Origin of the sequence: Providencia sp. 2.29, assembly GCF_015832305.1 — a bacterium.
Classification (GTDB): domain Bacteria; phylum Pseudomonadota; class Gammaproteobacteria; order Enterobacterales; family Enterobacteriaceae; genus Providencia; species Providencia stuartii.
In genome coordinates, this window is sequence record NZ_CP065420.1 from 4,318,770 (window position 1) to 4,374,332 (window position 55,563).

Consider the following 55,563-nt stretch of genomic DNA (forward strand, 5'->3'; position numbering starts at 1 on the left):
TAGCGACACCCCCTGCCGCTTCGATCTGCTCAGCGACAAGTTTGCCAAGGTCACGCAAATGCACATGGCCCGGTACAAATTGTGTAAATGAGTTAACAACTGCGATAATCGGTTTTCCAAAATCAGCATCGGTCATACCGGTGGCACGCCATAATGCACGTGCGCCTGCCATATTACGGCCATGGGTGGTGGTTGCTGAACGGTACTTCGGCATATCTTTACTCCCGTGTTTTAAAACAGGCGGGGAACGACCGCCTGTAAATCTGTCTGTATTTGTTATTAAGGGTTAACTGGATCTAACCAACCCCATTTATCTTCTGTTGTACCATCAAACAAACCAAAGAAGGCTTGCTGGATCTTTTTGGTCATAGGGCCACAGCGACCAATACCCACTTGAATGCCATCCACACTACGTACTGGCGTGATTTCAGCTGCGGTTCCGGTCATAAACACTTCATCAGCAAGGTATAAAGACTCACGTGATAAGGTTTGTTCACGAACTTCAATGCCCATATCCTTCGCTAACGTTAAAATCGCATCACGAGTGATCCCCGGCAGTGCAGAAGATGTGAATGGTGGTGTAAATAAAATGCCATCTTTCACTTCAAAAATATTTTCACCCGCCCCTTCAGATAAATAACCATTAACATCTAATGCAATTCCCTCTTGATAGCCATGACGACGTGCTTCACTGCCAACAAGTAGCGACGATAAATAGTTACCACCCGCTTTTGCTCCAGTAGGAATGGTATTTGCTGCAACGCGGTTCCATGAGGAAACCATAGCATCAATTCCTTGATCTAAAGCTTCTTCGCCTAAATAGGCCCCCCATGGGAAAGCCGCCATGATGACATCTGTTTTATAACCATCTGGAGGATTAACCCCCATACCAACATCACCAATAAAGACTAATGGACGAATATAGGCACTGACTAAGTTATTTTTACGTAACGTTTCACGGCATGCTTCCATCAGCTCATCAACGCTATAGCTGACAGGCATACGGTAGATTTTTGCAGAATCACGCAAACGCTGCATGTGCTCACGATGGCGGAAAACAACAGGCCCCTTGTGAGAATCATAGCAACGGACGCCTTCAAATACCGATGTACCATAATGCAAAGCATGAGACATAACGTGTACTTTTGCATCGGCCCATGGCGTCATTTCACCGTTAAACCAAATATAGTCAGCTTTCTTAGTCATTTTATTTATTCCTTACATTGCACTTTGTGTGCGTAATAGTCGTGATTCTTGTTCTCTTATTTCAACTTCCGAAACATCAGACAGCTTAGTTAACTGAGCATATAACTGAGCTAATGGACGCTGGCTGTTCACGGTCATTTCGATATTTACATTATCACCATCCGGCATATGATCCATAGTCATCGAACTGATTTGGAATCCACGATGGCGAGTCACCCGTAATATACGCTCTAAAACCTCAGGACGGAAACGGGCCAGTATTGCGAGTTGATGTTGCATCATAACGGTTTCTCCATCATTTTTTCATTGCTCGCCCCTGGTGGAACCAACGGCCAGACGTTTTCTAATTCATTTATTGAGACCTGTAACAGATAAGCGCCTTCACTGTTGAGTAACTCATCAAGCGCTGCGTCAACTTCAGATTTTGAGGTAATGCGTCGCCCTGGGATATCAAAAGCCCGAGCCAAAGCCACAAAATCAGGGTTATCGGTTAAAATCGTTTCGCTATAGCGCTGTTCAAAAAACAGCTCTTGCCACTGACGAACCATGCCTAACCGCTGGTTATCTAACAATAAAATTTTAACGGGTAGTTGTTTACGTTTAATGGTGCCAAGCTCTTGTACATTCATCATGAAAGAACCATCTCCAGAGACACAAACCACAGTGTCTTCCGGACGAGCCACTTGTGCGCCAATCGCGGCTGGAATACCAAAGCCCATGGTTCCCAAACCACTAGAAGTAATAAAATCTTCAGGTGCATCAACCGCGATATGTTGGGCCGACCACATTTGATGCTGCCCAACATCTGTCGTGATAACCGTATTTGCCTTCATACGATCAGACAGTTGCTTTAACAGCAAAGGGGCGTAGATAGCATCACCGGGATGATCGTAACGCCAGCTAAACTCATGCTTTAGCTGGCGTACCTCTTCCTGCCAAGATGAAATCGTTTTTTCCATCATCAACTCAGGTAATAACGCTTTAGCATCACCTAATAAAGCGACGTGAGTTTGACGCAATTTATCTAATTCAACATGGTCGATATCGATATGAATGACTTTGGCATTTGGCGCGAATGTATTTAACTTACCTGTCACACGGTCATCAAAGCGAGCGCCCACGGCTATCAATAAATCACAACGCTGCACCGCGAAGTTTGCCGCCTTAGTACCATGCATCCCCAGCATTCCGAGATAATATGGCTCCGAAGGTGCAACTGCGCCTAGCCCTTTTAAAGTTGTCACAGAAGGAATGCCCGTGTAATCAATAAAACGTCTTAGCTCGGCAACCGCACCTGACATCCCAACGCCACCACCGATATATAACATTGGTTTTTGCGACTGTTTGAGTAACTCTCTTGCCTCAGCAACCTCATGTGACTGGATAGGTAAATCCTGTTCAACAGGCATTAAAAACGGCGCGAGATCTGCCTGCTGCAGTTGAATATCTTTCGGAATATCAATCAGTACAGGTCCTGGGCGACCACTATTTGCGATTGCGAAAGCTTCAGCAACAATGCGAGGCAGGTCTTCAAGGGATTCCACTAAAAAACTGTGCTTAGTACAGGCCAGAGATAAACCCAAAACATCGATTTCTTGGAAAGCGTCAGTGCCAATAAATTCCGAACTCACTTGCCCCGTGATAGCCACAACAGGCACAGAATCTAACAAAGCATCCGCTAACCCAGTGATTAAATTCGTCGCTCCCGGCCCTGATGTCGCAATACAAACCCCTGTTTTTGACGTCGAGCGAGCATAACCAATCGCGGCAATAACCGCCCCTTGCTCATGGCGACACAACAGATGCTCAACCCCGCCATCATACAGCGCGTCATACACTGGCATGATAGCGCCTCCCGGATAGCCAAAAACAGTCTCCACTCCCTGCGTCCGCAATGCTTGAACTAACCACTGTGCCCCATTCATGCTTTTCTCCTGTCTTCCAATTAATTTATCTATTTGTATTTATTTTGTTTTTTTAGGTTTGATGATGTTGCTAAACTTTACGTCAAAAAAAACCCCGCGCCTTTCGGTGCGGGGTTCTCGTGAGATCTGGCTACTAATTTAGCCTTCGTCGTCCAAGTGCAGCCCCGCACGGTGGGATAATAATCACCACCACGCTGATAATAATTAGGCTAATCACTCGGAAAAATGCGTTCATCGGTTCTGTCTTTCGCTGTATTATTCGTTATCTATATTAAAGAGGTATCATTTTAAAATTACTTTGACAACTTTTATTTTAAATTTTTATTATCAAAAAATATATTTCAATATAAATCAGATAGATAAAAAACAAACAGAATAAATAACTAGTGTTTTATAGAATTTACAGCAAATACATATAGCGAAGCCATTATACGCAGCCTGATATTCCAACAAGCAAGCGTAGTATTGATGATATTAATTTTAATTTACACCTCATCTTTAAAAAAATTCCTTCTCAATTAATTTCTATTATCTATAAATTAATATCATATAACATATTAATTAATAATAGTTTTACGACCACCTTCGCAAAAATTTAATCCGTGGCAAATATTTTACATTTAAGTTTCCCTTCCCACTCTCATCCTTAAAAAGAGCCATTGAAGCGGCTCTTTATTCAACAGAATATTACTCTGTTTATTCAAGGGAGGAGATATGGCATTAGCAATTGTGTATACAAGAGCATCGATCGGAATGAATGCGCCACTGGTTACTGTTGAAGCACATATTAGTAATGGGCTACCTGGATTGACACTTGTAGGTTTACCTGAAACGGCTGTAAAAGAATCGAGAGATAGAGTACGGAGCGCATTATTAAACAGCGGTTTTGAATTCCCTGCAAAAAAAATGACGATTAACTTAGCCCCTGCCGATCTCCCGAAAGAAGGGGGACGTTACGATCTTGCGATAGCAATCGCTATCTTAGCGTCATCAGGCCAAGTGCCTACAAAAATACTTCATCAGTATGAATTTCTCGGTGAACTCGCTTTGTCTGGTCATATTCGCCATGTGAATGGTGCTATCCCTGCCGCACTCGCGGCATTAACACAAAAAAGGCAACTCGTTCTTTCATCTGAAAATCAATATGAGCTGAATTTATTACCTGATAATAGTGTTAAGTTTGCAGGAACATTATTAGAACTTTGTCATTTTTTATACGAGAAAATGACATTATCAGGTAATTTCCATCCGACCGAAATCCCTGAGCCCCCCATTTGCGACGGGAATATTAGCGATATTATTGGACAAGAGCAGGGAAAAAGAGCGTTAGAGATCTGTGCAAGTGGTGGGCACAACTTATTGTTATTAGGCCCTCCTGGCACAGGAAAAACGATGCTAGCAAGTCGCCTAAAAACATTACTACCGTCCCTAACGCCACAGGAAGCTCTAGAAGTCGCCTCTATACATAGCCTATGCCATTCAAGCGATTTAACTTCTCCTTGGCCTCCTAGACCCTTTAGAGCTCCTCACCATAGCGCGTCAATGGCAGCACTCATTGGTGGAGGGAGCCTTCCTAAACCCGGTGAAATATCATTAGCCCATAATGGCATTTTATTTCTGGATGAATTGCCTGAGTTTAGCCGCTCGGTACTTGACGCATTACGTGAGCCACTTGAATCAAGGCAAGTTATTATTTCCCGCGCTAAAGCAAAAGTGTGTTTCCCAGCCAACTTTCAACTCATCGCCGCACTGAACCCAAGCCCTACAGGCCAATATCAAGGTGATTACTGCCGAAGCTCCTCCACGAAAATCTTACGCTACTTATCACGCGTTTCAGGTCCTTTTCTTGATCGATTTGATCTGTCTATTGAAATACCGCTGCTTCCGTTGGGTACACTCAGTCATCAACAGTACCAAAGCGAAAATAGTGAGCAAATCCGCGCTAGAGTCATACTTGCAAGAGAGATACAAATGAAAAGAATGGGGAAACTCAATAGCCAATTAACCGCCAGAGAAACGACAAACCTATGCCAACTCACATCCAAGGATTCACTTTTTTTGGAGCATGCCTTAAACAAACTTGGGTTATCGATACGTGCTTGGCATCGCATTTTGAGAGTCGCTCGAACTATTGCCGACTTACAAAATACCAATAATATCGAAAAACCCCATCTTCTCGAAGCTCTCGGTTATAGAGCGATGGATAAGTTATTGCTTCATTTGCAAAAACAAGTAAGCTGAGTAGCTGGAGAGGTGGTGAATGAGAGTGGCATAAGCGTACACTCTAAATGAATCTACGATGATGTAGCAGCGCTTATTACACTGGCCTCATAGAGAGATTTAGAAAGTCAGCTTCGTTACTTTACGTGACTATAACGCATATAAGTTAAGGGGCCTGTAAGCCCCTCTAAATATATTGATGATATTAATCGTCTGTATCTGTATAGTCATCCGAAGGGTCTATCTGAGGCTTACCGCCAGAGAGAGTATGGAAGCGTTTCGGACGATTTATGCGGCTAGAATATTTCGCCCACACTTTTTCTTCAGGAGTTACAGGTTCCCTTTCGCCGCGGCAAACCGCAACGAAAAGTTTTTCTTCGTCGGTCTGTGCTGCACGTTTGCCGGAATCAAGCTCAGAAAAAGCTTGGCCATGGCGCTCGAGTAACTGAGCTTCCTTGATGGTAAAATCACCATGACGAGAAAAGCCACGTGGGTAATGTTTATTGTCAAAAAAACGATTAGTCGTGATGAAGCTTTCTGCCATCTGACACACTCCTAACTTATTACTGTCAACTCTTTATGGCGCGGAGTATTAGACAGCATTGACAATCTGTAAAACAAAACATTTAAATCATCACGACAAAAATTATTGGAGATGTATGTGGATACTGAGTTATTAAAAACATTTTTGGAAGTCAGTAGAACCAGACACTTCGGCCGAGCCGCGGAATCACTCTATTTAACGCAATCAGCTGTCAGTTTTCGCATCCGGCAACTCGAAACACAGCTCGGTACAAACCTATTCACGCGACACCGCAATAATATTAGGCTAACGGCTGCTGGGGAGCGCTTAGTTCCTTACGCTGAATCCTTAATGAATACATGGCTACAAGCCAAAAAAGAGATCTCCCATGCTTCACAGCATACTGAATTGTCGATAGGTGCTACCGCATCATTATGGGAAGGCTACCTTACCGATTGGATGCAATCACTGTATGAACAGCATGATGAATTACGTTTAGAGGCGAGAGTTTCGACTCGGCAGTCACTGGTGAAACAACTGCATTCGAGAGAGCTAGATTTATTAATTGCTACTGAACCGCCAAAAATGGATGAGTTCGAAAGCACCATCATAGGCACTATTGAGCTTCAATTAATGGCCTCACAAAAAAATATCGCTTTAACAAATTATAATTATATCAAATTAGAGTGGAGTGCCGATTTTCAACCTCAAAATGACGCAAGCCTTACGCCCGATGATTCGCCAGTTATGATCACGACATCTGCACACATTGCTCGTCAATTACTGCCTGTATCACTTTCTGCCGCGTTTTTACCGTCTCACTGGAGTATTCAGTACCCTGGACTCAAAACGCTCTCAGAGACCGTAATTACAAAACCACTCTACGCCGTCTGGTTACAAAAAAACGATCAACAAGCATTGATTAATCAATTAATAAAAACCCCCATTAAAAACGCACAATTAGCCCCTACGTCATAACTGACTAACTACTTATCAGTTTTAACTACGCTCGATAATACTGTCGGGCGTTTTTTCTTATCAGCCTCTTTAATTTAGCCTCTTACGCATAATAATCTCTCATACGACAGGGCTATTTCAATTCAAGCCAATAACTTAACCTGAACTCGGGATAAGAAAAATAAAAAAGAAGGGAACGAAAAGTAGGTTCGGTGATCAGATCTTTCGACCAAAAAACCACTGTTCACCAAGGAATCCACTATGCATAATTTAGTTGACTTATTTTGTCATATCGATGATTTTGCAAATTTTTCATCCCACAATGGCAAAAATACTTGATTGAAAGTGGTAAAGGTCAGCGGCTACACCAAACAAGAATGACAAGCAGTGGAATTATGACCATCATCATTGCATTCCCTATGTCTCATCATCGTGATTTGAAGCATTTTTATATTGGGTTCATTGTGGTATACCACAAAAAAGACTTTCCAACCTTATTGAGCTACACGCGTTTTTTTGACGTCATATCGAAGGGTTGAGTGCCATTACGTTCCTTCTTTACCCATCTAAAAGGTCAACCAACAGGTATCGAGTTTATTACCAGTATTAAAGTGTGCCACAACCTACGGATCCCAAAACATCGGGTTTTTAAAAACTCGGCGGCCAGAGGAAAAGAGACGATAGAATGGTTCTACGGTTTCAAGCAGCGCATCATCGTTAACCATCTTGATGAGATTGTTGCCGCGGAACTTACATCAGCAAAGCATTAACTGAAGATTTAAAGATGGAAGGAATAACATTGGTTACAGGACAACGCAAAAATATGAAGCCAAAATTATTAGTGGCCTGAGATAGAGCGATGCTCGCTAAGCAATTCATTATTGAAACAACTAATGATCAGCTGAAAAAATATTACGCAGATTGAACATTCTCACCATCGTAGTTTGCATGGATTCATGTTGAATTCACTGGGCGGTTTTGCCTATTGTTTGAAACCGAAAAAGTCATCCTGAATATTTCAAATGTCGAGAAAACAGGGCTTCAAATAATGGCTTAAACCGATCTCAAGTTAACTTAGAAATAACAGGAATAGGTCGCAAATTTAGGTAGGAATTATCGATTTTTGCATAAAGAAAAACCCGATTAAAGTAATCGGGTTATCAATAAGATACTTCTTTTGTTTTTACTTAATTGGTAACTGGCAGGGGCGGAGAGGCTCGAACTCCCAACACCCGGTTTTGGAGACCGGTGCTCTACCAATTGAACTACGCCCCTAAATTAAGTGGCGGAACGGACGGGACTCGAACCCGCGACCCCCTGCGTGACAGGCAGGTATTCTAACCAACTGAACTACCGCTCCACTTATTCTTCGCCTTTCGGCTGCTTACCGCTCTGCGATAAGTCTTCAATTTGATGTCTGGCAGTTCCCTACTCTCACATGGGGAGACCCCACACTACCATCGGCGCTACGGCGTTTCACTGCTGAGTTCGGCATGGGGTCAGGTGGGACCACCGCGCTATTGCCGCCAGACAAATTCAGTTTCGTTCTCGTTCGCGTCGACACCGCAAACCAGAACTGCAATCTTGAACAAGCTGATTTTTTCGCACCACTCTCTCGTGCGCTTCAACAATCGTCTCTCTAAAACACCTTCGGTGTTGTCAGGTTAAGCCTCACGGTTCATTAGTACTGGTTAGCTCAACGTATCGCTACGCTTACACACCCAGCCTATCAACGTCTTCGTCTTAAACGTTCCTTTAGGACCCTTAAAGAGTCAGGGAAGACTCATCTCAAGGCAAGTTTCCCGCTTAGATGCTTTCAGCGGTTATCTCTTCCGCACTTAGCTACCGGGCAGTGCCATTGGCATGACAACCCGAACACCAGCGGTGCGTCCACTCCGGTCCTCTCGTACTAGGAGCAGCCCCTTTCAATCTTCCAACGCCCACGGCAGATAGGGACCGAACTGTCTCACGACGTTCTAAACCCAGCTCGCGTACCACTTTAAATGGCGAACAGCCATACCCTTGGGACCTACTTCAGCCCCAGGATGTGATGAGCCGACATCGAGGTGCCAAACACCGCCGTCGATATGAACTCTTGGGCGGTATCAGCCTGTTATCCCCGGAGTACCTTTTATCCGTTGAGCGATGGCCCTTCCATTCAGAACCACCGGATCACTAAGACCTACTTTCGTACCTGCTCGAGCCGTCACTCTCGCAGTCAAGCTGGCTTATGCCTTTGCACTAACCGCATGATGTCCGACCATGCTTAGCCAACCTTCGTGCTCCTCCGTTACGCTTTGGGAGGAGACCGCCCCAGTCAAACTACCCACCAGACACTGTCCGCACCCCAGATTATGGGGCTACGTTAGAACATCAAACATTAAAGGGTGGTATTTCAAGGTTGGCTCCATGCAGACTGGCGTCCACACTTCAAAGCCTCCCACCTATCCTACACATCAAGGCTCAATGTTCAGTGTCAAGCTATAGTAAAGGTTCACGGGGTCTTTCCGTCTTGCCGCGGGTACACTGCATCTTCACAGCGAGTTCAATTTCACTGAGTCTCGGGTGGAGACAGCCTGGCCATCATTACGCCATTCGTGCAGGTCGGAACTTACCCGACAAGGAATTTCGCTACCTTAGGACCGTTATAGTTACGGCCGCCGTTTACTGGGGCTTCGATCAAGAGCTTCTCCTTACGGATAACCCCATCAATTAACCTTCCAGCACCGGGCAGGCGTCACACCGTATACGTCCACTTTCGTGTTTGCACAGTGCTGTGTTTTTAATAAACAGTTGCAGCCAGCTGGTATCTGCGACTGGCTTCAGCTCCATGGGTAAACCACTTCACCTAATGCCAGCGTGCCTTCTCCCGAAGTTACGGCACCATTTTGCCTAGTTCCTTCACCCGAGTTCTCTCAAGCGCCTGAGTATTCTCTACCTGACCACCTGTGTCGGTTTGGGGTACGATTAATGATAATCTAGAGCTTAGAGGCTTTTCCTGGAAGCGGGGCATGAGCTACTTCGCCACCGTAGTGACTCGTCATCAGACCTCAGTGTATAGCGAACCGGATTTGCCTAATTCACCCACCTACATCCTTAAACCGGGACAACCGTCGCCCGGCCAGCCTAGCCTTCTCCGTCCCCCCATCGCAATTATCACCAGTACAGGAATATTAACCTGTTTCCCATCGACTACGCATTTCTGCCTCGCCTTAGGGGTCGACTCACCCTGCCCCGATTAACGTTGGACAGGAACCCTTGGTCTTCCGGCGTGCGGGTTTTTCACCCGCATTATCGTTACTTATGTCAGCATTCGCACTTCTGATACCTCCAGCATGCCTCGCAGCACACCTTCACAGGCTTACAGAACGCTCCCCTACCCAACAACATTTACATGTCGCTGCCGCAGCTTCGGTGCATGGTTTAGCCCCGTTACATCTTCCGCGCAGGCCGACTCGACCAGTGAGCTATTACGCTTTCTTTAAATGATGGCTGCTTCTAAGCCAACATCCTGGCTGTCTGAGCCTTCCCACTTCGTTTCCCACTTAACCATGACTTTGGGACCTTAGCTGGCGGTCTGGGTTGTTTCCCTCTTCACGACGAACGTTAGCACCCGCCGTGTGTCTCCCGTGATAACATTCTTCGGTATTCGTAGTTTGCATCGGGTTGGTAAGTCGGGATGACCCCCTAGCCGAAACAGTGCTCTACCCCCGAAGATGAGTTCACGAGGCGCTACCTAAATAGCTTTCGGGGAGAACCAGCTATCTCCCGGTTTGATTGGCCTTTCACCCCCAGCCACAAGTCATCCGCTAATTTTTCAACATTAGTCGGTTCGGTCCTCCAGTTAGTGTTACCCAACCTTCAACCTGCCCATGGCTAGATCACCGGGTTTCGGGTCTATACCCTGCAACTCATTCGCCCAGTTAAGACTCGGTTTCCCTACGGCTCCCCTATTCGGTTAACCTTGCTACAGAATATAAGTCGCTGACCCATTATACAAAAGGTACGCAGTCACCCTGATAAATCAAGGCTCCCACTGCTTGTACGTACACGGTTTCAGGTTCTATTTCACTCCCCTCGCCGGGGTTCTTTTCGCCTTTCCCTCACGGTACTGGTTCACTATCGGTCAATCAGGAGTATTTAGCCTTGGAGGATGGTCCCCCCATATTCAGACAGGATAACACGTGTCCCGCCCTACTCGTCGAGTTCACAACACCAACACCTTCGGATACGGGGCTATCACCCTTTATTGCCGGCCTTTCCAGACCGTTCTCCTGATGCTGATGCTGATTAAGACTCTGGGCTGCTCCCCGTTCGCTCGCCGCTACTAGGGGAATCTCGGTTGATTTCTTTTCCTCGGGGTACTGAGATGTTTCAGTTCCCCCGGTTCGCCTCGTTTGACTATGGATTCATCAAACGATAGTGCAACGAATTGCACTGGGTTTCCCCATTCGGACATCGTCGGTTATAACGGTTCATATCACCTTACCGACGCTTTTCGCAGATTAGCACGTCCTTCATCGCCTCTGATTGCCTAGGCATCCACCGTGTACGCTTAGTCGCTTAACCTCACAACCCGAAATTGTTTCAACGATCACCTGACTGTCATGGCTGTGCGTGGTGAACTTCTGCGTTGGGCAGTGCTCGCAATGCTCACGTACTCCTGTACGCTGCGCTTGCTGCGCGCTGTCCGCCTTGAATTTCACCCTGCTCGCTCATGCCACTCGTTTGAATGACCGAAAATTTCAGGTTTGAAATTTTGAGAGACTCTCACATTGTTTAAGCGATAAACAATGTGCGTTGTTTCAATTTTCAGCTTGTTCCAGATTGTTAAAGAGCATAATTGTTAAGCTAACTCACTGAATTAGCTTAATCATTATTGAGGACATCGTCTTTCACTCGATATCGGCGCAATTGGCGTCCCCTAGGGGATTCGAACCCCTGTTACCGCCGTGAAAGGGCGGTGTCCTAGGCCTCTAGACGAAGGGGACATAAAATATTGCACAACACCGTTGTGGCCCATTTCATGTAAGCCCTATTCTTTTGAATAAGTCTCCCACGTATAGCCTATTGCTCTACTTTTCATCAGACAATCTGTGTGAACACTTCACAAAACACTTCAACGGTAAGGAGGTGATCCAACCGCAGGTTCCCCTACGGTTACCTTGTTACGACTTCACCCCAGTCATGGATCACAAAGTGGTAAGCGCCCTCCCGAAGGTTAAGCTACCTACTTCTTTTGCAACCCACTCCCATGGTGTGACGGGCGGTGTGTACAAGGCCCGGGAACGTATTCACCGTAGCATTCTGATCTACGATTACTAGCGATTCCGACTTCATGGAGTCGAGTTGCAGACTCCAATCCGGACTACGACGTACTTTATGAGTTCCGCTTGCTCTCGCGAGGTCGCTTCTCTTTGTATACGCCATTGTAGCACGTGTGTAGCCCTACTCGTAAGGGCCATGATGACTTGACGTCATCCCCACCTTCCTCCGGTTTATCACCGGCAGTCTCCTTTGAGTTCCCGACCGAATCGCTGGCAACAAAGGATAAGGGTTGCGCTCGTTGCGGGACTTAACCCAACATTTCACAACACGAGCTGACGACAGCCATGCAGCACCTGTCTCAGAGTTCCCGAAGGCACTTCAGCATCTCTGCCAAATTCTCTGGATGTCAAGAGTAGGTAAGGTTCTTCGCGTTGCATCGAATTAAACCACATGCTCCACCGCTTGTGCGGGCCCCCGTCAATTCATTTGAGTTTTAACCTTGCGGCCGTACTCCCCAGGCGGTCGATTTAACGCGTTAGCTCCGGAAGCCACTCCTCTAGGGAACAACCTCCAAATCGACATCGTTTACAGCGTGGACTACCAGGGTATCTAATCCTGTTTGCTCCCCACGCTTTCGCACCTGAGCGTCAGTCTTTGTCCAGGGGGCCGCCTTCGCCACCGGTATTCCTCCACATCTCTACGCATTTCACCGCTACACATGGAATTCTACCCCCCTCTACAAGACTCTAGCTAACCAGTCTTAGATGCCATTCCCAGGTTAAGCCCGGGGATTTCACATCTAACTTAATTAACCGCCTGCGTGCGCTTTACGCCCAGTAATTCCGATTAACGCTTGCACCCTCCGTATTACCGCGGCTGCTGGCACGGAGTTAGCCGGTGCTTCTTCTGTCGGTAACGTCAATCGTTGATGGTATTAACATCAACGCCTTCCTCCCGACTGAAAGTACTTTACAACCCTAGGGCCTTCTTCATACACGCGGCATGGCTGCATCAGGCTTGCGCCCATTGTGCAATATTCCCCACTGCTGCCTCCCGTAGGAGTCTGGGCCGTGTCTCAGTCCCAGTGTGGCTGATCATCCTCTCAGACCAGCTAGGGATCGTCGCCTAGGTAAGCCATTACCTTACCTACTAGCTAATCCCATATGGGTTCATCCGACAGCGCAAGGCCCGAAGGTCCCCTGCTTTGCTCCTAAGAGATTATGCGGTATTAGCCACCGTTTCCAGTAGTTATCCCCCTCTATCGGGCAGATCCCCATACATTACTCACCCGTCCGCCGCTCGTCAGCGAGAAGCAAGCTTCCCCTGTTACCGCTCGACTTGCATGTGTTAGGCCTGCCGCCAGCGTTCAATCTGAGCCATGATCAAACTCTTCAATTAAAAGCGTTTGATGCTCAAAGAATTAAACTGACTACATTCTTTCATATATGAATTAACGTGTTAGTCACTCTTCAAGACTTTAAAATCAAATATTTTTTTGATAGTGTCCTGTGAGTGCCCACACAGATTGTCTGATAAATTGTTAAAGAGCGTTGCGACTTTATCTTTCGATATTAACCAGTTAGGTCGTTGTCGCGAGGTGATGTATACTACGTTTTTTCGTGAGAAAGTCAAGCGATTATTTTCAACTTTTTCTTTCTTTTTTCACCTCTCGTTGTCACCGGTTTCTTTTCTAACCTGACCACCGAAGCGGTTTGTCGTGACAACGGATGCGCATTATAGGGAGTCAGAAAATTCTAGCAACCCTTTTTTTGAAAAAAAGTACTGTTTGAAGATAAAATCATCACTATGTTTTTTTTTCTAGCATTGTGACTATAAAACAAACAACAAATACCCTCTTTTTTGAAGGATACTCTTCTTCATAATATGAATAGATATCGACTATTCTATTTAATACCACTAATTATCAACTATGGTCATCTTTATGAACAAACACTTAAGACCTTATCTCGATATTTATCCCACCACTGGCTCTAACGTTTTTATCGATCCTTCAGCTGTTGTGATCGGCGATGTTCGTTTAGCTGATGATGTCAGTATTTGGCCTTTATCCGTATTACGTGGTGATGTGAACTACATTGAAATTGGTGCTCGCACTAATATACAAGATGGTTCCGTCTTACACGTAACACACAAATCAAAACATAACCCAGAAGGCAACCCTTTAATTATTGGCGAAGATGTCACCGTCGGACATAAAGTGATGCTTCATGGTTGCACAATCGGGGATCGCGTATTAGTCGGTATGGGTTCTATTATTCTTGATGGAGCAATAATCGCTAGCGACGTAGTTATAGGCGCAAATAGCCTCGTCACCCAAGGCAAAAAACTGGAAAGTGGCTACCTTTATGTTGGTAGCCCAGCTAAAGCTGCCCGTAAACTAACGGAAGCTGAATTAGAACATCTACGTTATTCAGCGAATAACTACGTTCAATGGAAGAATGATTATTTATCTTCTGGTAAAGAATAAACACTATCATCTTCCTGAGGGCCTTGAGCTATCAAGGCCTCAAACTCTTCTTCTATATCCCAACGGTTATTTTGGAACAGCACTAATGGCTCAGCCCCTTCTCCATACCGCCGATAAAGCAACGAGTCTGATATTACACATTCAGCTAACATTCCACTAATTAATACCGGAAAATGGACTTTTCTTGTAGCAGCATTCCACTCTTCTCTATCTGGAAATTGAATAGCTTGATTCACTTTTTCAGTTCCTTTTGTAATACAAGAAGAACCGGCTCTATATCTGGAAGTACTCCATGCCATAATTTAAAAGCGAAAGCGGCTTGCCCAACTAACATACCTAAACCATCGGCAAGGCGATTTACCTGATGAGAACTCGCGAACGATAGAAATGGTGTTAAACCATGTTGATAAAACATGTCATAACATGCCACCCGCATAGAAAATACAGCGGGATCAATTGCGGGGATCTCGCCACTCACTCCAGATGAAGTCGCATTAATGATGAGATCGAAACAGGCTGTTTTGATCTGTTCGATCGGCTGTGCTTTTATTTTTCCAAAGCTAATAAATTGATTTACTAATGTTTCTGCTTTAGAAAAAGTCCTATTCGTTAGCGTAATTTCGCACCCAAATTCTAAGAGAGGTAATAAAGCCCCCCTCGTTGCACCACCAGCACCAATAATTAATACTTTGCTATTGCTATGAATAAAATTAAGCCGTTGAAGATCTAGCAAAAGGCCAGCACCATCCGTGTTATCACCTAATAACCGGTGACTATCCAGTTTCATCACGGTATTTACTGCACCGCACGATTGAGCTCTATCTGTTAGCTCAGATACCATTTGATATGCGTTTTCCTTAAAAGGTAGCGTAACATTCGCCCCCATCCCTCCCTGAGCAAAAAATGCAGACAATGACTGCTCAAAGCCATCTAGTGGTGCCAAAATACGTTCATATTCCAGCGCAATACCCGTCTGTTCAGCAAACATCTGGTGTATAATTGGCGATTTACTATGCGCTATCGGATGACCAAAAACGGCATATTTACCCATATAATAGTTATCCTTTACGATAAAGTTGCCCTGTTTTAGCATCCCGAATTTCTGATGGGTTTTGACGGCCCCCCACCATTCCATCAAGTACAGGGATACTTCCCTTAAACTGCTCTAGAACTTCATTGGTTGTCCTACATGGCTCCTGACCGCTTAAATTCGCACTTGTAGATACTAATGGCTTACCGTATTCGCGACAGAGCTCTTTTACTAACCCATGATCTGTTACTCTTACCGCCAAAGTATCGAAACGCCCAGTTAACCATTTCGGAGTGGATGATTTGGCTGGGATAACCCAAGTCACAGGCCCTGGCCAGCTTGCAAACATCGTTTGCTTTTGTTCATCAGTCAACTGACTATCGTCCACATAGTCTTTCAGCTGTTCATAATTGTCTGCGATAAGAATTAGCCCTTTCTCCCAAGGACGTTGTTTTAACTCAAGTAACTTATTAACCGCTTGTTCACTATCAGGATCACAACCTAATCCAAATACGGCTTCAGTGGGATAAGCGATAACTTCCCCTTTGTTCAGGGAAACAATAATATTTTCAATTGCAGGTGTAGATTTATTTTGCATCTTTTTAACTCATTATTCTTTTTGTGGTTTACCACATCGTTTACTGGCACAAAATAATCTTACTCCTTGAGCACCCCTTTTTTCCATAAGTAATGGATAATGACAAAACTCACATTCACCCGAAACAGGCTTATGATTGAGAATAAATTGGCAAGACGGATAGCTATCACACGCATAAAATGTTTTTCCAAACCGAGACTTACGTTGTAATAGGTGACCTGTCTGGCACTGGGGGCAAGCAACTTTCGTTTCATCTGGCTTATCAATTAATTCAATATGCTCACACTCTGGGTAGTGACTACATCCAATAAACATACCAAATCGCCCTTGCTTCAAAACCAAATCATGACCGCATTGTGGACATGCTTGCCCTTCTAATACTTTTACTACATGGCTTTCTGCCGAAGGACGCATAGGTTTGAGATAATGACATTGAGGGTACGAAGAACAAGCAAAAAAAGGCCCATGTGCACCATTACGAATGACCAGTAAAGAACCGCATTCAGGACAATGTTCATTTTTCTCTGTTTCAAAAGGCAATTGCTTTGACATGATTTTCTCTTAGCCAACTAACTTAATTTTATATACCCACCAGTAACAGAAGCGATAGCACCGTCTATCTCAAGTTCCGTCAAAACAGCAATGACTTCTGTTATCGGCTGTTGTACACGCTCAGCAATCACATCTGCAGGTGTAGGGTGATACTCAACCATACTCAATATTTTATTCTCTGTCAGATTAAATTCAGCATTCAGCGTTTCTTCTTCTAATGGCTCGACTGGCAACCAATTTAACCCAACCTCTATATGGTGTTTGATATCTTCGAGTTCAACAAGTAGATATGCTCCTTGTTGTAATAGCCAATGGTTACCACTGTAAGCTGAATTACCAAGTGGTGCGGGTATCGTAAAAAGGTCTCTATTTTGCTCAATGGCATAACGAGCCGTTATCAATGAGCCACTTTTCAACCCTGCCTCTACCACGACTGTCGCTTTACTTAAGCCACTAATAATTCGATTTCGTCGAGGAAATTGCCTAGGTAGCGGAGGCGCATTTGGTAAAAACTCAGAGATTAGTACCCCCTCTTGTTTAATCTGCTCCGCCAGCGCAGTATGCTGCCTAGGATAAATATTTGCTAATCCACTCCCTAAAACGGCAACTGTTTTCCCATTTGCTGCGAGTGCCGCGCGATGACTTGCAGCATCGATACCAAATGCTAACCCGCTAGTAATTGTAAAACCATAGTCAGTAAATTTATTGGCAAACCGATCCGCCCATTTACGGCCATACTCACTCGCTTGCCGACTACCGACTATTGCGATTTGTGCTGTCGCCATCAGCTCACTTTGCCCTATTACAAACAAGACGAGTGGCGGATTAGATATATGCTTTAATAAGGAAGGGTACAAGGAATCACAAAAAGTAATCAGTTGATTTTCTTCCTTTTCTAGCCATTTAAGCGTTTGAGCTAATTTTACAGATGGCACGTGTAGAAACTGTAAACACTGCAGTTCACTTAACCCACACTCCTGTAAAACAGAAGAGCATACTTGTTCTAATATCCTTAGCTTATTAATAATTTTTAATGCCTTATGTGGTGATAGCCGGCTCACCTGAGACATTCTTAACCAAATTTCTTGCGCATCCATGGCGTCTTCCTGACTTTATTGTAAAGGTTCATCTGTGAACAAATCGTAACCAATACTGTCAATATGACTGATAAATGTCTAGAATAGGCATTAATTCCTATTCACTTTTTTGGACGCTGCTCGAAAAAATTTATGTCAGTATTAAATGTATTACATTACCCAGACGAACGCTTACGCACAATTGCTAAGCCAGTAGAAAAAGTTGATGCCGAAATTCAACAGATCGTCGATGATATGTTCGAAACGATGTATGAAGAAGAAGGTATCGGTCTTGCTGCAACTCAAGTCGATATTCATCAGCGGATCATTGTTATTGATGTCTCGGAAACGCGGGATCAACGACTTGTTCTTATTAACCCTGAATTATTAGACAAATCAGGTGAAACGGGTATTGAAGAAGGTTGTCTTTCTATTCCTGAACAACATGGTTTTGTCCCCAGAGCAGAGCATGTTAAGGTTCGTGCCCTTGACTATAATGGCGATAGTTTTGAACTTGAAGCCGATGGCTTACTCGCTATCTGTATTCAACATGAAATGGATCACCTTGTTGGTAAATTGTTTGTTGATTACTTATCACCATTAAAGCGCCAGCGTATCCGACAAAAGGTTGAAAAACTAGATAGAATGAGAGCTAAAGCAGCAAAAACAGCTAACTAGACAGATTTATACAGGGAAATATAACCGTGTCGGAATCATTAAAAATTATCTTTGCAGGTACACCTGATTTTGCGGCTGGGCACTTAGCCGCTTTACTTAAAACTAAACATCAGGTTGTCGGTGTTCTTACACCACCAGATAAGCCCGCGGGGAGGGGTAAAAAGCTGACGCCAAGCCCTGTCAAAGTATTAGCACAAGAACACCAAATTCCAGTTTTTCAGCCTACTACGCTGAAAAATGTAGATAATCATCAATGGATCAAAGATCACAACGCAGATTTGATGATTGTTGTTGCTTATGGGTTTATTTTACCAAAAGCCGTTTTAGATATTCCGCGTTTAGGTTGTCTGAATGTACACGGTTCTTTACTACCACGCTGGCGCGGTGCTGCACCTATTCAACGCTCAATTTGGGCTGGTGATGCTGAAACTGGCGTAACCATTATGCAAATGGATGAAGGGTTAGATACTGGGGATATGCTGTATAAAGCAAGTTGCCCAATTATGCCTGAAGATACTAGTGCAACACTTTATGAAAAACTGGCAGTGATTGGCCCAGAAGCATTGATCCATACGTTAGAACTGATATCCAATCAGCAATGTGTGCCTGAAAAACAAGATGACTCTTTGGCAAACTACGCTGAAAAGTTATCTAAAGAGGAAGCTCGTATTGATTGGCAACAATCCGCTGAACAAATAGAGCGCTGTATTAGGGCATTTAATCCTTGGCCAATGAGCTATTTTACAGTTCAAGAGCAGCTTATTAAGGTATGGCAGGCACAAGTCATTGCCGAAAACCATAATGAGCAACCAGGCACTATCCTCAGCGCTGATAAAAATGGCATATGCGTTGCAACAGGTAACGGAAAACTCAATATCACTCAGTTACAACCACCGGGTAAAAAGGCCATGGGAGCGCAAGATCTCCTCAACTCACGCCGAGAATGGTTCACTCCTGGACAGCAACTTAATTAGAAAGCCAATAAATTTGCCTGATAATATATTCAGGCAAATTTATTTCGTGACGAATAGACTCACCTTCACTTATGAAAAATACATATAACTTGCGTAGCATCGCAGCGGTAGCCATCGGTCAAGTCATTGATGGTGGCCAGTCTCTCAGTACGGTACTACCTGAATTACAAAAAAATATAAATGAAAAAGATAAGTCTCTATTACAAGAGATTTGCTTTGGTGTCCTACGCTATTTACCTAAACTGGAATGGTTTGTTGCTCAGCTTATGGAGAAACCACTAACAGGTAAACAGAGAACATTGCACTACTTGATTATGGTGGGGATTTATCAACTCCTCTATACACGTATTCCTCCTCATGCCGCTTTAGCGGAAACGGTCAATGGAGCAGTTGCACTAAAACGCCCTCAATTAAAAGGGCTTATCAATGGTGTGTTACGATCATTCCAACGGCAACAAACTCAACTCGAAGAGCGTAATACTAATAATAGTAGCCAATACCTTCATCCGAGCTGGCTTTTAAAGCGCCTTCAAAATGCTTACCCTGATAAGTGGCAAACGATTATTGATGCAAATAACCAGCGTCCTCCCATGTGGTTAAGGGTTAATTCCCAACATCACACTGCTGAACAGTATCAAAAATACCTAGAAGAAAATGAGATTGCATCTGAATTGCATCCACATCACCCCTGCGCGATAAAACTGTCAGAGCCAACTTCAGTTACAAGGCTTCCTGGCTTTGAAGAAGGTTGGGCAACTGTGCAAGATGTTTCTGCTCAAGGGTGTGCGGAACTGCTTGAACCACAAAATCATGAAACGATCCTTGATCTATGTGCAGCACCCGGTGGTAAAACAACTCATATACTGGAGCTTGCACCAAAAGCACATGTCGTTGCTGTTGATATTGATGAGCACCGCCTTAAACGTGTAAAAGAAAACTTGCAACGTTTGCAACAGCAAGCAGCGGTCATTCAAGGTGATGGTACAAAACCAGAAGAGTGGGCTAATGGGCAACTGTTTGATCGTATTCTTCTTGATGCCCCATGCTCAGCAACAGGCGTTATCCGCCGTCATCCTGATATAAAGTGGTTAAGGCGCGATTCTGACATTAATGAACTCACCGAACTTCAAGCTAAAATATTAGAATCAATTTGGCCTTACCTAAAAGTTGGCGGTACCCTTGTCTATGCGACCTGTTCAATTATGCCTGAAGAGAATAGCTTACAAATAAAAAACTTCTTGGCTAAGCACCCTGAAGCCTCTCTTAATGATGGCACAACAGCAGGCTTACAGATACTACCTAGTATAACTGGTGGTGATGGCTTCTTTTACGCGCGCTTGGTCAAACAAGAGAACTAATCCAATAAAACTTGTCTGAGATAGGAATATTCAATGAAAATCATTATTTTAGGTGCTGGACAAGTTGGCGGAACCCTCGCTGAGAATCTAGTGGATGAAAACAATGATATTACTGTCGTTGACACTAACGCTGATCGCTTGCGCCAATTGCAAGATCAATTTGATCTCCGAGTTGTAAACGGCCATGGGTCACATCCACGCGTACTACGTGATGCGGGGGCAGAAGATGCAGACATGTTGGTTGCCGTCACCAATTCTGATGAAACGAATATGATCGCGTGCCAAATCGCCTATAGCCTTTTTAATACACCAAATAAAATTGCACGTATTAGGGCGACTGAATATATCCGTGAAGCAGACAAGTTATTTTTGCCTGAACAAATCCCTATTGATTACCTGATTTCCCCAGAACAATTGGTTATTGATTATATCTATAAATTAATCCAATACCCTGGTGCACTCCAAGTCGTCAATTTTGCTGAAGGGAAAGTCAGTATTGTTGCGGTTAAAGCCTACTATGGTGGTTCATTAGTGGGTAATGCCCTTTCCAGTTTACGCGAGCACATGCCACATATTGATGCCAGAGTTGTTGCCATTTTTCGTCAAGATCGTCCGATTCGGCCTCAAGGTTCAACAATCATCGAAGCTGGTGATGAAGTCTTTTTCGTGGCTTCAACTCAACACATTCGAGCAGTGATGAGTGAATTGCAGCGCTTAGAAAAGCCATACAAACGCCTCATGATCGTGGGTGGGGGTAATGTCGGTGCTGGTTTAGCGAAAAGGCTAGAAAAAGATTACAGTGTAAAACTTATCGAGCGAAATCAACAAAGAGCAACTGAACTCGCTGAATTGCTGCATGACACAATTGTATTTTATGGCGATGCTTCCGACCAAGAGTTACTTACAGAAGAGCATATTGAACAGATGGACGTCTTTATTGCTCTAACAAATGATGATGAAGCAAACATAATGTCAGCCATGTTAGCGAAAAAAATGGGGGCCAAAAAAGCTATGGTGCTCATTCAAAGAACTGCTTATGTTGAATTAGTTCAAGGTGGTGTTATTGACATTGCAGTGTCACCGCAACAGGCGACGATTTCAGCATTATTAAGTCATGTTAGGAAAGCCGATATTGTCAGTGTTTCTTCATTAAGACGAGGTGTTGCTGAAGCAATTGAAGCAATTGCTCATGGCGATGAAAATACCTCTAAAGTTGTTGGTAAAAAGATTTCAGATATAAAACTCCCGCCAGGAACCATTATTGGTGCTTTAGTTAGAGAAGATGAAGTCATTATTGCCAGTGATTATCATATAATCGAACAAGGAGACCATGTCATTATGTTCATTACCGATAAGAAATATGTTCCTGATGTTGAGAAATTATTCCAACCAAGCCCCTTCTTTCTATAATTATCAAAATAAAACGACAATCTTATTTGCAGCTTAATTAAAGTAGATACTATAATTTGTTAACTAAATATTTATTTTGTCACAAATAGTTTTCAATTAGGGGGTAGAATGAGTTTTTTAAAAGAGTTTCGCGAATTTGCGATGAAGGGCAATGTTGTCGATATGGCTGTCGGTATCATTATTGGTGCTGCATTCGGTAAAATTGTTTCTTCATTAGTCGCCGATGTCATTATGCCGCCATTGGGTCTATTAATTGGTGGAGTTGACTTTAAACAATTTAGCGTCGTACTAAGAGCCGCCGAAGGGGATATTCCTGCTGTAGTGCTTAATTATGGTATGTTTATACAGACTGTATTTGACTTTGTTATCGTCGCATTTGCTATTTTTATGGCAATTAAAGTAATGAACAAAGTTCGTCGTGAAAAAGAAGCAGAGCCTGAAGCACCACCGGCGCCAAGTAAAGAAGAAGTGTTATTATCAGAAATTCGTGATTTATTAAAAGAACAAAATAAAAAGTGATACTAGAAAACCAGTGGTAATAAGTTAAAAAACTGATTACCACTGGCCTCCCAGTTATTACCTTTACCATGTTTTGCTTTACGGTTATAACTTCCTTTCCCTTTCTTGTTTTTCTCTACTCTTTGTCTAAATAGCGGATCATGTAACAATGCTTCGATCGCATTATCTTTAATTTGACCACGTTTATGTTGATATCGACTCATGATATACCTTCTTTTAAAAATGAATTTAAAGTAAATTTTCGATTAATAAACTTTCGATGCGCCTTTCTCAAGTATTTCCATTATCGAGCAATATGTCGACGCATGCTCTTCACCACAACAAGCTGAGCTGAGCATTTTCAGTGAATCACGCATAATAATAAGTTCTTGTATCTTTTTTTCAACTTCAAACAAGCGTAAATCAACAATTTGCTTCGATTCTTGGCATGTATGATGCTCAGGATCAACACGTATTGATAATAACTCAGTGATAGCTTCTAAGGTGAAGCCGAGTTGCTTAGCATAACGGATAAACCGAAGCCGTTGCAAATCCTGCTCAGTATACAACCTATAGCCACCTTCTGTCCTCAGTTTATGCCCCATCAAACCTTGTTTTTCATAAAAACGAATCGTGTCTGGTGTGACATCGGCGAGACGCGCAATTTGCCCAATTTTATACATAGTCATGGGAACTCCACTCTAAATAGGGTCAAAATAGAATAAATCAAGTCAATGAAGCTTAGAGAAAGGATAGAATAGCAGGTACAAAAAAACCGGGCAAATATACCCGGTTTTTTTGATAGCAGACAGATTACTCTGCTGCTGCTTCTTGAGACTCAACAGCACGGTCAACAAGCTCGATGTAAGCCATCGGAGCATTGTCACCAGTACGGAAGCCACACTTAAGAATACGAGTGTAACCGCCCGCACGAGCTGCAAAGCGAGGTCCCAATTCATTAAACAATTTTGCCACGATCTCGTTATCACGAGTACGGGCGAATGCCAGACGACGATTAGCTACGCTGTCGGTCTTGGCAAGAGTAATCAGCGGCTCAACGACGCGACGCAGTTCTTTCGCTTTAGGCAGAGTCGTCTTGATGATTTCATGACGAACTAAAGAACCTGCCATGTTACGGAACATAGCTTGGCGGTGGCTGCTGTTGCGGTTCAATTGACGACCACTCTTACGATGGCGCATGACCTTATCCTTCTCAGTAAAACCTTAACCTGTGATCTTAATCATCAGCAATACTTGCTGGTGGCCAATTTTCTAAGCGCATGCCCAGAGAAAGACCACGAGATGCCAAGACGTCCTTAATTTCAGTAAGAGATTTCTTACCAAGGTTAGGCGTTTTAAGCAACTCAACTTCTGTACGCTGAACCAGATCACCGATGTAGTGGATAGCTTCTGCTTTAAGGCAGTTAGCAGAGCGGACAGTCAATTCCAGATCGTCAACTGGGCGCAATAAGATAGGATCGAACTCTGGTTTCTCTTCTTTAACTTCAGGCTGACGAACATCACGTAAGTCAACAAAAGCTTCAAGTTGTTCAGCCAGAATAGTCGCTGCACGGCGAATCGCCTCTTCAGGATCGATTGTACCGTTTGTTTCCATTTCGATAACTAACTTATCCAAGTCAGTACGTTGTTCAACACGAGCTGCTTCAACATTGTAGGCAATACGCTCTACAGGGCTATAGCAAGCATCGACTAACAGACGACCGATTGGGCGCTCATCTTCTTCCGAATGTACTCGGGCAGAAGCCGGCACATAACCACGACCACGCTGAACTTTAATTCGCATGTTAATAGATGCGCTTTCGTCAGTCAGGTGGCAGATAACGTGCTGCGGCTTGACGATTTCGACATCGCCATCATGGACGATGTCGGCTGCAGTCACAGGGCCAATGCCAGATTTATTCAAGGTTAAAATAACTTCATCTTTACCCTGAACTTTTACCGCCAGCCCTTTCAGGTTGAGGAGAATCTCCAGGATATCTTCCTGTACACCTTCTTTGGTGCTGTACTCATGCAGTACACCATCAATCTCAACCTCTGTCACCGCACAACCCGGCATAGACGAAAGCAGAATACGGCGCAGTGCGTTACCAAGAGTATGACCGAAGCCACGCTCTAAAGGCTCAAGGGTCACCTTGGCGTGCGTCGAACTCACTTGCTCGATATCTACCAGGCGCGGTTTTAGAAACTCTGTCACAGAACCCTGCATTGTGTCCTCTCTTTGGTGCTAAGCTTTACTTAGAGTAAAGCTCGACGATCAGGTGTTCGTTAATGTCCGCAGACAGGTCAGTACGTTCAGGAATACGTTTGAACACACCTTCCATTTTAGCAGCATCAACTTCCAGCCAAGTTGGCTTCTCACGCTGTTCAGCCAGCTCTAAAGCAGCCTTAATACGAGACTGTTTTTTCGCTTTCTCACGAACGCTGATAACGTCATTCGGGGAAACCTGATAAGAAGCGATATTAACTACTCGACCATTTACCATGATAGCTTTGTGGCTAACCATTTGACGTGCTTCTGCGCGAGTTGCGCCAAAGCCCATACGGTAAACGACGTTATCAAGACGGCCTTCCAGCAGAGTCAACAGGTTTTCACCTGTGTTGCCTTTCAGACGTGTTGCTTCTTTATAATAGTTACGGAATTGACGTTCCAGAACACCGTAAATACGACGAACTTTTTGTTTTTCACGTAACTGAACACCGTAGTCAGACAGACGCGGTTTACGCGCTCCGTGCTGGCCAGGTGCCTGTTCTAATTTACACTTGGTGTCAATCGCGCGAACACCAGACTTCAGGAAGAGGTCTGTTCCTTCGCGACGGCTCAGCTTGAGCTTAGGACCCAAATATCTAGCCATTTTCTTTCTCCAACAGTCCTAAAAACGAAACGTATTAAACGCGACGTTTTTTCGGTGGGCGACAACCGTTATGAGGGATAGGAGTCACATCAGTAATATTTGTGATGCGGAAACCTGCGGCGTTCAGAGCACGAATTGTTGATTCGCGACCCGGACCCGGTCCCTTAACCATAACTTCCAGGTTCTTGATACCGTATTCTTTCACGGCTTCTGCGCAACGCTCTGCTGCAACCTGAGCTGCAAACGGAGTGGATTTGCGAGAACCACGGAAACCGGAACCACCGGCAGTTGCCCAACCTAATGCGTTACCCTGACGATCAGTAATAGTAACGATTGTGTTGTTGAAAGAAGCATGGATATGAGCCACACCGTCTGAGACTTGCTTTCTTACACGCTTACGTGCACGAATTGGTGCTTTTGCCATTATTCAATACCCCGACTTATTTCTTGATCGGCTTACGCGGACCCTTACGGGTACGAGCGTTAGTCTTAGTACGCTGACCGCGCACAGGTAGACCACGACGATGACGTAAACCACGGTAACATCCAAGGTCCATCAGACGCTTGATGCTCAGGGTAATTTCACGACGTAAGTCACCTTCTACCACATACTTGGCAACTTCGTCACGCAGCTTGTCGATTTGTTCTTCAGACAGCTCACTGATCTTAACATTTTCAGCAATTCCAGTCGCTTCACAGATAGCCTGTGAACGAGTTTTGCCGATTCCGAAAATCGATGTTAAAGCGATCACGGTATGTTTATGATCAGGAATGTTAATGCCTGCTATACGGGCCACTATGCACTCCTAAGTTAAAATATACATTATTGTGCTGAAAAGCCCGTTTTCAGGATACTCAAACAATAATGTATCTCGATAAAAAAGATTGGCTGGCTAATTTAGCCAGCTCAACCCAACTTTGCAAGAAAAAAATGCTTTTTCTTAACCTTGACGTTGTTTATGTCTTGGCTCAACACTGCAAATTACACGAACGCTACCATTGCGACGGATAATTTTACAGTTACGGCATAATTTCTTGACGGAAGCACGAACTTTCATTTTTACTCTCCGTAACTTCTAAAGCAAACCATAATCACACTAAGCGATTACTTACCTTTTAGATTTGCTTTCTTCAATGCAGACTCATATTGACTTGACATCATTAGAGTTTGCACTTGAGCCATAAAGTCCATGATAACGACAACTACGATTAATAGAGAAGTACCACCAAAGTAAAAAGGTACTTTCATTGCGTCACGCATGAACTCCGGGATTAGGCAGATGAAGGTAATATAAAGTGCACCGACTAAAGTCAGGCGAGTCATTACCTTATCAATGTACTTGGCCGTTTGCTCTCCCGGACGAATTCCTGGTACAAATGCACCGGACTTCTTCAGGTTATCTGCTGTTTCTCTTGGGTTGAAAACCAACGCCGTATAGAAGAAACAGAAGAAGATGATCGCAGAAGCATAAAGCAACACATAGAACGGTTGACCAGGCTGCAAGAACATAGAAAGAGTTGTCAGCCAGTCCCAGCCAGTTCCATCACCGAACCAAGATGCTATTGTACCCGGGAACAGTATGATACTGGAAGCAAAAATTGCAGGAATTACACCCGCCATATTCACTTTTAATGGTAAATGTGTGCTTTGTGCCGCATAAACACGGCGTCCTTGTTGGCGTTTCGCGTAGTTAACAACGATTCTACGTTGACCACGCTCCATGAATACAACAAAGAAAGTTACCGCGAATACGAGCACTGCAACCAACAGCAACAGGAGGAAGTGCAGATCGCCTTGCCGAGCTTGCTCGATAGTATGGCCAATGGCCGGCGGTAGACCCGCAACGATACCAGCGAAGATAATGATTGAGATACCGTTACCAATACCTCTTTCCGTTATCTGCTCACCTAGCCACATAAGGAACATGGTTCCTGTAACTAAGCTAACAACAGCCGTGAAGTAGAACGGGAGACCCGGATCAATAACTAGCCCTTGCATCCCTGGCATATTCGGAAGACCCATTGCAATACCCACAGATTGGAATATTGCTAACACCAAAGTACCCCAACGAGTATATTGGCTTATCTTCCGACGACCTGCTTCACCTTCTTTCTTAATCTCTGCTAGTCGTGGGTTAACCACTGACAATAATTGGATAATAATAGATGCCGAAATATACGGCATAATACCCAAAGCAAAGATAGAAGCTCGGCTAAGAGCACCACCAGAGAACATGTTAAACATATCAATGATGGTGCCTTGTTGCTGTTCGAGCAATTTGGCAAGCACAGTGGCATCAATACCAGGGATTGGAATAAAAGAACCAATACGGAAAACAATCAGTGCACCTATAACAAACAAAAGTCTGCGTTTCAGCTCACCAACACCACCTTTGGCACTTTGAAAATCTAATCCTGGTTGTTTAGCCATCTGTCACTTATTCCTCAATTTTACCGCCGGCAGCTTCAATCGCAGCGCGAGCACCTTTAGTAACACGAAGGCCACGTACAGTTACTGCACGATTCACTTCGCCAGAAAGAATAACTTTCGCATATTCAATCTGGATGCCAACAACATTCGCGGCTTTTAGTGCGTTCAGATCAATAACATCGCCTTCAACAGCAGCAAAATCAGACAGACGAACTTCTGCAGTGATCATTGCTTTACGTGAAGTAAAACCAAATTTTGGTAGACGACGGTATAAAGGCATCTGGCCGCCTTCGAAACCACGACGTACGCCACCGCCAGAACGAGATTTCTGACCTTTGTGACCACGTCCGCCGGTTTTACCCAGACCAGAACCGATACCACGACCTAAGCGCTTAGGCGCGTGCTTGGCACCTTCAGCCGGAGACAGAGTATTTAAACGCATCTCTTACTCCTCAACTTTAACCATGTAGGAAACCAAGTTGACCATACCGCGAACAGCAGGAGTGTCCTCACGTTCTACTGTATGACCAATGCGACGCAGACCTAAACCGATCAAAGTTGCCTTATGCTTAGGCAGGCGACCGATTGAACTGCGAACTTGTGTAATTTTAATAGTCTTAGCCATGGCTGATTACCCCAGAATTTCTTCGACGGATTTTCCACGCTTAGCTGCGACCATTTCTGGAGACTTCATGCTGTCTAAAGCATCCAGTGTTGCACGAACCACGTTGATTGGGTTTGTGGAACCATAGGTTTTAGCCAGTACGTTGCGAACTCCAGCTACTTCTAAAACAGCACGCATTGCACCACCGGCGATGATACCAGTACCTTCGTGAGCAGGTTGCATAAACACGCGAGAACCGGTGTGTGTACCTTTCACAGGGTGGAACAAAGTGCCGTTGTTTAGAGCAACGGTTTTCATGCTGCGACGGGCTTTTTCCATCGCTTTCTGGATTGCTGCCGGAACTTCGCGCGCTTTGCCGTAGCCAAAACCAACGCGACCGTTACCATCACCAACTACTGTCAGTGCTGTAAAGCTGAAAATACGGCCACCTTTAACGGTTTTTGCTACGCGGTTTACCGCGATCAGCTTTTCCTGCAGTTCGCCAGCTTGTTTCTCGATGTGAGCCATCTTACACCTCTACCTTAGAACTGAAGGCCAGCTTCACGGGCAGCTTCTGCCAGTGCCTGGACTCTACCATGATATTGGAAACCAGAACGGTCAAAAGCAACAGTAGTGATGCCTTTTTCCAATGCGCGTTCAGCAATAATTTTACCAACAACTGCTGCTGCGTCTTTGTTTCCAGTGAATTTCACTTGCTCATTGATAGCTTTTTCTGTAGTAGAAGCGGCCACCAAAGTTTCAGAACCGTTTGGAGCGATAACCTGCGCATAAATATGGCGTGGAGTACGGTGTACCACCAGGCGTGTCGCACCCAACTCTTGGATCTTGCGGCGTGCGCGGGTCGCACGACGGATACGAGCTGCTTTCTTATCCATAGTGTTACCTTACTTCTTCTTAGCCTCTTTAGTACGCACGATTTCATCGGCGTAACGAACACCCTTGCCTTTGTAAGGCTCAGGACGACGGTAAGCACGCAGTTCTGCCGCGACTTGACCAATCACTTGCTTATCCGCACCTTTCAGTACGATTTCAGTTTGTGTTGGGCATTCTGCAGTAATGCCTGCTGGCAGTGCGTGTTCAACCGGATGCGAAAAACCTAGAGACAAGCTAACAGCGTTGCCTTTAACTGCCGCACGGTAACCAACACCGACTAGTTGAAGTTTTTTAGTGAAGCCTTCAGTAACACCAATAACCATTGAGTTAAGCAGAGAACGAGAAGTACCCGCCTGTGCCCAAGCATCAGCGAAACCTTCGCGCGGTGCGAAAGTTAAGCGGCCATCTTCATGTTTAACTTCAACTGCATTATGGATAGTACGAGTAAGCTCGCCGTTTTTACCCTTAATCGAAATAACCTGACCGTTGAGTTTTACCTCTACGCCGGCAGGAATGACGACGGGTGCTTTTGCCACACGAGACATTCTTTCCTCCCGAATTAAGCTACGTAGCAGAGAATCTCGCCACCAAGACCAGCTTGGCGAGCTGCACGATCAGTCATGACACCTTTAGAGGTAGAAATAACAGCGATACCTAAGCCAGCCATAACTTGTGGCAGCTCATCTTTTTTCTTATAGATGCGCAGACTTGGGCGGCTTACACGCTGAATGCTTTCTACTACAGCCTTACCTTGGAAATAACGCAGAGTCAGTTCCAATTCTGGCTTAGTGTCGCCTTCAATTTTAAAATCTTCAATATAACCTTCTTCCTTCAGCACTTTGGCAATCGCCACTTTCAGCTTGGAGGAAGGCATGGTGACCGCAACTTTGTTCGCGGCCTGACCGTTACGGATACGGGTCAGCATATCCGCGATGGGATCTTGCATGCTCATCTGTCTTTACTCCCGTGATTCAATATGGTGACAATTACCAACTAGCCTTTTTAAGGCCCGGGATTTCACCGCGCATAGCGGCTTCACGGACTTTAATACGGCTCAGACCAAATTTCCGCAGGAAACCGTGCGGACGCCCAGTTTGACGGCAGCGGTTACGCTGACGAGAAGGACTTGAATCACGTGGCAGTGTTTGCAGCTTGAGAACAGCGTCCCAGCGATCTTCATCAGATGCGTTTACATCAGAGATGATAGCTTTCAGTTCAACGCGTTTTGCGAAAAACTTCTCAGCTAATTTAGCACGCTTAACATCACGCGCTTTCATAGATTTCTTAGCCATGAGTACCCTGCCTTACTTGCGGAACGGGAAGTTGAACGCTGCTAACAGTGCGCGACCTTCGTCATCTGATTTCGCAGTTGTGGTGATAGTAATATCTAAACCACGCACACGATCCACTTTATCGTAATCGATTTCAGGGAAGATGATTTGTTCACGTACGCCCATGCTGTAGTTACCGCGACCATCAAATGACTTAGCGGACAAGCCACGGAAGTCACGAATACGTGGTACAGCAATAGAAATCAGTCGCTCAAGGAACTCCCACATGCGTTCGCCACGCAGGGTTACTTTACAGCCGATTGGATAGCCCTGACGGATTTTGAAGCCTGCAACAGATTTGCGTGCTTTGGTGATCAATGGTTTTTGACCAGAGATTGCTGCCAAGTCAGCTGCTGCATTGTCCAGCAGTTTTTTATCAGCAATCGCTTCACCAACACCCATATTCAGGGTGATCTTCTCGACCCGAGGGACTTGCATGACAGAATTGTAACCAAACTGAGCCATCAGTTTTTTAGTTACTTCGTCTTTATAGTAATCATGCAGTTTCGCCATCGTATACTCCAAAAATTACTTGATAGTTTCACTGTTAGATTTGAAGAAACGGACTTTTTTGCCGTCTTCGAATCTAAAGCCTACACGGTCAGCCTTACCAGTTGCCGCGTTAAAGATTGCAACGTTAGAAACGTGAATTGCCGCTTCTTTTTCAACGATGCCACCTGGTTGATTCAGAGCCGGAACTGGCTTCTGATGTTTTTTAACCAGATTGATACCTTCAACGATAACTTTACCAGAAGAAATAACCTGTTTTACTTTACCGCGCTTACCTTTATCTTTACCAGTCAGCACGATAACTTCGTCATCACGACGGATTTTCGCTGCCATAGTTCCGCTCCTTAGAGTACTTCAGGTGCCAGTGAGATAATTTTCATAAACTTCTCTGTACGAAGTTCACGAGTTACCGGCCCAAAAATACGCGTACCGACTACTTGCTCGCTGTTATTGTTTAGAATAACGCATGCATTACTATCGAAGCGAATGACAGAACCGTCCGGGCGACGTACACCCTTCTTGGTGCGCACCACTACCGCCTTCAGGACATCACCTTTTTTCACTTTACCGCGTGGAATTGCTTCTTTAACAGTAATTTTAATGATGTCGCCGACGCCTGCATAGCGACGGTGCGAGCCACCTAGAACCTTGATACACATTACGCGACGTGCACCGGAGTTGTCGGCCACGTTCAGCATAGTCTGTTCTTGGATCATTTTAGTGCTCCGCTAAATGTCAACTACTACTGAGCCACTTCATTATTGAAGAGACCGTTCAATATAACCCACAATACGAGGGCGCGGCATTATAACACCACATCTTCGTTATGGACAGAAAAAAATAAACGGCTCAGTAAAAAAGAGCCGTTTATTTATTAGAAAAGGCTATTCTATATTATAAAACAGCTTTTTCAACAACGCGAACTAAGGCCCAAGACTTAGTCTTAGACAGTGGACGAGTTTGGCGGATTTCTACCACGTCACCGATTCCACATTCATTGTTCTCGTCATGTACGTGCAATTTAGTCGTACGACGGATGAATTTACCATACAGAGGGTGCTTCACCATACGCTCGATAGCAACAACAATAGATTTCTCCATTTTATCGCTAACTACACGACCTTGCAGAGTACGGATTTTATCGCTCATTACGCACCTGCCTTCTCAGTCAGTAAAGTCTTCACACGTGCGATATCGCGACGCACTTGTTTCAACAGATGAGACTGTTGCAGCTGACCACTTGCAGCCTGCATACGTAAGTTGAATTGTTCACGTAACAGGTTCAAAAGTTCAGCGTTCAGCTCTTCAACGCTTTTTTCGCGCAGCTCTTGTGCTTTCATTACATCACCGTCTTAGTTACAAAGGTGGTTTTGATAGGCAGTTTCGCTGCTGCCAGAGAGAATGCTTCACGAGCCAGCTCTTCAGGCACACCGTCCATTTCATACAGGACTTTACCAGGCTGGATCAAGGCAACCCAATATTCTACGTTACCTTTACCTTTACCCATACGAACTTCGAGTGGCTTCTCAGTAATTGGCTTGTCTGGGAACACACGGATCCAGATTTTACCTTGACGCTTAACTGCACGGGTCATAGCACGACGTGCCGCTTCGATCTGACGAGCAGTCAGACGACCACGGCCCACAGCTTTAAGACCGAAAGTGCCGAAGCTAACATCCGTACCTTGTGCCAGACCACGGTTGCGGCCTTTGTGCACTTTACGGAATTTTGTACGCTTTGGTTGTAACATCAGCGACTCTCCTTACTTGCGGCCTTTACGCTGCTGCTTTTTAGGTTGAGCAGCTGGTTTTTCAGCTTGTTCAACAGCAGCCATACCACCCAGAATCTCACCTTTGAAGATCCATACCTTAACGCCGAGAACACCGTAAGTGGTGTGCGCTTCTGAAGTGTTGTAATCGATATCAGCACGTAGAGTGTGCAGTGGCACACGGCCTTCACGATACCACTCGGTACGAGCGATTTCAGCACCGCCTAAACGGCCGCTGACTTCAACTTTAATACCTTTAGCGCCCAGACGCATTGCGTTTTGTACAGCGCGTTTCATAGCACGACGGAACATAACACGACGTTCCAGCTGTGAAGCGATGCTGTCAGCAACCAATTTAGCGTCCAGTTCTGGTTTACGAACTTCGGCGATATTGATTTGCGCAGGAACACCAGCGATATCCGCTACTGTTTTACGCAGTTTTTCTACGTCTTCACCTTTCTTACCGATAACGATACCTGGGCGAGCAGTGTGAATAGTCACACGAATGCTTTTTGCAGGACGCTCGATAACGATGCGTGAAATTGACGCTTTTGCCAATTCTTTGTTCAAGTACTGGCGTACTTTATAATCGCTGTCTAGGTTGTCAGCGAATTCATTAGTATTCGCGTACCAAGTAGAGTTCCAAGGTTTGACAATACCCAGGCGAATACCATTAGGATGTACTTTCTGACCCATTGCTAGTCTCCAGAGTCTCAGCGATCGGACACAACCACAGTAATGTGGCTGGTGCGCTTAAGAATACGATCTGCACGGCCTTTCGCACGCGGCATGATGCGTTTCATGGTTGGACCTTCGTCAACGAAAATTTTCGCAACTTTCAGGTCATCAATGTCAGCGCCATCGTTTTGCTCTGCGTTAGCAATTGCAGATTCAAGTACTTTCTTCACTAAACCAGCAGCTTTCTTGTTGGTGTAGGTCAGAATTTCCAGAGCTTGCGACACTTTCTTACCGCGAATCAGGTCGGCAACTAAGCGAACCTTCTGGGCAGAAGAACGAGCGTGGCGATGCATAGCTAAAGTTTCCATCTCTTCCTCCTATCCTTAACGTTTCTTAGCTTTCTTATCAGCCGCATGGCCGCGATAAGTGCGAGTCGGTGCGAATTCACCCAGTTTATGACCAACCATTTCGTCGGTAACAAAAACTGGAACATGCTGACGACCATTATGGACAGCGATGGTCAATCCGATCATATTAGGAAAGATCGTTGAACGACGGGACCAAGTCTTAAGAGGCTTCTTGTCTCCGCTTTCCACCGCTTTCTCTACCTTCTTCAGCAAGTGCAGGTCAATAAAAGGACCTTTCTTGAGAGAACGTGGCATGGTTTATCCTCTAATTATTTTTTAGAACGATGACGTACGATGAATTGATCAGTACGCTTGTTGCTACGAGTTTTCTTACCTTTGGTTTGAACGCCCCAAGGTGTTACAGGGTGTTTACCAAAGTTACGACCCTCACCACCACCATGTGGGTGATCGACTGGGTTCATCGCCGTACCACGAACGGTAGGACGAATACCACGCCAGCGGCTAGCACCAGCTTTACCCAGAACACGTAACATGTGCTCAGCGTTACCAACTTCACCTAAAGTTGCACGGCAATCAGCCAGAACTTTACGCATTTCACCAGAACGCAGACGCAGAGTGACATAAGCACCATCACGTGCAACGATCTGAGCATAAGTACCTGCTGAACGCGCTAACTGACCACCTTTACCTGGTTTCAGTTCGATGTTGTGAACTGTAGAACCAACAGGGATGTTGCGCATTGGCAGTGCGTTACCAGTTTTGATTGCTGAATCAACGCCAGATTGGATCTGGTCACCAGCTTTCAAACCTTTAGGCGCAAGAATATAACGACGTTCACCGTCTTTATATAGAACCAGTGCAATGTTCGCAGAACGGTTTGGATCATATTCCAAACGCTCAACAACAGCAGGAACACCGTCTTTGTTGCGTTTAAAGTCAACCAGACGATAGTGTTGCTTATGGCCACCACCAATGTGACGAGTGGTGATACGGCCATTGTTGTTACGACCACCGGATTTGCTGTTTTTTTCTAACAGCGGAGCATAAGGTTTGCCCTTATGCAGCTCAGGGTTAACCACTTTAACTACGTGGCGACGGCCCGGAGACGTAGGTTTACATTTAACAATTGCCATTGTTCTTTACTCCTCCGACTTACTCTGCGCCGCCAATGAAGTCCAGATTCTGGCCTTCTTTCAGCGTAACGTAAGCTTTTTTCCAGTCGCTACGACGACCAAAACGCTGACCGTGGCGTTTAGTTTTGCCTTTAACCAGCAAAGTGTTAACACCTTCAACTTCGACTTCAAACAGTTTCTGCACAGCAGCTTTAATTTCTGCTTTAGTCGCGTCTTTCGCAACTTTGAGAACGATGGTATTGCTTTTTTCCATCGCTGTAGAAGCTTTTTCAGATACGTGCGGCGCGCGCAGTACTTTTAGCAGACGTTCTTCACGGATCATGCCAGCATCTCCTCAACTTGCTTCACAGCATCAGCAGTCATAACCACTTTGTCGAAGGCGATTAAGCTAACTGGGTCGATACCCGCTGCATCACGAACGTCAACCTTGTACAGGTTACGTGCTGCTAAGAACAGATTTTCATCTAATTCAGCAGTGATGATCAGTACATCTTCCAGAGCCATATCTTTCAGTTTCTGTGCCAGCAACTTAGTTTTAGGTGCTTCAACAGAGAACTTCTCGACAACGATCAGACGATCTTGACGTACCAGTTCAGACAGGATGCTTTTCAGAGCACCGCGGTACATCTTCTTATTAACTTTTTGACTGTGGTCCTGTGGTTTAGCAGCGAAGCTAACACCACCAGAGCGCCAAATTGGGCTCTTGATAGAACCAGAACGTGCGCGGCCTGTGCCTTTTTGACGCCATGGTTTTTTACCTGAACCAGAAACTTCAGCACGAGTTTTCTGAGCACGAGTACCTTGACGAGCACCAGCTGCATACGCAACAACTACTTGGTGAACAAGCGCTTCATTGAAATCACGCCCGAAGGTAGTTTCGGAAACAGTCAGCGCGCTTTGCGCGTCTTTCATTACCAATTCCATTCCTATCTCCTCGACGTTAAGCCTTGACAGCCGGTTTTACGATCAGGTCGCTACCAGTTGCACCTGGAACAGCACCTTTGACCAGCAGCAGGTTGCGCTCAGCGTCAACACGTACTACATCTAGGCTTTGAACGGTTACACGCTCATTACCCAGTTGGCCTGCCATTTTCTTGCCTTTGAACACTTTGCCCGGAGTCTGGTTCTGACCGATAGAACCCGGAACACGGTGAGACAAGGAGTTACCATGGGTAGCATCTTGGGTACGGAAATTCCAACGCTTAACTGTACCAGCGAAGCCTTTACCTTTAGATGTACCAGTAACGTCGACTTTTTTAACGTCAGCGAAAATTTCAACGCTAATGCTTTGACCTACGTTAAATTCAGCACCTTCTTCAGTACGGAATTCACGTAGAATACGGCCAGCTTCGACGCCAGCTTTAGCGAAATGACCTGCCTCAGGCTTAGATACACGGTTCGCTTTTTTGCTACCAGTAGTCACCTGAATTGCATTATAACCGTCAGTTTCTGCTGTTTTAACTTGAGTAACGCGGTTATTTTCGATTTCGATAACTGTTACAGGGATAGAAACACCATCTTCAGTGAAGATACGCGTCATACCCACTTTTTTACCGACTAAACCAATCATTGTTTCAACCTCTCAATCGTTCGACGACCTGATTAACCCAGGCTGATCTGCACGTCTACGCCGGCAGCCAGGTCCAGACGCATCAGAGCATCAACGGTCTTCTCGGTTGGCTCAACGATGTCAACCAGACGTTTGTGAGTGCGAATTTCGTACTGATCACGCGCATCTTTGTTAACGTGCGGAGAAATCAGAACGGTAAAACGCTCTTTACGTGTCGGCAGCGGGATAGGACCACGAACTTGCGCACCAGTGCGCTTAGCAGTCTCTACGATTTCCGCAGTTGATTGATCAATTAAACGATGATCAAAGGCTTTCAGGCGGATACGGATTCTTTGGTTCTGCATGAGACCAGAGCTCCAACTATTTTATAAACGTAAATAATTACTCCTCGCACCCATTTCGATTGATGGGGGAGTGTAATCGTTCTTTGATGTAACCCCCAAATCGGGAGTATTGTCTAAATGAGTTACAAATCGTGAACTCAATACTGACCTTTAAGACCTAAAAAACTAGGGATTACTAATCAGTAAGCCCGCGCATTATACGCAACTGAATCTTAAACGCAAGTAATCGGAGAAAATATGTGCGAATTTTTCTGCTTTTTTACTTATAGCACTTTTCAATAAAAAACGCCTCACTATTACTTTTTTGTAGTGAGGCGTGATATTACAGCACATAAATAAATCGAAAAAGCATTACTCCTCTTCAATAATTTGCGCCTGTGTATAATTTTGAATACCCATACGTTTGATTAAATCTAACTGCGTTTCTATCCAATCAATATGGTTTTCTTCATCAGCTAAAATTTCAATCATCAGATCACGACTAACGTAATCATGAATTGAGTCTGCGTAACTAATCGCTTCTTTTAGATTTTTAGCTCCATCAAGCTCCAGCTTAAGATCTGAAGCTAACATCTCCTCAACATCTTCACCAATGTTAAGTTTACCGAGGTCTTGCAGGTTAGGTATCCCCTCAAGGAATAAGATACGTTCGATATACTTATCTGCATGTTTCATTTCATCAATCGATTCATGGTATTCCACCTCATTAAGACGTGTTAAACCCCAATTTTTAAACATACGTGCATGCAAAAAGTATTGATTGATTGCTACTAACTCATTGCCCAATAACTTATTCAAATGGGCTATCATTTTTTTATCGCCTTTCATTTTTTATACTCCATTGCTTCCAGTCTTTAAAGTGTAGTACTGAAATGCTAACAATGAGTAATTTTCTATAGAGAATTTGAGATGAAAGTTACTTATTAATGAATGAGTTAAATGATTATTATTTCGATTAAGCGACTTCAGCAATACAGATATGCTCGGCAAGTGCTAACTCATCATTTAAGATTTCACGAGTTTGCCTGATGCACTTACCGCATTCACGACCGACAGGGAGGATTTGACGTAGCCCTTTTAATGACGTCACATGATATTGGCGCACCGCACTTCTAATTTGTTTATCCGTTACGGCTTCACAGAGACATACATACATAGCAACTACCTGCATAAATTACACACAGGTAGTTTAAATAAAAATGATTACCATTTCAATTATCGTTACGATCAATTTACATAAAACGTTTCATTAAGCAGTAAAACCTCCATCCACTAAATAGGCAGCTCCTGTCACAAATGACGCTGCATCACTAGCTAAAAAGGCAACAACATTAGCAACCTCTTCAGGTGTGCCTATCCTTTTCATCGGATGCATCTCTGCTAACTTTTGTTTATCTAAATCGCGCCCATCCAATAATGGAGTATCGATATAACCAGGGCAAACTGCATTAATTCGAATATTATGCATTGCATAACTTATTGCCAATGTTTGCGTTAACAGTTTGATCCCACCTTTTGAAGCGCAATATGCTGGAAATTGATGTTGCCCCACAAACGAACATATAGAGCCACAGTTAACAATTGCTCCTTCTTTTTGGTTTTTTAACCAATAATCGATAACAGCTCGATTAATCAAAAATAATCCATTGAGATTAACATCAATGACATGCTGCCATTTTTCATAAGCGAGTTTGTGGGCAACGTCATCGGCAAGTATTCCTGCATTAGCAAATAAAAAATCAATCGAACCGTATTCCTTTACTGTATGCGCCACTAACCGATCATTCTCTTTTTCATTGGCTGCATCCATCTGAAAAAATTGTATTGCGCCCTCTTTGTTCTTCAAGCGATTGAGTGCCCTCTGGCCACGGTCAGCATGACTTCCCGTAATGATAACTGACGCACCTAATGATAAAAATTTTTCTGCAGCCGCTAGGCCAATACCGCTACTCCCTCCCGTAATAATGCCAACCTTACCTGCGAACGAAATCATGCCTCATCTCCTCATCTTCATTATGATGATTAAATAATAGACAATTCGTTTGAGTTTATTGGTAATACTGATGTTGAATCTTGATTTTGTGACCGAATTAACGCATTGAAATTTAATAAATAAATAGAAATATCACAAGGATTGATAATGTCTTGAGAGACAATTCTTCGCGGTAAATAGATAGGAGATGAGGGAGATAAGAAATACAAAAGGGCACCCTATGGATGCCCCTTTTCACTACAGTGGGTTGTTATTATGCAATGATTTTTGCAACAACACCCGCACCTACTGTACGGCCACCTTCACGGATTGCGAAACGCAAACCATCGTCCATCGCGATTGGGTGAATCAGAGTTACTTTCATGTTCACGTTGTCGCCTGGCATTACCATCTCTACGCCTTCTGGCAGTTCGATAGTACCTGTTACGTCAGTTGTACGGAAGTAGAACTGTGGACGGTAACCTTTGAAGAATGGCGTGTGACGACCACCTTCATCTTTGCTCAGAATATAAACTTCTGATTCGAAAGTTGTGTGTGGCTTGATTGAACCTGGTTTCGCCAGAACTTGACCACGTTCGATTTCTTCACGCTTAGTACCACGCAGCAGAACACCTACGTTCTCACCTGCACGGCCTTCGTCCAGCAGTTTACGGAACATTTCAACGCCAGTACAAGTGGTTTTCGCAGTCTCTTTGATACCTACGATTTCAACTTCTTCACCAACTTTGATGATACCACGCTCAACACGGCCTGTGACTACTGTACCACGACCTGAGATTGAGAATACGTCTTCGATTGGCAGCAGGAATGGCTTGTCAATTGCACGCTCTGGCTCTGGGATGTAGCTGTCCAGTGCTTCTGCTAGTTCAACGATTTTCGCTTCCCACTCTGGGTTGCCTTCCAACGCTTTCAGCGCTGAACCACGGATAACTGGAGTGTCATCACCTGGGAAATCGTATTGAGACAGAAGTTCACGAACTTCCATTTCAACCAGTTCCAGCAGCTCTTCGTCGTCTACCATGTCACATTTGTTCAGGAACACGATGATGTAAGGAACGCCAACCTGACGACCTAACAGGATGTGCTCACGAGTTTGTGGCATTGGGCCATCTGTTGCCGCAACAACTAGGATTGCACCGTCCATCTGAGCAGCACCCGTGATCATGTTTTTAACATAGTCGGCGTGTCCTGGGCAGTCTACGTGTGCGTAGTGGCGAGTTGGTGTATCGTACTCTACGTGAGAAGTAGAGATGGTGATACCACGCGCTTTTTCTTCTGGTGCGTTATCGATTTGATCGAATGCACGAGCGCTACCGCCGTAAGTTTTTGCCAGAACAGTAGTGATTGCTGCTGTCAGGGTAGTTTTACCGTGGTCAACGTGGCCGATTGTACCAACGTTAACGTGCGGTTTTGAACGTTCAAATTTTTCTTTAGACATTAGATTGTCCCTCTAAGACACGGAATCGGTGGCTACACCACATCAACCAAGCAGTTAAAATTTATTTGCTTGCTTTTTACAGGAGACAAATCAGGGAGATAATTGAGAACATAAGGGAAGTGGTGCTGATAGGCAGATTCGAACTGCCGACCTCACCCTTACCAAGGGTGTGCTCTACCAACTGAGCTATATCAGCACATCTTGGAGCGGGCAGCGGGAATCGAACCCGCATCATCAGCTTGGAAGGCTGAGGTAATAGCCATTATACGATGCCCGCAATGAACTCGGCTACCTGAGTTATCAGCTGCTAAATGTAACCTGAATAAACTTTTTTGAAAAGTTCTTCAGGAGATGGTGGTGGGAGAAGGATTCGAACCTTCGAAGTCTGTGACGGCAGATTTACAGTCTGCTCCCTTTGGCCGCTTGGGTATCCCACCTATCCAAATTGTTAATTGGTGCCGGCACCAAGAGTCGAACTCGGGACCTACTGATTACAAGTCAGTTGCTCTACCAACTGAGCTATGCCGGCATCAAGTGCTGCGCATTCTAGGAAGAGTGAGCGCGACTTGCAACAAAAAATTTTAATTTTTTGTTCGCTTGCTCACATTTTATGCACTTTTTGCGATTTTGCTGCTTTTTTCGCTACATTCAGCTTAAAACATCTACAGCAGAACACCACTATAATCCATTATTATTTAATCAGTAAAGAGCCCTTGCATTATTAAAAAGTGACTTAGGCCATTTTCTAGAGCAAAAAATGATGTTCTGTATCTTCGTTCCCTCTTTCTAACCGCTGCTTTTTTCAGCAACTCGTTCTATTTTTACAGCCTTCGTCAAAAAAAATTCACATAAAACATAAAAAGTTCTACGCCTACTATCTTTCACTCGCTATGATGCAACTTAATTTTACGGATACGGGTGTTTAGGCAACCTGTCCAACCTGCATAGAATAGGCAGATGTTGGTTTATGAAACAGACAGAGAATTTTATTACTACGCCATACTTAGAGTTTGATAGGGAACATTGGGCAACATTACGTGATTCAGTCCCTTTGACATTAACGTCTAGCGAATTGATAGAGTTGAAAGGTATTAATGAAGAACTCTCGATGGAAGATGTTATTGAAATCTACCTACCATTATCTCGTTTACTCAATTTTTATATTAGCTCCAATTTGCGCCGTCAGGCTGTATTAGAGCAGTTCTTAGGAACAAATGGAGCAAAGGTTCCCTATATTATTGGGATTGCAGGCAGTGTTGCTGTAGGCAAGAGCACAACGGCTCGTCTATTACAGGCCTTATTAACACGTTGGCCTGAGCATAGAAAAGTTGATTTAATCACGACAGATGGTTTTTTGTATCCTAATCAGGTACTCAAAGATCGAAATATCATGAAGAAAAAGGGTTTTCCTCAGTCTTACGATATGCGAAGACTCGTGAATTTCGTGTCGCAGATAAAATCAGGGGCGCGTAACGTTGTTGCACCGGTCTACTCACATCTTACTTATGATATTGTGCCTGACCAACAACAGGTTATTGATCAGCCTGATATCCTAATTCTAGAAGGCTTAAACGTGCTACAGAGTGATATGGACTATCCACATGACCCACATCATGTGTTTGTCTCAGACTTTGTTGATTTCTCTATCTACGTGGATGCAGACCCTGAATTATTAAAGCAGTGGTATATTGGTCGGTTCCTAAAGTTCCGCCAAGGGGCATTTTCCGATCCTGATTCCTACTTCCACAATTATTCTAAATTAAGCGAAGAAGAAGCCGTTAAAATTGCAGGCTCTATTTGGGATGAAATTAATGGTTTAAACCTAAAAGAAAATATTTTACCCACGAAAGAACGTGCAAGTTTAATAATGACCAAAGGCGAAAACCATTCTATCCAGAATGTTAGGCTTAGAAAATAAACACTATATGCCGGTATAACTTACCGGCATCATTTTATTATTTTTCGTTAGATCTTAGTGATATTTCCCCACCGATATAAGGAATAATTTCACCATTATCCTGTTGTAATAAAAGAGCACCTTGTTGATTTATTCCTTTTTCCACACCGGTGATAATTTTATCACCAATCAACAACTTAACCTTCCTTCCCAAGAAGTTATCTAATTCAAACCAACGCTCCAAAAAGGGAACTAATCCTTCCTTCTCAAATAAAACTAATGCTTTTTTCAGTGCATTAATAATATCAGCAGACAATTTATTTCTTTCTATATTTTCTACTTCATCAATTAATGAGGCCCACTCCTGATTAATTGTACCCTCTTTATCTACATTCTTTTTTTCCATACCAATATTAATTCCAATGCCAATAATGATATGTGCGGCATCACCTGTTTTTCCTGTTAATTCCACAAGTATACCTGCTAGTTTTTTATCATTAAGATAAAGATCATTAGGCCATTTTACTTTTACTTTACCCCTGCTTAGTTTATTTAAGGTTTCAGCAATTATGATCCCCACAACTAAACTTAGTCCGACTGCAGCTGCCGGCCCTTGATCAAGCTTCCAGTACATCGATAGATATAGATTACAACCAAATGGTGAAATCCATTGCCGCCCGCGTCGACCTCTCCCCGCACTTTGGTACTCCGCCAGACATGTATCGCCTGATTTTAAGCTCGAAATTCTTTCAAGCATATACTGATTTGTTGAATCAATGACAGGCTCCACAATCACATCACTGCCCTGAATATATTGCTTAATTAACTCACCATTGAGCAAATTAAGCGTATGGGGCAATTTATAGCCTTTACCTGCGATAGTTTGCACTTCAATGCCCCATGAACGCAGTGTTTTAATATGTTTATTAATCCCTGCTCGTGTCATCCCTAATGTATCGCCTAGCTGTTGGCCTGAGTGGATTTGAGCATCAGATAAGATCTCTATCAATTGTAGCGGTGTACTGGTTTCTTTCATAAAATGCAGTCCATAGGGTTAATTTCGCCATGTTTACCAATAAACCTCACTTCTGGCTCAAGCATGATACCAAAATGCTTATGCACGGTTTGGCTGACATATTTAGCTAAGTCAACAATATCACGCCCTGTCGCATGGCATTTATTAATGAGGACTAAAGCCTGCCGTGTATGTACAGCAGCGCCACCTAATTCATAGCCTTTCAACCCACATTGGTCTATCAACCAGCCCGCAGCAACCTTTATTGAGCCATCTTCTTGGGCATACTGTGGGCAAGTTGGAAAACGTTGTTTTATTTGATGCGCTTTATCTGCTGTAATAATTGGGTTTTTAAAGAAGCTTCCCACATTGCCCGTCACGGCGGGATCAGGTAATTTTGCTTTCCGTGTCTGGCATACGGCATCAAACACTTGCTGTGGAGTCACTGTTTCGGCATCTAAGAGTGCTAAATCCCCATAGGTGAGTTTAGGTAACCATTGTTTAGCAAACTTCAAACCAACCCCAATAATCACATGAGAATGCTGATAATCATGCTTAAAGATACTATCACGGTAGCCAAAATGGCAGGCCTCAGCCTCTATCCTTTCTGTCTTACCAGTTTGGAGGTTCAGAGTATCAACATACTCACATAAATCCTTCAGCTCAACACCATAAGCGCCTATGTTTTGAATTGGCGCAGAGCCTACACAGCCAGGTATCAAGGCTAAATTTTCAGCACCATAGATACCTTTACCCATTAAATATTCAATAAATTGATGCCAGTTCTCACCTGCCGCAGAATACACATGCCAATATTCTGGGGTCTCTGTGATAGTAATGCCTCTAATACGATTGAGAATTACCGCACCATCAAAGTCTTCAATAAATAACACATTACTTCCCCCTCCAAGGATCAAAACAGGTAACTGCTGTTTTTGCGCATTAAGCCATTGCTGATAAATCTCTTCTGCTGATCCAGCAATACAAACTGACTTTGCTTGTGCTTCAATACCGAGAGTATTAAAGGGTTTTAATTCAAGGGATGGGTTCATTGCAGCCTTCAATAGATAACCAATAAAGATGAGCTAAGTCTATCAGGCTGACCCGCGAGAATCATTAAATAATGAGATGCCTCTCATGACATTAGGAGTATTAGGTTGAAATGGCAATGTGTCTGGAACAAGAAAAAAGAAGATACAGAATAATTTGAATGGGGCTAAATAGCAAAAAGCCACCCTAAGGTGGCTTTTCTATGTTTAAAACCTAGCAGTTCCCTACTCTCACATGGGGAAGCCCCACACTACCATCGGCGCTACGGCGTTTCACTACTGAGTTCGGCATGGGGTCAGGTGGGACCACCGCGCTATTGCCGCTAGGTAAATTCTTTTTTAATACTGATAAATTCATGGTGCTGATACCCAGATTCGAACTGGGGACCTCACCCTTACCAAGGGTGTGCTCTACCAACTGAGCCATATCAGCAATATGGTGCGGTCAGTCAGTACTGACACAACCTTTAAATTTGATGTCTGGCAGTTCCCTACTCTCACATGGGGAGACCCCACACTACCATCGGCGCTACGGCGTTTCACTGCTGAGTTCGGCATGGGGTCAGGTGGGACCACCGCGCTATTGCCGCCAGACAAATTCGGTTCGTTCCCGTTCGCGTCTACACCGCAAACCAGAACTGCAATCTTGAACAAGCTGATTTTTTCGCACCACTTTATCTCGTGCACTTCAACAATCGTCTCTCTAAAACACCTTCGGTGTTGTCAGGTTAAGCCTCACGGTTCATTAGTACTGGTTAGCTCAACGTATCGCTACGCTTACACACCCAGCCTATCAACGTCTTCGTCTTAAACGTTCCTTTAGGACCCTTAAAGGGTCAGGGAAGACTCATCTCAAGGCAAGTTTCCCGCTTAGATGCTTTCAGCGGTTATCTCTTCCGCACTTAGCTACCGGGCAGTGCCATTGGCATGACAACCCGAACACCAGCGGTGCGTCCACTCCGGTCCTCTCGTACTAGGAGCAGCCCCTTTCAATCTTCCAACGCCCACGGCAGATAGGGACCGAACTGTCTCACGACGTTCTAAACCCAGCTCGCGTACCACTTTAAATGGCGAACAGCCATACCCTTGGGACCTACTTCAGCCCCAGGATGTGATGAGCCGACATCGAGGTGCCAAACACCGCCGTCGATATGAACTCTTGGGCGGTATCAGCCTGTTATCCCCGGAGTACCTTTTATCCGTTGAGCGATGGCCCTTCCATTCAGAACCACCGGATCACTAAGACCTACTTTCGTACCTGCTCGAGCCGTCACTCTCGCAGTCAAGCTGGCTTATGCCTTTGCACTAACCGCATGATGTCCGACCATGCTTAGCCAACCTTCGTGCTCCTCCGTTACGCTTTGGGAGGAGACCGCCCCAGTCAAACTACCCACCAGACACTGTCCGCACCCCAGATTATGGGGCTACGTTAGAACATCAAACATTAAAGGGTGGTATTTCAAGGTTGGCTCCATGCAGACTGGCGTCCACACTTCAAAGCCTCCCACCTATCCTACACATCAAGGCTCAATGTTCAGTGTCAAGCTATAGTAAAGGTTCACGGGGTCTTTCCGTCTTGCCGCGGGTACACTGCATCTTCACAGCGAGTTCAATTTCACTGAGTCTCGGGTGGAGACAGCCTGGCCATCATTACGCCATTCGTGCAGGTCGGAACTTACCCGACAAGGAATTTCGCTACCTTAGGACCGTTATAGTTACGGCCGCCGTTTACTGGGGCTTCGATCAAGAGCTTCTCCTTACGGATAACCCCATCAATTAACCTTCCAGCACCGGGCAGGCGTCACACCGTATACGTCCACTTTCGTGTTTGCACAGTGCTGTGTTTTTAATAAACAGTTGCAGCCAGCTGGTATCTGCGACTGGCTTCAGCTCCATGGGTAAACCACTTCACCTAATGCCAGCGTGCCTTCTCCCGAAGTTACGGCACCATTTTGCCTAGTTCCTTCACCCGAGTTCTCTCAAGCGCCTGAGTATTCTCTACCTGACCACCTGTGTCGGTTTGGGGTACGATTAATGATAATCTAGAGCTTAGAGGCTTTTCCTGGAAGCGGGGCATGAGCTACTTCGCCACCGTAGTGACTCGTCATCAGACCTCAGTGTATAGCGAACCGGATTTGCCTAATTCACCCACCTACATCCTTAAACCGGGACAACCGTCGCCCGGCCAGCCTAGCCTTCTCCGTCCCCCCATCGCAATTATCACCAGTACAGGAATATTAACCTGTTTCCCATCGACTACGCATTTCTGCCTCGCCTTAGGGGTCGACTCACCCTGCCCCGATTAACGTTGGACAGGAACCCTTGGTCTTCCGGCGTGCGGGTTTTTCACCCGCATTATCGTTACTTATGTCAGCATTCGCACTTCTGATACCTCCAGCATGCCTCGCAGCACACCTTCACAGGCTTACAGAACGCTCCCCTACCCAACAACATTTACATGTCGCTGCCGCAGCTTCGGTGCATGGTTTAGCCCCGTTACATCTTCCGCGCAGGCCGACTCGACCAGTGAGCTATTACGCTTTCTTTAAATGATGGCTGCTTCTAAGCCAACATCCTGGCTGTCTGAGCCTTCCCACTTCGTTTCCCACTTAACCATGACTTTGGGACCTTAGCTGGCGGTCTGGGTTGTTTCCCTCTTCACGACGAACGTTAGCACCCGCCGTGTGTCTCCCGTGATAACATTCTTCGGTATTCGTAGTTTGCATCGGGTTGGTAAGTCGGGATGACCCCCTAGCCGAAACAGTGCTCTACCCCCGAAGATGAGTTCACGAGGCGCTACCTAAATAGCTTTCGGGGAGAACCAGCTATCTCCCGGTTTGATTGGCCTTTCACCCCCAGCCACAAGTCATCCGCTAATTTTTCAACATTAGTCGGTTCGGTCCTCCAGTTAGTGTTACCCAACCTTCAACCTGCCCATGGCTAGATCACCGGGTTTCGGGTCTATACCCTGCAACTCATTCGCCCAGTTAAGACTCGGTTTCCCTACGGCTCCCCTATTCGGTTAACCTTGCTACAGAATATAAGTCGCTGACCCATTATACAAAAGGTACGCAGTCACCCCACCACTAAGCCCCCTTTGCTTGATTTTTTGGGTTGGGCGTCACAAAGGACGTTCCGCCAACCGCCATCAAGTAAGGATGACGCTGTGATGACTCACCACTGGCTTAGTGGTGGGGCTCCCACTGCTTGTACGTACACGGTTTCAGGTTCTATTTCACTCCCCTCGCCGGGGTTCTTTTCGCCTTTCCCTCACGGTACTGGTTCACTATCGGTCAATCAGGAGTATTTAGCCTTGGAGGATGGTCCCCCCATATTCAGACAGGATAACACGTGTCCCGCCCTACTCGTCGAGTTCACAACACCAACACCTTCGGATACGGGGCTATCACCCTTTATTGCCGGCCTTTCCAGACCGTTCTCCTGATGCTGATGCTGATTAAGACTCTGGGCTGCTCCCCGTTCGCTCGCCGCTACTAGGGGAATCTCGGTTGATTTCTTTTCCTCGGGGTACTGAGATGTTTCAGTTCCCCCGGTTCGCCTCGTTTGACTATGGATTCATCAAACGATAGTGCAACGAATTGCACTGGGTTTCCCCATTCGGACATCGTCGGTTATAACGGTTCATATCACCTTACCGACGCTTTTCGCAGATTAGCACGTCCTTCATCGCCTCTGATTGCCTAGGCATCCACCGTGTACGCTTAGTCGCTTAACCTCACAACCCGAAATTGTTTCAACGATCACCTGACTGTCATGGCTGTGCGTGGTGAACTTCTGCGTTGGGCAGTGCTCGCAATGCTCACGTACTCCTGTACGCTGCGCTTGCTGCGCGCTGTCCGCCTTGAATTTCACCCTGCTCGCTCATGCCACTCGTTTGAATGACCGAAAATTTCAGGTTTGAAATTTTGAGAGACTCTCACATTGTTTAAGCGATAAACAATGTGCGTTGTTTCAATTTTCAGCTTGTTCCAGATTGTTAAAGAGCATAATTGTTAAGCTAACTCACTGAATTAGCTTAATCATTATTGAGGACATCGTCTTTCACTCGATATCGGCGCAATTGGCGTCCCCTAGGGGATTCGAACCCCTGTTACCGCCGTGAAAGGGCGGTGTCCTAGGCCTCTAGACGAAGGGGACATAAAATATTGCACAACACCGTTGTGGCCCATTTCATGTAAGCCCTATTCTTTTGAATAAGTCTCCCACGTATAGCCTATTGCTCTACTTTTCATCAGACAATCTGTGTGAACACTTCACAAAACACTTCAACGGTAAGGAGGTGATCCAACCGCAGGTTCCCCTACGGTTACCTTGTTACGACTTCACCCCAGTCATGGATCACAAAGTGGTAAGCGCCCTCCCGAAGGTTAAGCTACCTACTTCTTTTGCAACCCACTCCCATGGTGTGACGGGCGGTGTGTACAAGGCCCGGGAACGTATTCACCGTAGCATTCTGATCTACGATTACTAGCGATTCCGACTTCATGGAGTCGAGTTGCAGACTCCAATCCGGACTACGACGTACTTTATGAGTTCCGCTTGCTCTCGCGAGGTCGCTTCTCTTTGTATACGCCATTGTAGCACGTGTGTAGCCCTACTCGTAAGGGCCATGATGACTTGACGTCATCCCCACCTTCCTCCGGTTTATCACCGGCAGTCTCCTTTGAGTTCCCGACCGAATCGCTGGCAACAAAGGATAAGGGTTGCGCTCGTTGCGGGACTTAACCCAACATTTCACAACACGAGCTGACGACAGCCATGCAGCACCTGTCTCAGAGTTCCCGAAGGCACTTAAGCATCTCTGCTAAATTCTCTGGATGTCAAGAGTAGGTAAGGTTCTTCGCGTTGCATCGAATTAAACCACATGCTCCACCGCTTGTGCGGGCCCCCGTCAATTCATTTGAGTTTTAACCTTGCGGCCGTACTCCCCAGGCGGTCGATTTAACGCGTTAGCTCCGGAAGCCACTCCTCTAGGGAACAACCTCCAAATCGACATCGTTTACAGCGTGGACTACCAGGGTATCTAATCCTGTTTGCTCCCCACGCTTTCGCACCTGAGCGTCAGTCTTTGTCCAGGGGGCCGCCTTCGCCACCGGTATTCCTCCACATCTCTACGCATTTCACCGCTACACATGGAATTCTACCCCCCTCTACAAGACTCTAGCTAACCAGTCTTAGATGCCATTCCCAGGTTAAGCCCGGGGATTTCACATCTAACTTAATTAACCGCCTGCGTGCGCTTTACGCCCAGTAATTCCGATTAACGCTTGCACCCTCCGTATTACCGCGGCTGCTGGCACGGAGTTAGCCGGTGCTTCTTCTGTCGGTAACGTCAATCGTTGATGGTATTAACATCAACGCCTTCCTCCCGACTGAAAGTACTTTACAACCCTAGGGCCTTCTTCATACACGCGGCATGGCTGCATCAGGCTTGCGCCCATTGTGCAATATTCCCCACTGCTGCCTCCCGTAGGAGTCTGGGCCGTGTCTCAGTCCCAGTGTGGCTGATCATCCTCTCAGACCAGCTAGGGATCGTCGCCTAGGTAAGCCATTACCTTACCTACTAGCTAATCCCATATGGGTTCATCCGACAGCGCAAGGCCCGAAGGTCCCCTGCTTTGCTCCTAAGAGATTATGCGGTATTAGCCACCGTTTCCAGTAGTTATCCCCCTCTATCGGGCAGATCCCCATACATTACTCACCCGTCCGCCGCTCGTCAGCGGGAAGCAAGCTTCCCCTGTTACCGCTCGACTTGCATGTGTTAGGCCTGCCGCCAGCGTTCAATCTGAGCCATGATCAAACTCTTCAATTAAAAGTGTTTGATGCTCAAAGAATTAAACTGACTACATTCTTTCATATATGAATTAACGTGTTAGTCACTCTTCAAGACTTTAAAATCAAATATTTTTTTGATAGTGTCCTGTGAGTGCCCACACAGATTGTCTGATAAATTGTTAAAGAGCGTTGCGACTTTATCTTTCGATATTAACCAGTTAGGTCGTTGTCGCGAGGTGGCGTATATTACGCTTTCCTCATCGAGAGTCAAGCTTTTTTTCGCTTATTCTTTTCAGAATCTCTCGCCTGCCTTCGTTAGCCTGTTGGGCTTGCCATCACATTCAGTGTCGGCTCATCGTCGGTCAGTGGAGGCGCATTATAGGGAGTCAGAAAATTCTGGCAACCCCTTTTTTACGTTTTTTTTTCGTTTGCTCAGATTACCATCAAATTTAGCTTAAATCACCAGTTTTTGTAGCCTATTGAACCCTTCGGCGGCTAATACAGGTTGTAATGCTAAAGCGGCATCATTCATTAAAAGGCAATATGCAAAGTCTTTTTCTTGACTATCAATCACTTCTTCTGCTTGATTATTAATCAGCCAAACCGCACGTCTCGCGATCGCCGCCCCTGAATCAACAAATCTTGTGCCATCTGGTAGCACTTGTTCGAGTTCTTCTATTAATAGAGGGAAATGCGTACAACCCAAGATCACCGTATCAGGAGGTTCAGGCATTCTTAACCATGGCTTCACTGCATTGGCAATTTCATCTAGCGGAATTTGTTCGCCATGTAATTTTCTTTCCGCTAGTTGAACAAGGTCGGCAGAACCCAGCGAGAGCACTTTGCAATCTGTTGCAAACCGTTCAATTAGCTCTTTAGTATATTCGCGATTCACCGTTCCTTTGGTTGCAAGCAATCCAACAACACCATTTCGCGTTAATTTAGTCGCAGGTTTAATTGCTGGCACGACACCAACCACTGGGAAACGAAAATGGGCTCTAAGGTTCGGTAAGCTCACGGTACTGGCTGTATTACAGGCAATAATTGCTATCGTTAAAGGGTGTTTTTTCGCAATAGCATCAACGAGTTGATACACCCTATCGATAATAAATTCTTCACTCTTTTCGCCATAGGGGAAGGCTTCATTATCGAATGCATATATATAATGTGCGTTAGGGAGTAATTTTTTGACTTCCCGATATACAGATAGCCCCCCCACCCCTGAATCAAACACAAGGATGGTCGGGCGAATAGATAGGTTGTGATTAGAAGTTGTAGCTTCCTGTAAGGAAATATTCTCTTCCAGCGGTGCGATAACCATACGCGGTCTCATAGTCTTTATCGAACATATTAGCTATTTTACCACGAATTGTGAGCTGTGAAGTGATTGGATATGCCGCCGTGAGATCCCAAAGGCTAACCCCCCCTTGTTTTAGACGTTTTGATGGTGATTGGGAAAAGTCATTATCATAACGCGAACCTATATAGTGATAAGTTAGCCCCATATCTACCTCAGCAATATTCCAATCTAATTGGTATTTCACTTGTTGCTTAGCTCGGCGCTCCAATACTTTGTTCGTCTTTTTATTTCTGGGATCGACATATTGGTATGTTAATTGATGATGTAAAAAACCAGTGCTAAATTCACCAACCCACTCGATACCTTTAATTTCTGCTTTTCCAATATTTTCATATGTACTGATAAAATCGCCATATTTATATTCAATCAGGTTATCAATATCATTATGATAAGCATTAATTTGCCAGAATAGCGGTCCCGTTATTCCTTCAACACCAATTTCCCACTGCTTACTTTCTTCTGGTTTTAAGTTCGGATTACCTTTTGTTGTTCCCCAATTTGATGAAGAATATGCGTACAGTTGACTTAGATTAGGTGCTTTATATGCTGTTGCGTATGATCCAACCAGTTTATACCCATCATAAAATTCCCAGCTCAGCCCTGATTGCCATGACGTATGCCAATTAAATTCTGAATGATGATCCGTGCGAACGGCGGCTTCAGCTATAACAGAATCAACAAACGAGTATTGCCCCGTCAAATAGAGCCCCGTGTTATTCATGGTTTCTTTTTTAGTTATTAAAGCATAGCCGTTAGGCTCTATGCTTTGGCGCTGATAATCTATACCCGCACTAATATTACCTTTATCTAAACGATAATTGTTACCCCACTGAATATTATACTGCTTTGATTCATCTAGATTAGAAGAGCTAGCATACTGCCCTTGCCTTGGATCAAAATTGTAATCTTTAACGTAACTATAGCTTCCGGATAGTGAGGTTGAGTATTGGTTTTGATGATATTTAACCCCAGTTTCATATGTACGGCTATAAAGTTTACGGGTATCTACCCGCACACCTGAGTATTCAGAGGCATCATAACGAGTTCTATTATCATATCCATATGCTCTCGCATAAGCTGATATTTCAGATGATAACTGATGCTCCACACCTAGCCATAATGATTTATTAAGAAAACCATCTTTATCGTAGTCACGTGGACTAACGTCCTTAGGTGCTAGATCAAATCCTTTTGTATAGGTATAAGCTGCGGCAGCGGTTACTGTTGTATTTTCACCGATTTTCTGTTGAGTTGAGCCGTTATAATTCTGATAACCATAAGAACCAATACCCGCATTTAATGTGGTTCCTACATTATCTCGGCGAGTAATAATATTAACAACACCACCAATTGCATCCGAGCCATAAACAGCCGATCTTGCTCCACGAATATATTCGATTCGCTGAACTAAAGAGATAGGAATTTGGCTCATATCTGATGAGCCAGAAATACCCGCTTGGTTTAAACGAACACCATCAATTAATACCAATACATGGCGAGACTCTGAGCCTCTAATAAAGAGGGAGCTCTGCTGTCCTATACCACCATACTGCGCAATATCCACACCCGGTAGCCGCCTTAATACATCAATCACAGTATTAGACTGCCAATGATCAATGTCTTCACGCGTAACGACCGTCACAGGGGCCAGTATTGATGAAATGGGCTGCTCAAAGCGATTCGCTGACACAACCATTTCATCTGATTTATTGTTTGCGCTTGCTAAAGAAGAAATACCACACAACACTGCCATAGCAGCAACCGATAGCGGTAGTAACTTACTCTTATTCATTATAATAAATCCGGAATATCAATGAGATTAAAATTCCGCGAGGCCGAATATCAGATCCGCGCTAATATCCAACAAAGCGATTAAACTATGGCAGGTCTTCGGACTGAGAAGTCATACCCATCTGGGTAAAAATTAACTATAGAGGCAACTTCCCATTAATTAATAACAGTGTTGTATCTCTTTTTTCCTTCATCACCGCTGCGCGTCAGTCTCGGACTTACACCGAGTTCCCTATTTACTCTTTACGACCATAGTCGCATTATCCTAAATGGATTGAAGGTATGTGTCTATGCGATGTGGAATCAAAAACTGGACATCTGCCCCACTTGCCCTACAATTTCGCCCCTGATGTTATTTTTTTACTGTTTTTTATGAATAGGGCCACACTAATGAATACTGAACACTATGAACTGCAACTTGCAGAAAAAGTAGAACGTCTGAAAACGATGATGGCCCCCTATACGGCAATGGAACCTGAGGTATTTACCTCACCAGAATCTCATTATCGTATGCGCGCAGAGTTTCGAGTATGGCATGATGGTGATGACTTATTTCACATCATGTTTGATAAAGAGACTAAAGAGCGTGTGCGTATCGATCAATTTCCTGTAGCAAGCCAACTGATCAACAATATCATGGCTGAAATTTTGCCACTGATAAAAGAAAATGCGCTTTTACGCCATAAACTTTTCCAAATTGATTATCTCTCGACGCTGAGTAATAAATTAATTGTCTCTTTGCTTTACCATAAAAAACTCACTGAAGAGTGGATTGAAGCAGCCAAACAATTAAAAACAACGTTAATCAATAAAGGTTTTGATTTACAGCTTATCGGCCGCGCTTCAAAAACCAAAATCATGTTAGACAACGATTATGTTGATGAAATTTTGCCGGTGAATGGCAAAAATATGATTTATCGCCAAGTAGAAAATAGCTTTACTCAGCCAAACGCTCAAGTAAACATTAAAATGTTGGAATGGGCGATTGATGCCACTCAAGGGGCAACTGGCGATCTACTGGAGCTTTATTGTGGAAATGGCAACTTTTCACTGGCTTTAGCACAAAACTTTGAACGAGTCTTAGCCACTGAAATAGCCAAGCCATCGGTAGCAGCCGCGCAATATAATATTGCGGCAAACCAAATCGATAATGTACAAATTATTCGCATGTCAGCAGAAGACTTTACACAAGCCATGCGAGGAGTGCGTGAATTTAAAAGACTCGATGGCATTAACCTAGCAGATTACCAATGCAACACCATATTTGTTGACCCACCAAGAAGCGGGTTAGATGATAAAACCGTTCAGCTTGTGCAAGAATATGACAATATTCTCTATATTTCCTGTAATCCGGAAACCCTATGCGATAATTTGTCTGTCCTGAATGCGACCCATAAAATCAAAAAACTCGCTCTATTTGACCAATTCCCATATACCCATCATATGGAAAGTGGTGTGCTGCTGACACGCCGCTAAATCTTACTTGCCACCTGTTGTTTTTATTCATTAAGTCAGGTGGCAACCTTGCTATTTTTAATATACACCGTAGCTAACTGGCGATTATTTTATTGCGAGTGGAAGATGAAAATTTGGTTAAGAAATTATTCGTGTTTTGCTCCCATAAAATACACAAACGCCGCAATGTTGGCATAGCGGCGTTATTGGTTAGAGCGGTTTGGAAACGCGATTAAACTTCAGCTTCGTTTTCTTCTGCAAGCTCTTTTTGTTCTTGTTTACGTGCCTTCCAACTTGTGTACATCCACAACGCGAGCGCGACAATAATGATTGAAGGAATAAAACTCGAACCTACGTCAGGATGTTGTACTCGTAAGATAGCTGCATAAGCAAATAGCCCTAAGAAAAAGTTACCTACAACAAACTTAGGTAGACCGATAGGCATCGCATGATGCAAATAACGTTGATGTAAACAATAAATTGCGACGATTAAACTAATAACAG

General features: G+C 44.6%; 60 protein-coding genes, 9 tRNA genes, 7 rRNA genes, 1 pseudogene and 1 riboswitch (2 of these 78 running past the window's edge). Of the genes and pseudogenes, 11 read left to right on the top strand and 66 right to left on the bottom strand.

Annotation, left to right across the window (positions count from 1 at the left end; all coding sequences use genetic code 11):
- The 5 genes from ilvD to ilvL all read right to left on the bottom strand — a co-directional run.
- Positions 1 to 214 carry the start of a dihydroxy-acid dehydratase gene (gene ilvD / locus I3B46_RS20475; RefSeq protein WP_014657278.1) on the bottom strand. Its footprint begins 1,637 nt before the window's first position, so the window shows 214 of its 1,851 coding nt (coding positions 1–214); it begins with the start codon at positions 212 to 214; its stop codon lies beyond the left edge, outside the window.
- A 65-nt stretch (positions 215 to 279) separates the two neighbouring features.
- Positions 280 to 1,206, bottom strand: a complete 927-nt coding sequence (locus I3B46_RS20480; protein WP_004915437.1) for a branched-chain amino acid transaminase — start codon at positions 1,204 to 1,206, stop codon at positions 280 to 282.
- A 12-nt stretch (positions 1,207 to 1,218) separates the two neighbouring features.
- Entirely contained in the window at positions 1,219 to 1,488 is a 270-nt protein-coding gene (gene ilvM, locus I3B46_RS20485; protein WP_004915433.1) for an acetolactate synthase 2 small subunit, read from the bottom strand.
- Complete coding sequence (gene ilvG, locus I3B46_RS20490; RefSeq protein WP_004915430.1) at positions 1,485 to 3,131, bottom strand: acetolactate synthase 2 catalytic subunit; 1,647 nt, start codon at positions 3,129 to 3,131, stop codon at positions 1,485 to 1,487. The genes ilvM and ilvG overlap by 4 nt, the downstream gene beginning before the upstream one ends.
- A 133-nt stretch (positions 3,132 to 3,264) precedes the next feature.
- Entirely contained in the window at positions 3,265 to 3,366 is a 102-nt protein-coding gene (gene ilvL / locus I3B46_RS20495) for an ilv operon leader peptide (protein WP_071599630.1), read from the bottom strand.
- 479 nt (positions 3,367 to 3,845) lie between these two features.
- On the opposite strand from ilvL, the gene I3B46_RS20500 reads away from it, so the two are divergent.
- Entirely contained in the window at positions 3,846 to 5,372 is a 1,527-nt protein-coding gene (locus I3B46_RS20500; RefSeq protein ID WP_004915428.1) for a YifB family Mg chelatase-like AAA ATPase, read from the top strand.
- 184 nt (positions 5,373 to 5,556) lie between these two features.
- On the opposite strand, the gene I3B46_RS20505 is transcribed toward I3B46_RS20500, so the two are convergent.
- On the bottom strand, positions 5,557 to 5,895 hold the full coding sequence (locus tag I3B46_RS20505) for a DUF413 domain-containing protein (protein WP_004915426.1): 339 nt from the start codon (positions 5,893 to 5,895) through the stop codon (positions 5,557 to 5,559).
- Positions 5,896 to 6,006: 111 nt separating this feature from the next.
- Here I3B46_RS20505 and hdfR point away from each other — a divergent pair, with 111 nt between their 5' ends.
- Positions 6,007 to 6,852: an HTH-type transcriptional regulator HdfR gene (hdfR, locus tag I3B46_RS20510; protein WP_004915423.1), complete on the top strand. Its 846-nt coding sequence runs from the start codon at positions 6,007 to 6,009 to the stop codon at positions 6,850 to 6,852.
- Between the two features lie 240 nt (positions 6,853 to 7,092).
- Positions 7,093 to 7,888, top strand: a pseudogene (locus I3B46_RS20515) (transposase).
- Positions 7,889 to 8,030: 142 nt separating this feature from the next.
- Here the strand turns inward: I3B46_RS20515 and I3B46_RS20520 are convergent.
- The 6 genes from I3B46_RS20520 to I3B46_RS20545 all read right to left on the bottom strand — a co-directional run bounded on the left by I3B46_RS20520 (position 8,031) and on the right by I3B46_RS20545 (position 13,497).
- Positions 8,031 to 8,106: transfer RNA gene (locus tag I3B46_RS20520), tRNA-Trp, on the bottom strand.
- A gap of 8 nt (positions 8,107 to 8,114) precedes the next feature.
- Positions 8,115 to 8,191 (bottom strand) — tRNA-Asp (locus I3B46_RS20525).
- A gap of 55 nt (positions 8,192 to 8,246) precedes the next feature.
- A 5S ribosomal RNA gene (rrf, locus tag I3B46_RS20530) occupies positions 8,247 to 8,362 on the bottom strand.
- Positions 8,363 to 8,491: 129 nt separating this feature from the next.
- Positions 8,492 to 11,400, bottom strand: a 23S ribosomal RNA gene (locus I3B46_RS20535).
- A 346-nt stretch (positions 11,401 to 11,746) separates the two neighbouring features.
- Positions 11,747 to 11,822: transfer RNA gene (locus I3B46_RS20540), tRNA-Glu, on the bottom strand.
- A gap of 135 nt (positions 11,823 to 11,957) precedes the next feature.
- Positions 11,958 to 13,497: ribosomal RNA gene (locus tag I3B46_RS20545) — 16S ribosomal RNA — on the bottom strand.
- The 16S, 23S and 5S rRNA genes sit together here with 3 tRNA genes alongside, the layout of an rRNA operon.
- Before the next feature lie 544 nt (positions 13,498 to 14,041).
- Here I3B46_RS20545 and I3B46_RS20550 point away from each other — a divergent pair.
- Positions 14,042 to 14,587, top strand: coding sequence for a gamma carbonic anhydrase family protein (locus tag I3B46_RS20550; protein WP_014657276.1), 546 nt, complete (start codon positions 14,042 to 14,044; stop codon positions 14,585 to 14,587).
- On the opposite strand, the gene I3B46_RS20555 is transcribed toward I3B46_RS20550, so the two are convergent.
- The 5 genes from I3B46_RS20555 to dprA are packed head-to-tail and all read right to left on the bottom strand — an operon-like array spanning position 14,563 to position 17,864.
- Positions 14,563 to 14,823 (bottom strand): DUF1488 domain-containing protein, encoded by a 261-nt coding sequence (locus tag I3B46_RS20555; protein WP_004926407.1) that lies wholly within the window; start codon positions 14,821 to 14,823, stop codon positions 14,563 to 14,565. The two genes, I3B46_RS20550 and I3B46_RS20555, sit on opposite strands and share 25 nt — an antisense overlap.
- Positions 14,820 to 15,638, bottom strand: coding sequence for a shikimate dehydrogenase (gene aroE / locus I3B46_RS20560; RefSeq protein WP_104873161.1), 819 nt, complete (start codon positions 15,636 to 15,638; stop codon positions 14,820 to 14,822). Before aroE ends, I3B46_RS20555 begins: the two co-directional genes overlap by 4 nt.
- A gap of 7 nt (positions 15,639 to 15,645) precedes the next feature.
- The gene (tsaC, locus tag I3B46_RS20565) at positions 15,646 to 16,215 is read right to left on the bottom strand and encodes an L-threonylcarbamoyladenylate synthase type 1 TsaC (RefSeq protein WP_061064483.1); all 570 of its coding nucleotides are present in this window, start codon (positions 16,213 to 16,215) and stop codon (positions 15,646 to 15,648) included.
- 12 nt (positions 16,216 to 16,227) lie between these two features.
- Complete coding sequence (locus I3B46_RS20570) at positions 16,228 to 16,767, bottom strand: DNA topoisomerase family protein (RefSeq protein ID WP_004926410.1); 540 nt, start codon at positions 16,765 to 16,767, stop codon at positions 16,228 to 16,230.
- A 17-nt stretch (positions 16,768 to 16,784) separates the two neighbouring features.
- Positions 16,785 to 17,864, bottom strand: coding sequence for a DNA-processing protein DprA (gene dprA / locus I3B46_RS20575; protein ID WP_104873160.1), 1,080 nt, complete (start codon positions 17,862 to 17,864; stop codon positions 16,785 to 16,787).
- A 132-nt stretch (positions 17,865 to 17,996) separates the two neighbouring features.
- Here dprA and def point away from each other — a divergent pair, with 132 nt between their 5' ends.
- The 5 genes from def to mscL all read left to right on the top strand — a co-directional run bounded on the left by def (position 17,997) and on the right by mscL (position 22,782).
- On the top strand, positions 17,997 to 18,521 hold the full coding sequence (gene def, locus I3B46_RS20580; RefSeq protein ID WP_004926414.1) for a peptide deformylase: 525 nt from the start codon (positions 17,997 to 17,999) through the stop codon (positions 18,519 to 18,521).
- 26 nt (positions 18,522 to 18,547) lie between these two features.
- The gene (gene fmt / locus I3B46_RS20585) at positions 18,548 to 19,495 is read left to right on the top strand and encodes a methionyl-tRNA formyltransferase (RefSeq protein ID WP_004926415.1); all 948 of its coding nucleotides are present in this window, start codon (positions 18,548 to 18,550) and stop codon (positions 19,493 to 19,495) included.
- 71 nt (positions 19,496 to 19,566) lie between these two features.
- Positions 19,567 to 20,853 carry a 16S rRNA (cytosine(967)-C(5))-methyltransferase RsmB gene (rsmB, locus tag I3B46_RS20590; protein WP_053110888.1) on the top strand — a complete coding sequence of 429 codons (1,287 nt, stop codon included), beginning with the start codon at positions 19,567 to 19,569 and terminating at the stop codon, positions 20,851 to 20,853.
- A gap of 33 nt (positions 20,854 to 20,886) precedes the next feature.
- A complete protein-coding gene (gene trkA / locus I3B46_RS20595; protein ID WP_004926419.1) occupies positions 20,887 to 22,263 on the top strand; it encodes a Trk system potassium transporter TrkA in 1,377 nt (458 codons plus the stop codon).
- Positions 22,264 to 22,371: 108 nt separating this feature from the next.
- The gene (gene mscL, locus I3B46_RS20600) at positions 22,372 to 22,782 is read left to right on the top strand and encodes a large-conductance mechanosensitive channel protein MscL (RefSeq protein WP_004926421.1); all 411 of its coding nucleotides are present in this window, start codon (positions 22,372 to 22,374) and stop codon (positions 22,780 to 22,782) included.
- Between the two features lie 2 nt (positions 22,783 to 22,784).
- Here the strand turns inward: mscL and I3B46_RS20605 are convergent, their stop codons facing one another.
- The 38 genes from I3B46_RS20605 to I3B46_RS20790 all read right to left on the bottom strand — a co-directional run bounded on the left by I3B46_RS20605 (position 22,785) and on the right by I3B46_RS20790 (position 41,225).
- Positions 22,785 to 22,985, bottom strand: coding sequence for an alternative ribosome-rescue factor A (locus tag I3B46_RS20605; RefSeq protein WP_004926423.1), 201 nt, complete (start codon positions 22,983 to 22,985; stop codon positions 22,785 to 22,787).
- A gap of 42 nt (positions 22,986 to 23,027) precedes the next feature.
- The gene (gene zntR, locus I3B46_RS20610) at positions 23,028 to 23,444 is read right to left on the bottom strand and encodes a Zn(2+)-responsive transcriptional regulator (RefSeq protein ID WP_014657272.1); all 417 of its coding nucleotides are present in this window, start codon (positions 23,442 to 23,444) and stop codon (positions 23,028 to 23,030) included.
- A gap of 130 nt (positions 23,445 to 23,574) precedes the next feature.
- On the bottom strand, positions 23,575 to 23,961 hold the full coding sequence (gene rplQ, locus I3B46_RS20615) for a 50S ribosomal protein L17 (RefSeq protein WP_014657271.1): 387 nt from the start codon (positions 23,959 to 23,961) through the stop codon (positions 23,575 to 23,577).
- A gap of 37 nt (positions 23,962 to 23,998) precedes the next feature.
- A complete protein-coding gene (locus tag I3B46_RS20620; RefSeq protein ID WP_004926425.1) occupies positions 23,999 to 24,988 on the bottom strand; it encodes a DNA-directed RNA polymerase subunit alpha in 990 nt (329 codons plus the stop codon).
- A 25-nt stretch (positions 24,989 to 25,013) separates the two neighbouring features.
- Entirely contained in the window at positions 25,014 to 25,634 is a 621-nt protein-coding gene (rpsD, locus tag I3B46_RS20625; protein WP_004265487.1) for a 30S ribosomal protein S4, read from the bottom strand.
- A gap of 34 nt (positions 25,635 to 25,668) precedes the next feature.
- On the bottom strand, positions 25,669 to 26,058 hold the full coding sequence (rpsK, locus tag I3B46_RS20630; RefSeq protein ID WP_002919257.1) for a 30S ribosomal protein S11: 390 nt from the start codon (positions 26,056 to 26,058) through the stop codon (positions 25,669 to 25,671).
- Between the two features lie 16 nt (positions 26,059 to 26,074).
- Positions 26,075 to 26,431, bottom strand: coding sequence for a 30S ribosomal protein S13 (rpsM, locus tag I3B46_RS20635; protein WP_004907144.1), 357 nt, complete (start codon positions 26,429 to 26,431; stop codon positions 26,075 to 26,077).
- Positions 26,432 to 26,575: 144 nt separating this feature from the next.
- Positions 26,576 to 26,692, bottom strand: coding sequence for a 50S ribosomal protein L36 (gene rpmJ / locus I3B46_RS20640; RefSeq protein ID WP_004265484.1), 117 nt, complete (start codon positions 26,690 to 26,692; stop codon positions 26,576 to 26,578).
- Positions 26,693 to 26,739: 47 nt separating this feature from the next.
- Entirely contained in the window at positions 26,740 to 28,065 is a 1,326-nt protein-coding gene (gene secY / locus I3B46_RS20645; protein WP_004926428.1) for a preprotein translocase subunit SecY, read from the bottom strand.
- 7 nt (positions 28,066 to 28,072) lie between these two features.
- Positions 28,073 to 28,507 (bottom strand): 50S ribosomal protein L15, encoded by a 435-nt coding sequence (gene rplO, locus I3B46_RS20650; RefSeq protein ID WP_004926430.1) that lies wholly within the window; start codon positions 28,505 to 28,507, stop codon positions 28,073 to 28,075.
- 3 nt (positions 28,508 to 28,510) lie between these two features.
- On the bottom strand, positions 28,511 to 28,690 hold the full coding sequence (gene rpmD / locus I3B46_RS20655) for a 50S ribosomal protein L30 (protein ID WP_004926432.1): 180 nt from the start codon (positions 28,688 to 28,690) through the stop codon (positions 28,511 to 28,513).
- Positions 28,691 to 28,696: 6 nt separating this feature from the next.
- Complete coding sequence (gene rpsE, locus I3B46_RS20660; RefSeq protein ID WP_004265471.1) at positions 28,697 to 29,197, bottom strand: 30S ribosomal protein S5; 501 nt, start codon at positions 29,195 to 29,197, stop codon at positions 28,697 to 28,699.
- A 14-nt stretch (positions 29,198 to 29,211) separates the two neighbouring features.
- A complete protein-coding gene (rplR, locus tag I3B46_RS20665; RefSeq protein WP_004926434.1) occupies positions 29,212 to 29,565 on the bottom strand; it encodes a 50S ribosomal protein L18 in 354 nt (117 codons plus the stop codon).
- A 9-nt stretch (positions 29,566 to 29,574) separates the two neighbouring features.
- The gene (rplF, locus tag I3B46_RS20670) at positions 29,575 to 30,108 is read right to left on the bottom strand and encodes a 50S ribosomal protein L6 (protein WP_060560798.1); all 534 of its coding nucleotides are present in this window, start codon (positions 30,106 to 30,108) and stop codon (positions 29,575 to 29,577) included.
- Between the two features lie 14 nt (positions 30,109 to 30,122).
- The gene (gene rpsH / locus I3B46_RS20675) at positions 30,123 to 30,515 is read right to left on the bottom strand and encodes a 30S ribosomal protein S8 (protein WP_004926438.1); all 393 of its coding nucleotides are present in this window, start codon (positions 30,513 to 30,515) and stop codon (positions 30,123 to 30,125) included.
- 34 nt (positions 30,516 to 30,549) lie between these two features.
- Entirely contained in the window at positions 30,550 to 30,855 is a 306-nt protein-coding gene (gene rpsN / locus I3B46_RS20680; RefSeq protein WP_004926440.1) for a 30S ribosomal protein S14, read from the bottom strand.
- Between the two features lie 12 nt (positions 30,856 to 30,867).
- Positions 30,868 to 31,407: a 50S ribosomal protein L5 gene (rplE, locus tag I3B46_RS20685; RefSeq protein WP_004926441.1), complete on the bottom strand. Its 540-nt coding sequence runs from the start codon at positions 31,405 to 31,407 to the stop codon at positions 30,868 to 30,870.
- A 15-nt stretch (positions 31,408 to 31,422) separates the two neighbouring features.
- Positions 31,423 to 31,737, bottom strand: a complete 315-nt coding sequence (gene rplX / locus I3B46_RS20690; protein WP_004926444.1) for a 50S ribosomal protein L24 — start codon at positions 31,735 to 31,737, stop codon at positions 31,423 to 31,425.
- Between the two features lie 11 nt (positions 31,738 to 31,748).
- On the bottom strand, positions 31,749 to 32,120 hold the full coding sequence (gene rplN, locus I3B46_RS20695; RefSeq protein ID WP_004926446.1) for a 50S ribosomal protein L14: 372 nt from the start codon (positions 32,118 to 32,120) through the stop codon (positions 31,749 to 31,751).
- A gap of 178 nt (positions 32,121 to 32,298) precedes the next feature.
- Positions 32,299 to 32,553 carry a 30S ribosomal protein S17 gene (rpsQ, locus tag I3B46_RS20700; RefSeq protein ID WP_004265446.1) on the bottom strand — a complete coding sequence of 85 codons (255 nt, stop codon included), beginning with the start codon at positions 32,551 to 32,553 and terminating at the stop codon, positions 32,299 to 32,301.
- Positions 32,553 to 32,744, bottom strand: a complete 192-nt coding sequence (gene rpmC, locus I3B46_RS20705) for a 50S ribosomal protein L29 (RefSeq protein ID WP_004265442.1) — start codon at positions 32,742 to 32,744, stop codon at positions 32,553 to 32,555. The genes rpsQ and rpmC overlap by 1 nt, the downstream gene beginning before the upstream one ends.
- Positions 32,744 to 33,154: a 50S ribosomal protein L16 gene (rplP, locus tag I3B46_RS20710; protein ID WP_004926449.1), complete on the bottom strand. Its 411-nt coding sequence runs from the start codon at positions 33,152 to 33,154 to the stop codon at positions 32,744 to 32,746. Before rplP ends, rpmC begins: the two co-directional genes overlap by 1 nt.
- Positions 33,155 to 33,166: 12 nt before the next feature.
- Positions 33,167 to 33,868: a 30S ribosomal protein S3 gene (rpsC, locus tag I3B46_RS20715; RefSeq protein ID WP_004926451.1), complete on the bottom strand. Its 702-nt coding sequence runs from the start codon at positions 33,866 to 33,868 to the stop codon at positions 33,167 to 33,169.
- A gap of 17 nt (positions 33,869 to 33,885) precedes the next feature.
- A complete protein-coding gene (rplV, locus tag I3B46_RS20720) occupies positions 33,886 to 34,218 on the bottom strand; it encodes a 50S ribosomal protein L22 (protein ID WP_004265430.1) in 333 nt (110 codons plus the stop codon).
- A 15-nt stretch (positions 34,219 to 34,233) separates the two neighbouring features.
- Positions 34,234 to 34,512, bottom strand: a complete 279-nt coding sequence (gene rpsS, locus I3B46_RS20725; protein WP_004265426.1) for a 30S ribosomal protein S19 — start codon at positions 34,510 to 34,512, stop codon at positions 34,234 to 34,236.
- Between the two features lie 14 nt (positions 34,513 to 34,526).
- Positions 34,527 to 35,351, bottom strand: a complete 825-nt coding sequence (gene rplB, locus I3B46_RS20730; RefSeq protein WP_004926454.1) for a 50S ribosomal protein L2 — start codon at positions 35,349 to 35,351, stop codon at positions 34,527 to 34,529.
- Between the two features lie 19 nt (positions 35,352 to 35,370).
- Positions 35,371 to 35,673 (bottom strand): 50S ribosomal protein L23, encoded by a 303-nt coding sequence (gene rplW, locus I3B46_RS20735; RefSeq protein ID WP_004926456.1) that lies wholly within the window; start codon positions 35,671 to 35,673, stop codon positions 35,371 to 35,373.
- Complete coding sequence (gene rplD / locus I3B46_RS20740) at positions 35,670 to 36,275, bottom strand: 50S ribosomal protein L4 (protein WP_004926458.1); 606 nt, start codon at positions 36,273 to 36,275, stop codon at positions 35,670 to 35,672. The genes rplW and rplD overlap by 4 nt, the downstream gene beginning before the upstream one ends.
- A 16-nt stretch (positions 36,276 to 36,291) precedes the next feature.
- Entirely contained in the window at positions 36,292 to 36,921 is a 630-nt protein-coding gene (gene rplC / locus I3B46_RS20745; protein ID WP_004926461.1) for a 50S ribosomal protein L3, read from the bottom strand.
- 32 nt (positions 36,922 to 36,953) lie between these two features.
- The gene (gene rpsJ, locus I3B46_RS20750; protein WP_001181005.1) at positions 36,954 to 37,265 is read right to left on the bottom strand and encodes a 30S ribosomal protein S10; all 312 of its coding nucleotides are present in this window, start codon (positions 37,263 to 37,265) and stop codon (positions 36,954 to 36,956) included.
- Between the two features lie 351 nt (positions 37,266 to 37,616).
- Positions 37,617 to 38,093: a bacterioferritin gene (gene bfr / locus I3B46_RS20755; RefSeq protein ID WP_036942589.1), complete on the bottom strand. Its 477-nt coding sequence runs from the start codon at positions 38,091 to 38,093 to the stop codon at positions 37,617 to 37,619.
- 127 nt (positions 38,094 to 38,220) lie between these two features.
- Complete coding sequence (gene bfd / locus I3B46_RS20760) at positions 38,221 to 38,421, bottom strand: bacterioferritin-associated ferredoxin (protein WP_014657269.1); 201 nt, start codon at positions 38,419 to 38,421, stop codon at positions 38,221 to 38,223.
- 93 nt (positions 38,422 to 38,514) lie between these two features.
- The gene (locus I3B46_RS20765) at positions 38,515 to 39,258 is read right to left on the bottom strand and encodes an SDR family NAD(P)-dependent oxidoreductase (RefSeq protein WP_060560799.1); all 744 of its coding nucleotides are present in this window, start codon (positions 39,256 to 39,258) and stop codon (positions 38,515 to 38,517) included.
- Positions 39,259 to 39,511: 253 nt separating this feature from the next.
- Positions 39,512 to 40,696 carry an elongation factor Tu gene (gene tuf / locus I3B46_RS20770; protein ID WP_036942149.1) on the bottom strand — a complete coding sequence of 395 codons (1,185 nt, stop codon included), beginning with the start codon at positions 40,694 to 40,696 and terminating at the stop codon, positions 39,512 to 39,514.
- 120 nt (positions 40,697 to 40,816) lie between these two features.
- A tRNA-Thr gene (locus tag I3B46_RS20775) sits at positions 40,817 to 40,892 on the bottom strand.
- A gap of 6 nt (positions 40,893 to 40,898) precedes the next feature.
- A tRNA-Gly gene (locus tag I3B46_RS20780) sits at positions 40,899 to 40,973 on the bottom strand.
- Between the two features lie 75 nt (positions 40,974 to 41,048).
- Positions 41,049 to 41,133, bottom strand: a tRNA-Tyr gene (locus tag I3B46_RS20785).
- A gap of 16 nt (positions 41,134 to 41,149) precedes the next feature.
- Positions 41,150 to 41,225, bottom strand: a tRNA-Thr gene (locus I3B46_RS20790).
- A gap of 438 nt (positions 41,226 to 41,663) precedes the next feature.
- Between I3B46_RS20790 and coaA the strand changes: the two genes are divergently transcribed.
- The gene (gene coaA / locus I3B46_RS20795) at positions 41,664 to 42,614 is read left to right on the top strand and encodes a type I pantothenate kinase (protein ID WP_004924900.1); all 951 of its coding nucleotides are present in this window, start codon (positions 41,664 to 41,666) and stop codon (positions 42,612 to 42,614) included.
- 37 nt (positions 42,615 to 42,651) lie between these two features.
- Here coaA and birA read toward each other — a convergent pair whose 3' ends face one another.
- The 10 genes from birA to btuB form a co-directional block, all read right to left on the bottom strand.
- Complete coding sequence (gene birA, locus I3B46_RS20800; protein WP_004923065.1) at positions 42,652 to 43,629, bottom strand: bifunctional biotin--[acetyl-CoA-carboxylase] ligase/biotin operon repressor BirA; 978 nt, start codon at positions 43,627 to 43,629, stop codon at positions 42,652 to 42,654.
- A complete protein-coding gene (gene murB / locus I3B46_RS20805) occupies positions 43,626 to 44,660 on the bottom strand; it encodes a UDP-N-acetylmuramate dehydrogenase (RefSeq protein ID WP_014657268.1) in 1,035 nt (344 codons plus the stop codon). The genes birA and murB overlap by 4 nt, the downstream gene beginning before the upstream one ends.
- 209 nt (positions 44,661 to 44,869) lie before the next feature.
- Positions 44,870 to 44,985 (bottom strand): 5S ribosomal RNA (gene rrf / locus I3B46_RS20810).
- 29 nt (positions 44,986 to 45,014) lie between these two features.
- Positions 45,015 to 45,090, bottom strand: a tRNA-Thr gene (locus tag I3B46_RS20815).
- Positions 45,091 to 45,135: 45 nt separating this feature from the next.
- Positions 45,136 to 45,251: ribosomal RNA gene (gene rrf, locus I3B46_RS20820) — 5S ribosomal RNA — on the bottom strand.
- Positions 45,252 to 45,381: 130 nt separating this feature from the next.
- Positions 45,382 to 48,393: ribosomal RNA gene (locus tag I3B46_RS20825) — 23S ribosomal RNA — on the bottom strand.
- A 346-nt stretch (positions 48,394 to 48,739) separates the two neighbouring features.
- Positions 48,740 to 48,815 (bottom strand) — tRNA-Glu (locus tag I3B46_RS20830).
- A 135-nt stretch (positions 48,816 to 48,950) separates the two neighbouring features.
- Positions 48,951 to 50,490, bottom strand: a 16S ribosomal RNA gene (locus I3B46_RS20835).
- A 417-nt stretch (positions 50,491 to 50,907) separates the two neighbouring features.
- Positions 50,908 to 51,774 carry a glutamate racemase gene (gene murI / locus I3B46_RS20840; protein ID WP_014657267.1) on the bottom strand — a complete coding sequence of 289 codons (867 nt, stop codon included), beginning with the start codon at positions 51,772 to 51,774 and terminating at the stop codon, positions 50,908 to 50,910.
- On the bottom strand, positions 51,719 to 53,608 hold the full coding sequence (gene btuB / locus I3B46_RS20845) for a TonB-dependent vitamin B12 receptor BtuB (protein ID WP_179078418.1): 1,890 nt from the start codon (positions 53,606 to 53,608) through the stop codon (positions 51,719 to 51,721). The genes murI and btuB overlap by 56 nt, the downstream gene beginning before the upstream one ends.
- Positions 53,609 to 53,677: 69 nt before the next feature.
- Positions 53,678 to 53,873: riboswitch (cobalamin riboswitch) on the bottom strand.
- A 121-nt stretch (positions 53,874 to 53,994) separates the two neighbouring features.
- Here btuB and trmA point away from each other — a divergent pair.
- Positions 53,995 to 55,080, top strand: a complete 1,086-nt coding sequence (gene trmA / locus I3B46_RS20850; RefSeq protein ID WP_104873157.1) for a tRNA (uridine(54)-C5)-methyltransferase TrmA — start codon at positions 53,995 to 53,997, stop codon at positions 55,078 to 55,080.
- A gap of 211 nt (positions 55,081 to 55,291) precedes the next feature.
- On the opposite strand, the gene I3B46_RS20855 is transcribed toward trmA, so the two are convergent.
- On the bottom strand, positions 55,292 to 55,563 hold the 3' portion of the coding sequence (locus I3B46_RS20855; protein ID WP_004924454.1) for a YijD family membrane protein. 118 nt of this gene lie beyond the right edge of the window; 272 of the gene's 390 nt are visible here — the last part of the coding sequence; its start codon lies beyond the right edge, outside the window — the gene reads right to left on this strand; the stop codon is at positions 55,292 to 55,294.

What these genes read in the sequence shown, in the direction of transcription:
- I3B46_RS20480 (WP_004915437.1), bottom strand. Translation starts at nt 1,206, where the DNA reads ATGACTAAGAAAGCTGACTATATTTGGTTTAACGGTGAAATGACGCCA.
- ilvM (WP_004915433.1), bottom strand. Translation starts at nt 1,488, where the DNA reads ATGATGCAACATCAACTCGCAATACTGGCCCGTTTCCGTCCTGAGGTT.
- ilvG (WP_004915430.1), bottom strand. Translation starts at nt 3,131, where the DNA reads ATGAATGGGGCACAGTGGTTAGTTCAAGCATTGCGGACGCAGGGAGTG.
- ilvL (WP_071599630.1), bottom strand. Translation starts at nt 3,366, where the DNA reads ATGAACGCATTTTTCCGAGTGATTAGCCTAATTATTATCAGCGTGGTG.
- I3B46_RS20500 (WP_004915428.1), top strand. Translation starts at nt 3,846, where the DNA reads ATGGCATTAGCAATTGTGTATACAAGAGCATCGATCGGAATGAATGCG.
- I3B46_RS20505 (WP_004915426.1), bottom strand. Translation starts at nt 5,895, where the DNA reads ATGGCAGAAAGCTTCATCACGACTAATCGTTTTTTTGACAATAAACAT.
- hdfR (WP_004915423.1), top strand. Translation starts at nt 6,007, where the DNA reads ATGTATGTGGATACTGAGTTATTAAAAACATTTTTGGAAGTCAGTAGA.
- I3B46_RS20550 (WP_014657276.1), top strand. Translation starts at nt 14,042, where the DNA reads ATGAACAAACACTTAAGACCTTATCTCGATATTTATCCCACCACTGGC.
- aroE (WP_104873161.1), bottom strand. Translation starts at nt 15,638, where the DNA reads ATGGGTAAATATGCCGTTTTTGGTCATCCGATAGCGCATAGTAAATCG.
- tsaC (WP_061064483.1), bottom strand. Translation starts at nt 16,215, where the DNA reads ATGCAAAATAAATCTACACCTGCAATTGAAAATATTATTGTTTCCCTG.
- I3B46_RS20570 (WP_004926410.1), bottom strand. Translation starts at nt 16,767, where the DNA reads ATGTCAAAGCAATTGCCTTTTGAAACAGAGAAAAATGAACATTGTCCT.
- dprA (WP_104873160.1), bottom strand. Translation starts at nt 17,864, where the DNA reads ATGGATGCGCAAGAAATTTGGTTAAGAATGTCTCAGGTGAGCCGGCTA.
- def (WP_004926414.1), top strand. Translation starts at nt 17,997, where the DNA reads ATGTCAGTATTAAATGTATTACATTACCCAGACGAACGCTTACGCACA.
- rsmB (WP_053110888.1), top strand. Translation starts at nt 19,567, where the DNA reads ATGAAAAATACATATAACTTGCGTAGCATCGCAGCGGTAGCCATCGGT.
- trkA (WP_004926419.1), top strand. Translation starts at nt 20,887, where the DNA reads ATGAAAATCATTATTTTAGGTGCTGGACAAGTTGGCGGAACCCTCGCT.
- mscL (WP_004926421.1), top strand. Translation starts at nt 22,372, where the DNA reads ATGAGTTTTTTAAAAGAGTTTCGCGAATTTGCGATGAAGGGCAATGTT.
- I3B46_RS20605 (WP_004926423.1), bottom strand. Translation starts at nt 22,985, where the DNA reads ATGAGTCGATATCAACATAAACGTGGTCAAATTAAAGATAATGCGATC.
- zntR (WP_014657272.1), bottom strand. Translation starts at nt 23,444, where the DNA reads ATGTATAAAATTGGGCAAATTGCGCGTCTCGCCGATGTCACACCAGAC.
- rplQ (WP_014657271.1), bottom strand. Translation starts at nt 23,961, where the DNA reads ATGCGCCATCGTAAGAGTGGTCGTCAATTGAACCGCAACAGCAGCCAC.
- I3B46_RS20620 (WP_004926425.1), bottom strand. Translation starts at nt 24,988, where the DNA reads ATGCAGGGTTCTGTGACAGAGTTTCTAAAACCGCGCCTGGTAGATATC.
- rpsD (WP_004265487.1), bottom strand. Translation starts at nt 25,634, where the DNA reads ATGGCTAGATATTTGGGTCCTAAGCTCAAGCTGAGCCGTCGCGAAGGA.
- rpsK (WP_002919257.1), bottom strand. Translation starts at nt 26,058, where the DNA reads ATGGCAAAAGCACCAATTCGTGCACGTAAGCGTGTAAGAAAGCAAGTC.
- rpmJ (WP_004265484.1), bottom strand. Translation starts at nt 26,692, where the DNA reads ATGAAAGTTCGTGCTTCCGTCAAGAAATTATGCCGTAACTGTAAAATT.
- secY (WP_004926428.1), bottom strand. Translation starts at nt 28,065, where the DNA reads ATGGCTAAACAACCAGGATTAGATTTTCAAAGTGCCAAAGGTGGTGTT.
- rplO (WP_004926430.1), bottom strand. Translation starts at nt 28,507, where the DNA reads ATGCGTTTAAATACTCTGTCTCCGGCTGAAGGTGCCAAGCACGCGCCT.
- rpmD (WP_004926432.1), bottom strand. Translation starts at nt 28,690, where the DNA reads ATGGCTAAGACTATTAAAATTACACAAGTTCGCAGTTCAATCGGTCGC.
- rpsE (WP_004265471.1), bottom strand. Translation starts at nt 29,197, where the DNA reads ATGGCTCACATCGAGAAACAAGCTGGCGAACTGCAGGAAAAGCTGATC.
- rplR (WP_004926434.1), bottom strand. Translation starts at nt 29,565, where the DNA reads ATGGATAAGAAAGCAGCTCGTATCCGTCGTGCGACCCGCGCACGCCGC.
- rplF (WP_060560798.1), bottom strand. Translation starts at nt 30,108, where the DNA reads ATGTCTCGTGTGGCAAAAGCACCCGTCGTCATTCCTGCCGGCGTAGAG.
- rpsH (WP_004926438.1), bottom strand. Translation starts at nt 30,515, where the DNA reads ATGAGCATGCAAGATCCCATCGCGGATATGCTGACCCGTATCCGTAAC.
- rpsN (WP_004926440.1), bottom strand. Translation starts at nt 30,855, where the DNA reads ATGGCTAAGAAATCTATGAAAGCGCGTGATGTTAAGCGTGCTAAATTA.
- rplE (WP_004926441.1), bottom strand. Translation starts at nt 31,407, where the DNA reads ATGGCGAAACTGCATGATTACTATAAAGACGAAGTAACTAAAAAACTG.
- rplX (WP_004926444.1), bottom strand. Translation starts at nt 31,737, where the DNA reads ATGGCAGCGAAAATCCGTCGTGATGACGAAGTTATCGTGCTGACTGGT.
- rplN (WP_004926446.1), bottom strand. Translation starts at nt 32,120, where the DNA reads ATGATCCAAGAACAGACTATGCTGAACGTGGCCGACAACTCCGGTGCA.
- rpsQ (WP_004265446.1), bottom strand. Translation starts at nt 32,553, where the DNA reads ATGAGCGATAAAATCCGTACTCTGCAAGGTCGTGTAGTTAGCGATAAA.
- rpmC (WP_004265442.1), bottom strand. Translation starts at nt 32,744, where the DNA reads ATGAAAGCACAAGAGCTGCGCGAAAAAAGCGTTGAAGAGCTGAACGCT.
- rplP (WP_004926449.1), bottom strand. Translation starts at nt 33,154, where the DNA reads ATGTTACAACCAAAGCGTACAAAATTCCGTAAAGTGCACAAAGGCCGC.
- rpsC (WP_004926451.1), bottom strand. Translation starts at nt 33,868, where the DNA reads ATGGGTCAGAAAGTACATCCTAATGGTATTCGCCTGGGTATTGTCAAA.
- rplV (WP_004265430.1), bottom strand. Translation starts at nt 34,218, where the DNA reads ATGGAAACTTTAGCTATGCATCGCCACGCTCGTTCTTCTGCCCAGAAG.
- rpsS (WP_004265426.1), bottom strand. Translation starts at nt 34,512, where the DNA reads ATGCCACGTTCTCTCAAGAAAGGTCCTTTTATTGACCTGCACTTGCTG.
- rplB (WP_004926454.1), bottom strand. Translation starts at nt 35,351, where the DNA reads ATGGCAATTGTTAAATGTAAACCTACGTCTCCGGGCCGTCGCCACGTA.
- rplW (WP_004926456.1), bottom strand. Translation starts at nt 35,673, where the DNA reads ATGATCCGTGAAGAACGTCTGCTAAAAGTACTGCGCGCGCCGCACGTA.
- rplD (WP_004926458.1), bottom strand. Translation starts at nt 36,275, where the DNA reads ATGGAATTGGTAATGAAAGACGCGCAAAGCGCGCTGACTGTTTCCGAA.
- rplC (WP_004926461.1), bottom strand. Translation starts at nt 36,921, where the DNA reads ATGATTGGTTTAGTCGGTAAAAAAGTGGGTATGACGCGTATCTTCACT.
- rpsJ (WP_001181005.1), bottom strand. Translation starts at nt 37,265, where the DNA reads ATGCAGAACCAAAGAATCCGTATCCGCCTGAAAGCCTTTGATCATCGT.
- bfr (WP_036942589.1), bottom strand. Translation starts at nt 38,093, where the DNA reads ATGAAAGGCGATAAAAAAATGATAGCCCATTTGAATAAGTTATTGGGC.
- bfd (WP_014657269.1), bottom strand. Translation starts at nt 38,421, where the DNA reads ATGTATGTATGTCTCTGTGAAGCCGTAACGGATAAACAAATTAGAAGT.
- I3B46_RS20765 (WP_060560799.1), bottom strand. Translation starts at nt 39,258, where the DNA reads ATGATTTCGTTCGCAGGTAAGGTTGGCATTATTACGGGAGGGAGTAGC.
- tuf (WP_036942149.1), bottom strand. Translation starts at nt 40,696, where the DNA reads ATGTCTAAAGAAAAATTTGAACGTTCAAAACCGCACGTTAACGTTGGT.
- coaA (WP_004924900.1), top strand. Translation starts at nt 41,664, where the DNA reads ATGAAACAGACAGAGAATTTTATTACTACGCCATACTTAGAGTTTGAT.
- birA (WP_004923065.1), bottom strand. Translation starts at nt 43,629, where the DNA reads ATGAAAGAAACCAGTACACCGCTACAATTGATAGAGATCTTATCTGAT.
- murB (WP_014657268.1), bottom strand. Translation starts at nt 44,660, where the DNA reads ATGAACCCATCCCTTGAATTAAAACCCTTTAATACTCTCGGTATTGAA.
- murI (WP_014657267.1), bottom strand. Translation starts at nt 51,774, where the DNA reads ATGGTTATCGCACCGCTGGAAGAGAATATTTCCTTACAGGAAGCTACA.
- trmA (WP_104873157.1), top strand. Translation starts at nt 53,995, where the DNA reads ATGAATACTGAACACTATGAACTGCAACTTGCAGAAAAAGTAGAACGT.